This is a genomic window from Candidatus Kuenenia sp., from assembly GCF_027493735.1.
Taxonomy (GTDB): Bacteria; Planctomycetota; Brocadiia; order Brocadiales; family Brocadiaceae; genus Kuenenia; species Kuenenia stuttgartiensis_A.
On record NZ_JAOSKF010000023.1, the window covers coordinates 172,825 to 225,952 of the forward strand.

Annotated in this window: 50 protein-coding genes and 1 tRNA gene; 7 read left to right on the forward strand and 44 right to left on the reverse strand. The window is 40.6% G+C overall.

The window, feature by feature from the left end; translation table 11 throughout:
- Nucleotides 1–332 precede the first annotated feature (332 nt).
- Nucleotides 333–1,070: a SagB/ThcOx family dehydrogenase gene (locus M5U24_RS16995; RefSeq protein ID WP_099326771.1), complete on the reverse strand. Its 738-nt coding sequence runs from the start codon at nt 1,068–1,070 to the stop codon at nt 333–335.
- A gap of 428 nt (nt 1,071–1,498) precedes the next feature.
- Between M5U24_RS16995 and M5U24_RS17000 the strand changes: the two genes are divergently transcribed.
- Nucleotides 1,499–3,529, forward strand: coding sequence for an amylo-alpha-1,6-glucosidase (locus tag M5U24_RS17000; protein WP_099323671.1), 2,031 nt, complete (start codon nt 1,499–1,501; stop codon nt 3,527–3,529).
- Between the two features lie 112 nt (nt 3,530–3,641).
- Here the strand turns inward: M5U24_RS17000 and bfr are convergent, their stop codons facing one another.
- The 11 genes from bfr to egtD all read right to left on the reverse strand — a co-directional run bounded on the left by bfr (nt 3,642) and on the right by egtD (nt 15,850).
- Nucleotides 3,642–4,118, reverse strand: coding sequence for a bacterioferritin (gene bfr / locus M5U24_RS17005; RefSeq protein ID WP_099323672.1), 477 nt, complete (start codon nt 4,116–4,118; stop codon nt 3,642–3,644).
- A gap of 148 nt (nt 4,119–4,266) precedes the next feature.
- Nucleotides 4,267–4,563 carry an ATP-binding protein gene (locus M5U24_RS17010; RefSeq protein ID WP_157775627.1) on the reverse strand — a complete coding sequence of 99 codons (297 nt, stop codon included), beginning with the start codon at nt 4,561–4,563 and terminating at the stop codon, nt 4,267–4,269.
- A gap of 18 nt (nt 4,564–4,581) precedes the next feature.
- Nucleotides 4,582–4,959, reverse strand: coding sequence for a hypothetical protein (locus tag M5U24_RS17015; RefSeq protein WP_157775630.1), 378 nt, complete (start codon nt 4,957–4,959; stop codon nt 4,582–4,584).
- Between the two features lie 595 nt (nt 4,960–5,554).
- The gene (locus M5U24_RS17020) at nt 5,555–6,034 is read right to left on the reverse strand and encodes an ATP-binding protein (protein WP_164995745.1); all 480 of its coding nucleotides are present in this window, start codon (nt 6,032–6,034) and stop codon (nt 5,555–5,557) included.
- A complete protein-coding gene (locus tag M5U24_RS17025; protein ID WP_099323675.1) occupies nt 6,018–6,236 on the reverse strand; it encodes an ATP-binding protein in 219 nt (72 codons plus the stop codon). The genes M5U24_RS17020 and M5U24_RS17025 overlap by 17 nt, the downstream gene beginning before the upstream one ends.
- A gap of 186 nt (nt 6,237–6,422) precedes the next feature.
- A complete protein-coding gene (locus M5U24_RS17030) occupies nt 6,423–7,427 on the reverse strand; it encodes a hypothetical protein (RefSeq protein WP_298203094.1) in 1,005 nt (334 codons plus the stop codon).
- Between the two features lie 680 nt (nt 7,428–8,107).
- A complete protein-coding gene (locus M5U24_RS17035; protein WP_070065843.1) occupies nt 8,108–9,586 on the reverse strand; it encodes an ISNCY-like element ISCku10 family transposase in 1,479 nt (492 codons plus the stop codon).
- A gap of 203 nt (nt 9,587–9,789) precedes the next feature.
- Nucleotides 9,790–10,197, reverse strand: a complete 408-nt coding sequence (locus M5U24_RS17040; protein ID WP_099323678.1) for an IS630 family transposase — start codon at nt 10,195–10,197, stop codon at nt 9,790–9,792.
- 144 nt (nt 10,198–10,341) lie between these two features.
- Nucleotides 10,342–10,896: a winged helix-turn-helix domain-containing protein gene (locus M5U24_RS17045; protein WP_099323679.1), complete on the reverse strand. Its 555-nt coding sequence runs from the start codon at nt 10,894–10,896 to the stop codon at nt 10,342–10,344.
- A 524-nt stretch (nt 10,897–11,420) separates the two neighbouring features.
- On the reverse strand, nt 11,421–14,828 hold the full coding sequence (locus M5U24_RS17050; RefSeq protein WP_099323680.1) for an IscS subfamily cysteine desulfurase: 3,408 nt from the start codon (nt 14,826–14,828) through the stop codon (nt 11,421–11,423).
- Nucleotides 14,829–14,848: 20 nt separating this feature from the next.
- On the reverse strand, nt 14,849–15,850 hold the full coding sequence (egtD, locus tag M5U24_RS17055) for an L-histidine N(alpha)-methyltransferase (protein ID WP_099323681.1): 1,002 nt from the start codon (nt 15,848–15,850) through the stop codon (nt 14,849–14,851).
- 278 nt (nt 15,851–16,128) lie between these two features.
- Between egtD and M5U24_RS17060 the strand changes: the two genes are divergently transcribed.
- The 3 genes from M5U24_RS17060 to M5U24_RS17070 all read left to right on the forward strand — a co-directional run bounded on the left by M5U24_RS17060 (nt 16,129) and on the right by M5U24_RS17070 (nt 17,183).
- Nucleotides 16,129–16,428: a DDE-type integrase/transposase/recombinase gene (locus M5U24_RS17060; RefSeq protein ID WP_157775636.1), complete on the forward strand. Its 300-nt coding sequence runs from the start codon at nt 16,129–16,131 to the stop codon at nt 16,426–16,428.
- Nucleotides 16,380–16,619, forward strand: coding sequence for an integrase core domain-containing protein (locus M5U24_RS17065; RefSeq protein WP_099323683.1), 240 nt, complete (start codon nt 16,380–16,382; stop codon nt 16,617–16,619). Before M5U24_RS17060 ends, M5U24_RS17065 begins: the two co-directional genes overlap by 49 nt.
- A gap of 273 nt (nt 16,620–16,892) precedes the next feature.
- Complete coding sequence (locus M5U24_RS17070; protein WP_099323684.1) at nt 16,893–17,183, forward strand: tyrosine-type recombinase/integrase; 291 nt, start codon at nt 16,893–16,895, stop codon at nt 17,181–17,183.
- 1 nt (nt 17,184) lies between these two features.
- Here the strand turns inward: M5U24_RS17070 and M5U24_RS17075 are convergent.
- From M5U24_RS17075 to M5U24_RS17195, 25 genes are all read right to left on the reverse strand, one after another.
- Nucleotides 17,185–17,257: transfer RNA gene (locus M5U24_RS17075), tRNA-Thr, on the reverse strand.
- Nucleotides 17,258–17,328: 71 nt separating this feature from the next.
- Nucleotides 17,329–18,162, reverse strand: coding sequence for a 3-deoxy-8-phosphooctulonate synthase (kdsA, locus tag M5U24_RS17080; protein WP_099323685.1), 834 nt, complete (start codon nt 18,160–18,162; stop codon nt 17,329–17,331).
- Nucleotides 18,163–18,208: 46 nt separating this feature from the next.
- Nucleotides 18,209–18,679 (reverse strand): HyaD/HybD family hydrogenase maturation endopeptidase, encoded by a 471-nt coding sequence (locus tag M5U24_RS17085; RefSeq protein WP_099323686.1) that lies wholly within the window; start codon nt 18,677–18,679, stop codon nt 18,209–18,211.
- A gap of 50 nt (nt 18,680–18,729) precedes the next feature.
- A complete protein-coding gene (gene nifJ / locus M5U24_RS17090) occupies nt 18,730–22,308 on the reverse strand; it encodes a pyruvate:ferredoxin (flavodoxin) oxidoreductase (protein ID WP_099323687.1) in 3,579 nt (1,192 codons plus the stop codon).
- Nucleotides 22,309–22,602: 294 nt separating this feature from the next.
- The gene (locus M5U24_RS17095; RefSeq protein ID WP_099323688.1) at nt 22,603–23,322 is read right to left on the reverse strand and encodes a transposase; all 720 of its coding nucleotides are present in this window, start codon (nt 23,320–23,322) and stop codon (nt 22,603–22,605) included.
- Between the two features lie 114 nt (nt 23,323–23,436).
- Entirely contained in the window at nt 23,437–24,198 is a 762-nt protein-coding gene (locus M5U24_RS17100; protein WP_099323689.1) for a transposase, read from the reverse strand.
- Between the two features lie 1,451 nt (nt 24,199–25,649).
- Nucleotides 25,650–26,270 carry an IS4 family transposase gene (locus M5U24_RS17105; protein WP_298203104.1) on the reverse strand — a complete coding sequence of 207 codons (621 nt, stop codon included), beginning with the start codon at nt 26,268–26,270 and terminating at the stop codon, nt 25,650–25,652.
- Nucleotides 26,200–27,912, reverse strand: a complete 1,713-nt coding sequence (locus tag M5U24_RS17110) for an IS4 family transposase (protein ID WP_298203106.1) — start codon at nt 27,910–27,912, stop codon at nt 26,200–26,202. The genes M5U24_RS17105 and M5U24_RS17110 overlap by 71 nt, the downstream gene beginning before the upstream one ends.
- Before the next feature lie 49 nt (nt 27,913–27,961).
- Nucleotides 27,962–28,171 carry a hypothetical protein gene (locus tag M5U24_RS17115; protein WP_157775639.1) on the reverse strand — a complete coding sequence of 70 codons (210 nt, stop codon included), beginning with the start codon at nt 28,169–28,171 and terminating at the stop codon, nt 27,962–27,964.
- A gap of 301 nt (nt 28,172–28,472) precedes the next feature.
- On the reverse strand, nt 28,473–29,021 hold the full coding sequence (locus M5U24_RS17120) for a rubrerythrin family protein (RefSeq protein ID WP_099323693.1): 549 nt from the start codon (nt 29,019–29,021) through the stop codon (nt 28,473–28,475).
- 74 nt (nt 29,022–29,095) lie between these two features.
- Nucleotides 29,096–29,386, reverse strand: a complete 291-nt coding sequence (locus M5U24_RS17125) for a coiled coil domain-containing protein (RefSeq protein ID WP_099323694.1) — start codon at nt 29,384–29,386, stop codon at nt 29,096–29,098.
- Nucleotides 29,387–29,634: 248 nt separating this feature from the next.
- Nucleotides 29,635–29,811 carry a DUF1328 family protein gene (locus M5U24_RS17130; protein WP_099323696.1) on the reverse strand — a complete coding sequence of 59 codons (177 nt, stop codon included), beginning with the start codon at nt 29,809–29,811 and terminating at the stop codon, nt 29,635–29,637.
- Nucleotides 29,812–29,960: 149 nt separating this feature from the next.
- Entirely contained in the window at nt 29,961–30,920 is a 960-nt protein-coding gene (locus M5U24_RS17135) for a hypothetical protein (RefSeq protein ID WP_099323697.1), read from the reverse strand.
- A 185-nt stretch (nt 30,921–31,105) separates the two neighbouring features.
- Nucleotides 31,106–32,062, reverse strand: coding sequence for a hypothetical protein (locus M5U24_RS17140; RefSeq protein WP_099323698.1), 957 nt, complete (start codon nt 32,060–32,062; stop codon nt 31,106–31,108).
- A 2-nt stretch (nt 32,063–32,064) separates the two neighbouring features.
- On the reverse strand, nt 32,065–32,418 hold the full coding sequence (locus tag M5U24_RS17145) for a hypothetical protein (RefSeq protein ID WP_164995109.1): 354 nt from the start codon (nt 32,416–32,418) through the stop codon (nt 32,065–32,067).
- A 21-nt stretch (nt 32,419–32,439) separates the two neighbouring features.
- Nucleotides 32,440–34,140: a cytochrome P460 family protein gene (locus M5U24_RS17150; protein WP_172953463.1), complete on the reverse strand. Its 1,701-nt coding sequence runs from the start codon at nt 34,138–34,140 to the stop codon at nt 32,440–32,442.
- A 254-nt stretch (nt 34,141–34,394) separates the two neighbouring features.
- Nucleotides 34,395–35,816 (reverse strand): IS66 family transposase, encoded by a 1,422-nt coding sequence (locus tag M5U24_RS17155; protein WP_099323701.1) that lies wholly within the window; start codon nt 35,814–35,816, stop codon nt 34,395–34,397.
- A gap of 362 nt (nt 35,817–36,178) precedes the next feature.
- Nucleotides 36,179–36,352 carry a hypothetical protein gene (locus M5U24_RS17160; RefSeq protein WP_157775642.1) on the reverse strand — a complete coding sequence of 58 codons (174 nt, stop codon included), beginning with the start codon at nt 36,350–36,352 and terminating at the stop codon, nt 36,179–36,181.
- A gap of 501 nt (nt 36,353–36,853) precedes the next feature.
- A complete protein-coding gene (locus tag M5U24_RS17165; RefSeq protein ID WP_157775645.1) occupies nt 36,854–37,864 on the reverse strand; it encodes a DUF1326 domain-containing protein in 1,011 nt (336 codons plus the stop codon).
- A gap of 120 nt (nt 37,865–37,984) precedes the next feature.
- The gene (locus tag M5U24_RS17170) at nt 37,985–39,370 is read right to left on the reverse strand and encodes an MBL fold metallo-hydrolase (protein ID WP_099323702.1); all 1,386 of its coding nucleotides are present in this window, start codon (nt 39,368–39,370) and stop codon (nt 37,985–37,987) included.
- A 321-nt stretch (nt 39,371–39,691) separates the two neighbouring features.
- Complete coding sequence (locus M5U24_RS17175; RefSeq protein WP_099323703.1) at nt 39,692–40,156, reverse strand: DNA-binding protein; 465 nt, start codon at nt 40,154–40,156, stop codon at nt 39,692–39,694.
- A gap of 129 nt (nt 40,157–40,285) precedes the next feature.
- Nucleotides 40,286–41,695 carry a cytochrome B6 gene (locus M5U24_RS17180; RefSeq protein WP_197705300.1) on the reverse strand — a complete coding sequence of 470 codons (1,410 nt, stop codon included), beginning with the start codon at nt 41,693–41,695 and terminating at the stop codon, nt 40,286–40,288.
- Between the two features lie 3 nt (nt 41,696–41,698).
- A complete protein-coding gene (locus M5U24_RS17185; protein WP_157775648.1) occupies nt 41,699–42,424 on the reverse strand; it encodes a carboxypeptidase regulatory-like domain-containing protein in 726 nt (241 codons plus the stop codon).
- 30 nt (nt 42,425–42,454) lie between these two features.
- Nucleotides 42,455–42,838, reverse strand: coding sequence for a response regulator (locus M5U24_RS17190; RefSeq protein WP_298203117.1), 384 nt, complete (start codon nt 42,836–42,838; stop codon nt 42,455–42,457).
- Nucleotides 42,839–43,286: 448 nt separating this feature from the next.
- Nucleotides 43,287–44,939 carry a phosphoenolpyruvate carboxykinase domain-containing protein gene (locus tag M5U24_RS17195; protein ID WP_157775651.1) on the reverse strand — a complete coding sequence of 551 codons (1,653 nt, stop codon included), beginning with the start codon at nt 44,937–44,939 and terminating at the stop codon, nt 43,287–43,289.
- Between the two features lie 196 nt (nt 44,940–45,135).
- Between M5U24_RS17195 and M5U24_RS17200 the strand changes: the two genes are divergently transcribed.
- The 3 genes from M5U24_RS17200 (at nt 45,136) to ilvE (ending at nt 47,416) form a co-directional block, all read left to right on the forward strand.
- Nucleotides 45,136–45,729, forward strand: a complete 594-nt coding sequence (locus M5U24_RS17200; RefSeq protein ID WP_099323707.1) for a ribonuclease HI family protein — start codon at nt 45,136–45,138, stop codon at nt 45,727–45,729.
- Nucleotides 45,730–45,807: 78 nt separating this feature from the next.
- Nucleotides 45,808–46,527: an ABC transporter ATP-binding protein gene (locus tag M5U24_RS17205; protein WP_099323708.1), complete on the forward strand. Its 720-nt coding sequence runs from the start codon at nt 45,808–45,810 to the stop codon at nt 46,525–46,527.
- Nucleotides 46,528–46,558: 31 nt separating this feature from the next.
- Nucleotides 46,559–47,416 carry a branched-chain-amino-acid transaminase gene (gene ilvE / locus M5U24_RS17210; protein ID WP_099323709.1) on the forward strand — a complete coding sequence of 286 codons (858 nt, stop codon included), beginning with the start codon at nt 46,559–46,561 and terminating at the stop codon, nt 47,414–47,416.
- 1 nt (nt 47,417) lies between these two features.
- Here ilvE and lspA read toward each other — a convergent pair whose 3' ends face one another.
- From lspA to pyrB, 7 genes are all read right to left on the reverse strand, one after another.
- A complete protein-coding gene (gene lspA / locus M5U24_RS17215) occupies nt 47,418–47,897 on the reverse strand; it encodes a signal peptidase II (RefSeq protein WP_099323710.1) in 480 nt (159 codons plus the stop codon).
- Between the two features lie 6 nt (nt 47,898–47,903).
- On the reverse strand, nt 47,904–48,278 hold the full coding sequence (locus M5U24_RS17220; protein ID WP_157775653.1) for a TraR/DksA C4-type zinc finger protein: 375 nt from the start codon (nt 48,276–48,278) through the stop codon (nt 47,904–47,906).
- A gap of 308 nt (nt 48,279–48,586) precedes the next feature.
- Entirely contained in the window at nt 48,587–49,531 is a 945-nt protein-coding gene (locus M5U24_RS17225) for an NAD(P)H-binding protein (protein ID WP_099323712.1), read from the reverse strand.
- Between the two features lie 96 nt (nt 49,532–49,627).
- Nucleotides 49,628–50,317 (reverse strand): RluA family pseudouridine synthase, encoded by a 690-nt coding sequence (locus M5U24_RS17230; protein ID WP_197705301.1) that lies wholly within the window; start codon nt 50,315–50,317, stop codon nt 49,628–49,630.
- Between the two features lie 205 nt (nt 50,318–50,522).
- On the reverse strand, nt 50,523–51,488 hold the full coding sequence (locus M5U24_RS17235; RefSeq protein WP_298203121.1) for a calcium/sodium antiporter: 966 nt from the start codon (nt 51,486–51,488) through the stop codon (nt 50,523–50,525).
- Nucleotides 51,489–51,694: 206 nt separating this feature from the next.
- Entirely contained in the window at nt 51,695–52,144 is a 450-nt protein-coding gene (gene pyrI / locus M5U24_RS17240; RefSeq protein ID WP_099323714.1) for an aspartate carbamoyltransferase regulatory subunit, read from the reverse strand.
- A complete protein-coding gene (pyrB, locus tag M5U24_RS17245) occupies nt 52,141–53,067 on the reverse strand; it encodes an aspartate carbamoyltransferase (protein ID WP_197705303.1) in 927 nt (308 codons plus the stop codon). The genes pyrI and pyrB overlap by 4 nt, the downstream gene beginning before the upstream one ends.
- Nucleotides 53,068–53,128 lie beyond the last annotated feature (61 nt).

Sequence of the window (53,128 nt, forward strand, 5' to 3'; positions counted from 1 at the left end):
GTAAGGCAAATAATTTGCATATGCAAACTATTTGCGGCTGATTTAACGTTTCTTCTTCTTGTTCCTACGCTCCTGCGTGGGCATGCGTGGAAAAGGAACAAACCCACCCTTACCCCTCCCAAGAGGGGAATTTGATGTAGAGACGCACGGCCGTGCATCTCTATGTGGGAGATTGAGGTGTGGATTAAAATGAATGCCATGGTTTTATTCTTTTTTCCATGTGAAGCCGGGGCTTCTCAAACAATTGCGTTTCCAAGCCGGAGCTTGGGAACGAGTGTATAAATGTTTTATCTCGTGCTTGTTTTGTTCCGGCTATGAAGGGATGGCTGGTGTTATTTTTTACCTGCTGCTGCCAAATATATTACAAATTCCTCATCGCCATCGAGAGAGAGTAAATCGTTTATATTATCATCAGAAAACGCCGCAATTGCGCATACCCCGCAATCAATGGATTCTGCGCTTAAATACAAATTCTGGCAGACGTGTCCTGCATCCAGATGCATATACCTGTATCCGCGTTCTCCATATCGCCATTTCATACGGTAAGCTACCGCAGACCAAATGAAAACAACATCGCATAGTTTTATTATATTCTGCCCCAAACACGCTTCTGTAATTTTATCAGCAATATCCGGTTGTAAATTTACTTCCATCAGCTTATGTTTAGATGCAAGAAATCTGTATGCGCCTGGCAACAAGCCCGTTATGTTATTTACCAATAAATATGTTTCCAAAGAATGCCGTGCCCCCGCTGACGGCACGTTTCGATACGTTGCAGTCCCGGGTATCACTTCTTTTACCCCCTGAGTACACCACAGCAGGTAAGATAATTCTTCAAGGGTTAATGGTTTTTTAGAATAATTACGTATACTCGTTCTTGATTCTATCACTCTTCGCACATCAGCATTTTTTACAACAATATCCTCCGGTTTCGGTAAATCAATAATCGGTTTTGACCGGTCATAAGGAAGCTCCAAAGGTGGCTGCTGTATCCCTTTCATCTGATCCGATGCCGCTAAATATTGATATTTCGTCATGTGCATAAACTCTTTTCCAATTCCGTTTGACATAATCACACTCCTTTTTTGGCAACAATTTATTTTTTTAGAAAAAGCATGGGGCGAAGCATTTGCCTGCGTACAGTATACTCGTTCAGTGGAACGGTGCCGGCGCATATACAGACAACGTTTTACGTCTTTGTTCCCTATGCCGGCAAATGCTTCGCCCCTACAATTTATCATTTTGCGAATAAAAAGCTATAGCTTTATGCAGTGAAAAACATGTACAATTTGCTTCCACTGTATTTGATGTATAGGAATTTCAATATTTTTAGTTAAGCAATGCATAAACCCACCCCCTGCCCCTCCCAGGAGGGGAATTTGATAAGTCCCCTCCTGGGAGGGGATTGAGGGGTGGGTAAAAATAAATGCCGTTGGATTTTTTGTCTTTTAAAAACCCGGCATAATTTATATTTTAATCGTAAACAGCACTTATTTATATGACTATCGTTTTTAAAAAGAATATCTGTCAAACGGTTTCTCTTTCTTTAGAAAAAGAATGGCTGGAGGCAAACGGGATTGGTGGCTATGCCTCATCTACAATTATTGGCGCCAATACAAGACGTTATCATGGGTTGCTTATGGCGGCAACAAAGCCGCCCCTGGGAAGAATGTTAATGCTGTCCAAATTAGAAGAAGCGCTCTTTGTTGATGGGCGGGAATATCCTTTGTCCACGAACATTTATCCTAATACGATCTTCCCGGAAGGATACAAACATCTCGTTCAATTCCAATCAGATCCGTTTCCTGTATGGGAGTATTCTGTAGAAGGAATGCTGATTAAAAAAACGGTTTTTATGGTGTATGGTCAAAATACCACCGTGATTATGTATCAGATACATCGGGAGAATGAAATGCTTCCCCCCCCTGTTTTATCAATTCGTTTTATGATTGCTTTTCGTGATTATCACAGTCTGACTCATGAGAATCCCTGTTTGAATACCGGTTATACAAATCTGCGCAATGGGGTTTGTTTAACGCCATACAAGGAACTCTCATCTCTGTATGTTTTTTTTAATGCAACATCAATCGACTCAAATTGTTTTTGGTATAAAAATATGAAATATCCTAAGGAGATTGAACGGGGAATGGAGGCCTATGAGGATCATTTCAGCCCTTTTGCTATCAACTTCAGTCCAATACAAAACGATGCAATCTATTATGTTGTCGCATCAACGGAAAACTATGATTGCATAGATATTAATGAACTCTATGAAAAGGAAACAGGACGCAGAAATGCGTTGAACAACAATATCCAAAGAAATCAAATAATTTTCCCCTTTGTTTTTCCAGGAACAGGAGACGAAAACACCGGGAATTCTGACATTCTGAACTGCTTACTCTCCACATCAGACACTTTTATTGTAAAGAGGGGGAATTGCAGGAAAAGTATTATTGCCGGATACCATTGGTTTGCTGATTGGGGAAGGGATACGATGATTTCGCTTCCAGGCTTAACCCTTGTTCAGGGGAAATATGATACGGCAAAAGAAATATTGCTTACGTATGCCGGCCATGTCAATAAAGGCATGATTCCTAATCGTTTTCCCGACTACGGAGAATTGCCGGAATACAATACAGTGGATGCGTCTTTGTGGTACATACATGCGGTGTATAAGTATTATCTCTATTCTAAAGATATACTAACAATTCAGAATAAGCTGTATCCGGTTTTACACGAAATCGTCTCCTATTACCGTAAAGGCGCCCGCTATAATATTCACATGGAGAGCGACGGTTTAATCTATGCCGGTGAAGAAGGCATTCAACTGACATGGATGGACGCAAAAGTGGGTGATTGGGTGGTGACCCCCCGGATGGGCAAGGCGGTTGAGGTCAATGCCCTTTGGCATAATGCATTGAGGATTATCTCTTTTTTTGCGGAAATCATGGATTTAGAAAATGATTACCGTGAATATTCTGCGTTATCTGTAAAGGCAGGCAATTCATTCAATGAACTGTTTTGGTTCGAAGAAGGCGGCTATCTTTACGATTATGTTGACGGCGGAATGAAAAACTCTTCAATCCGCCCGAATCAGATATTTGCCATAAGTCTGCCATTCGTGTCATTACCCTTCAGAAAACAACAGGCTGTTTTTGAGATCATAAAAAAACATTTATTAACACCTTATGGATTGAGGAGTCTTTCCCCCGCCGATAAAGATTACATTGGTGTTTATCGAGGAAATGTTTATGAGAGGGATAGGGCATACCATCAGGGTACCGTATGGGCATGGCTGATAGGGCCATATCTTGATGCATTTTTTAAAATATACGGCAACAATATTCATACAAAAAGAATGATGGTTGAATTACTACAACCATTGTGTAATCATATTTACGATGCCGGAATTGGTTCTATTTCGGAGATTTTTGACGGAGATTATCCCCACACGCCGCGCGGATGTATATCACAGGCCTGGAGTGTCGGCGAATTGCTGCGGGCAATGTTTGAAAATTTGGCAAAGTAGCATCTATTTTGTGACACTTTAGTCTTTTGGAAAGGCGAAAACGCTCGTTCAGGAATTCCTGCCTGGTAACGAGCGTTTTCTAAACGAGCGCATCTTCCGCTATTTCTTTACACTACTCATCTTTTTTTATTACCTGAACAGACAAATAATTTTCAATCCCCATATCCTTAATTTGCTGCAAGTGTTCCTCCAAATCATTTGCGTGTTTTTCTTCATCGGTCAAAATATGTTCAAGCAACTCCCTGGAACCGGCGTCTCCAACCTCAGCGCACAAGGTGATTGATTTTTGGAGTCTCTGAATTGCAATTTTTTCCAAAGCGTAATCATTCTCCAGTTGCTCCTTAACAACCTTTCCTACAGTAATTTTACCAAGATCCATTTTTGGTATGCCTTCTAAATACAACAAGCGTTCAATGAGTTTTTCCGCATGCTTCATCTCTTCTATGGAATTTTTCTCATTAAATTCATACAGGCGTTTATATCCCCAGTTTTCACACATCTTGGCATGCACAAAATATTGGTTAATCGCTGTAATTTCAGCCATTAACAACTCGTTTAAAACCACAATAACCTTTGGATTTCCTTCCATAAAACACCTCCTTTATGTAATAAAATAATACTTATGTAATAAAGAGGAAATGGCGATAGTATCGCCACTCCGTAAACTTATGAAAGTATTATAACATTGAATTAATGTTTTTTGCATAGGGAATTAAATACTTTTTATCGCAATAGTTTTAGTCAAATAATAAATCTATAAGGGAGGGATTAGACCGCATAAAACGCTGAGTTCCTGATGCTGTTCTTTCTTTTATGCATTCATTCTCAGGGAATGTAAGCCAAAATATGCTCCCATTGTCAACATTGCTTTCTACACCTACCATTCCTCCATGTAATTCAACCAGTCTGCGTGTAAGTGCAATCCCGATTCCGGCGCCGTTGGAATCTTTATCTTTTGTGCTGTTTGACCGGTAAAATGCCGAAAATATTTTGTCTTTTTCATCATCCTCAATCCCAATACCCGTATCTCTCACCTCTATTCGTATGGATGATTACCATTCTTTAGAGATAATAACATCAACGGTACCGTATTCAGGGGTATATTTGAGCGCGTTGGAAGGCAGATTATACATAATTTGTTTGCACTTCCTGATACGGGAAAAACGAATATCAAACAAGGAATTATGAATGTCGAAGGGCAAGAAAACTTCGTAATTCGAAATTCCTTGTTCTGCTGTACGATATTCTCTTTTCATCCTACTAAAACGACGGGTTACAAAAAATCGGGAATGCTCCCGAAAACACTCGATTTCCCAGTTCTTTGCCTGGAAGCGGGAGCAAGGCATGAGCGGACGCTGTAAGGCGTCAGCTGCAGCCAGTTGTTCGGCCAGGTGCATCTGGATAGTAGCAGTGCGGCAAACTCCTGCCATGTCTCCCGTGGGACATGGAGAGCAAGACGACGTCATAACTGCTAAGCCCCACAATAAATGAACCTGGAATTCTCAGATTAAGTGGAATTAATATATTGAGGTAAAACAGATTTTAGCAGATTGACAGCATCTGGGAAAGAGGAGTTGGAATCTACCATGACGATGTCGATGGTATTAAAGTTTTTTTTACAACGGAAACACTGGGTCGTTATGGCAATAGAAAAGTGTACCAGATGGCAAAGTAAAATATACTCAAGAAGTTCACAAAATGTGATTTCAGAAATGCTATAACTATTTATATCAACAAAAGTTAAATCTAATTTAGAAATCTCTATTTGTGAACCCTTACAGTATAGTACCACTCTGGACAAAAAAAATTTATTATCACAATATGATATTGTCGACTACAGGCTTCTGTGATGCAACGGAAGGAACCCGTAGGGTGACTGGAGTTGCATCACAGAAGCCTCAATTTTGCAATCTCCAATTCACCGATAAAACAAAAGATGTTTTTCCCTCTTACACCTCCTTCCCTTTTTTATTCTTCATACTCTGTTTAAATCGATAGCTTTCTCCATTGAACGTAAGAATATGGCTATGATGTGTTATTCCGGTCTAAAAGTGCCGACGTCATTGTGGGATCATTCATAAATTTCGTCCAATCAGCAAATTCCAGGTTGGAACTAATAATGGTCGCTCCATTTTCGTAGCGATCTGCAAAAAACTGAAACAACAACTCTGATCCTTCTTTAGACAAGGGTAAATACCCTAATTCATCCAATATTACCAATTCGGCCTTGATGAGTCTTTTCTGTAGTCGAGACAATTGCTGCTCCGATCTGGCTTCCAACAACATATTCACCAGCTTCGCGGCAGTAAAAAACAATACGGTTTTTTTCTTCTTGCAAGCCTCAACTCCCAACGCTATCGACAAGTGTGTCTTTCCCGTTCCTGTCTGACCTATAAAACAAATATTTTCTGATCTTTCTATATAACCACATTCACTCAGTCGAAATACCTCTTTGGCGTTTAAACCAGGAATCTCTTCAAATGCAAAATCAACAAGCGTTTTGATGAATGGAAAATTGTGCTTGTTTTATTAAATTCTTCACCCGATTCTGGTCCCGGTTTACAATCTCCTCTTCGCTTAACGCTCTCAAATACTCTTCATACGGCTGGTTGTTTCGTGTCGCATACTCAGCAAATGATTTATGATGCTTCGAAAACATGGGAAGCTTTAATTGTTTTAAATTCAGTTCCAATATTGCATGATTCATTCGCACTCCCTCCCCAATTGCATCAAAGAATTATAACGATTTAATGCTACATGAGGCACGTGCACATCGAGACGGGAGCTCTCAGACACATCCAGCCGCTCACTACGTACTACTATCCATCAACTTCTTGTTTTTTTATGCTCGTTTTTCAAAATGCATAACCGTAAGGCATTGATTAGATGAGGATTACGTAAAGTTTGGAGCATTGGGTTTTTTTGTCATTTGAATTTGTTTCGTATTTCGATATTCGTATTTTGAATTTGGTTGCGGCCAAAGGCCGCGCCAAGGACTACTATGTCTTAATTGAATTAATACCTGTTTGACTCCTTCCACATCATACTGCTCATACGACATGGCCATTTCTATTGCAATTCCTAACTCTTCTACCGAATAGCTCCTCAATAATTCCAACACCTTTATACATTCCCTGGCAGTTCCATATCCCTTATGATATGCACACTCAAAAAACTTCCTGAATATTGCCGGCAATTGACGAATCGGCTTGCTATTGATTGCAGTATACGGCTTCTCCGTATATACCGAAAGATAATGCAGTGGGTCGAATATTTGCCTGCCCTTCTGATCTGTCCTTTGATGGCGGGCAATCTCTTCTCCCTTGTAACTGGCTATTACCTCCTTTATCGTTATGACTATATCCACTTGATGGTACGCATATCTGGTTGGCACAGAATAAAATGCTCCTTCCACTGATATCAGAGAATAGTGATTGGCTTTCGCGATCGCATGTATACCGACATCTATCTCCTTCAACGGCAATGCACGAAAACACCTTCTCTCTTCTTCGTAACGCTCACCAACAAGCTCCCCTGTCCCATATACCTTACGCTTTGCCCGAAGACTTTTACACCACTCAGATAATTCCCGATTACATTCTTCTAAATCACGTATCGTTGGCACTGGAGAAAAACAATTCCTCCTGACGTACCCTACCAGACCCTCGACATCTCTCTTTTGCCACCCCTTGCCTCTTTCACAAAATTCTGCTTCAAACCCATATAGCTCACGAAATGTTCGAAAATGATCAGACTCCTCTCGTAACTTCCCCCTCAGGATCCGCTTCACCGCCTGGCTTAAATTGTCATACCGTACCTTTTGTGCTATACCATCAAAATATTCAAAGGCCAATTTGTGAGAATAAAACAACGCTTCCTGTCGTTCACTCTCAGACACATATACAAAAATATCGTTTGAGTAGATTAATTGATAACAATGCAGACACAATTCTACCTCTTTACCCTTGTAACACGCCTTTATATAACCAAAATCAAATTATATATACTCTCCTGGCGTAACTATTCCGCGAAAATAATTTAGAATTTACTTGACAGCAGAAATGTTATAAACAAGCAATTTACCTGGTAGTGTATGTATATGTTTGTAAATGCGTTAAAAACAGGCAGCAAGATGCCGTGCATAGAGACGTGTGTGGGGTCTGTTCAGTGATAGAATTTCGAGCCTTTGTGGTGTGTTATAGAGCGAAAGAAAAGGGTGAAAAAACCTGTGGTATAATATAGTCAAACAAATCAGATTTTCGAAATTTGCTCGCCAATAATTTGAAAATTTTCAGTTAAAAGAGTAGACAATTCATCTGTATACTCGTTAATATTTTTGAAAAAACTTAAACATTTGTTTTTAAACTTCTCATAAGTAGTGTCTGAACGAAAACTATCTTTTTTATGCAAGATTCTTTCTCTGAGCAAATTTAAATTTTTTTAAATTGCCCCTTTTTCAACTTTTTCTTCTACGCTTTAATCTATGATACGGTTGTTTTATTCATTTCCCTCGTTTTTACCATCTTTTCATGTTCTCCGGACATACTATCCCTCATGGATTTTTATTCGAGAGTGTTTTTACGCTGCCTTACGTACTGTTTCTTTTTCTTCCCGGACTTTCTTCTGCAATATACTCCCCATCGTGTGCAAATTTGCCGCCAGCACTCCTAATGCGCAGTATCTTTTAAATCCTTCTATCCCTTTGTCTAAGCATCTGTCCAGCCCATGATGTTCTAACCGGTTAATATCTGACTCCACCGCTGAGTGCTTGTGCCTGAGTTTTTTAAATGTACTCTCCGATTCTTCTTCTGTCTCCGCCTTATTCCTTTTTCCTTTCTTCGGTATGATCACTTTCGGTATATAAAGACTTATCAGTTCCTTGTATTCCTTCTTGTAAAAACCCTTGTCTGCACTTATACTTTCTATCTCTTCTTCACCAAACAAATTTAATAGCTTGTCTGCTAACGGCAGAATTAACGCCACATCTGCTTCTTTTTCCACTACTTGGTGATATCCGATAAACCCCCATTGGTCACTTGCTATCACCAGATTGTGGCCTAATTCCACCCTCTTATTCGCCTTCCCTTTACTCAACCATTCTGTGTGTGGTTCAAACAGTGAATATACCTTTTCCCCTACCGGTATTTGCTCTTCCTTGATAATTCTCCTCTCTACCAAATCTCTGTGCTTCTCCAGCATCTGATAAAAATATTCCATCGACTCCAATGCCTCTTTCTGCATTTCTTCCGCACCCGTTGTTAATATTTTTTCGTACACCGCTATTATGCTCGCACCTATCTTCTCACTTAATCTCTTTGCTAATCCAAGATACTCTTTTACTTGCTTCTTAACCGCCTCCTCTTTCTTGTTTCCACCACCACTTGCCGCTTTCGAACTACTCCTCATCAGACTCTTTAGCTCTTTCCTCCAATTCTTTACCTTTCTCCATCCTTTCCCGTTCAATACCCCTCCCTCTATAAATGCCTCTATCCCATCAAGGCACTTCCTACCCGCATCCCACAGCAAATTCATGTCCGTAGGAAAATGTACGTTTGTCTCCACCACATACGTATCCGTCTTTATGCGGAGCTTCTCCTCCCGTCCGTTCTTTGCCAGCCTCTGGCCTGCCTTTACCACCACATCATTAATCTTCCCCAACGTCTCCTCATCGAGCAATCTTACGTTATCCTTGATGCTTTGCAGCGAATACTTCTTACCCCTCCCAAATACGGTATCTACTCCCATTATCTGACGAATCAGACTATGGTGATTCACCATATCTTCCAACCTGTCATAATCCGCATCTAATCCCAATCTCACCACTCCTATTACCATTATCTGCCATAACTCCATACCATTACGCCCTGTCTCTTTCTTCCCACCCTTTACCTTTGCTTCCAATACCCTGAATACTTCCTCTCGTAATTCCTCTGTAACAAATATGTATTGTAATGCCCTCAAAATCGGCGCTAACTCATCCCTGCTCTTTTCGGGAATTTCTACCTCTGATATTGGTGTGCTTCCAAGTCTCCTTTGCGGCTCGAATCTTTTTCTCATGGCGTGGCAGTTCTCCTTTTGATGACTCTGTTTTTCTGATGTTTTGGGCGAATGTTTGTCTCTTTTCACCCCTTGGTACCCTCGCTTCCCTTATTCTACGCCCTAAGTTTAACATCTACTCACTATACTTTCAACCCTTCATGCAGATACTTTCAACCTCCTTTACCACGTATTTCAAGGCTTACAGCGTTTTCGTTCAGACACTAAGTATCATAATACTTGTTATACAATATTTTTTTGCGAAAGAATTTCCATAATCTTTCAATGAGATTTAAATTGGGTGAATAGGAAGGGAGAAATTTGATCTTTATTCTCGAATTTGCAAGGTATTCTTTGACCAACTTAGACCTGTAATATTTAGCATTATCAGAGATTATGTAAATAGTACCGGCTTGAGCATACCTTGACTCTATTTCATGGAAAAGCTTTATTGTTGATTGAGCATTGATGCTTTCATCTTCCCGGATTGTTACTTCAAAGGTTTCTATGTCAATAGCACCGTTTAAATTTATTCTTTTCCTGCCGGTATTAGAGGGTATTTCCTTCTTTTTGCCTTTCTCTATCCAGCAATATGCAGACGTAGAATTGTGCTGTGGATGAACTCCATCCATAAAAAGTATCTTATAGCCAAACAAATATGATTTTAGAGATTTGGCGATAAAATGGCTTTCTAAAAAACAGATTTATTTGACTAGGCATATTATCAAACACACCCCTAAATCCCCTCTTGATAGAGGGGACTTCTTATCTCCCCCCTAAAAAGAGGGGCCGGGGGTGTGTAAATTTTTCGAAAACCTTATTTGTTTGACTATATCTCCAGGGGCTTTCTCTTCTTTGAGTTGTTTGTAGTTTTCGATAAATTCTTTTTGTTTTTCAGGGTTTGCTTTGCCTGGAACTATTGTGGTTTTCTTGTAAGTAAAGCCTAATCTATCGAGGGTATGTACCATTCCTTCGGGTGTATAGGTCTTATTGAATGTCTGTTTTACATATTCAACAATTTCTTTTGCCGCGCTATAGTTGTTTTTCCTGATATGATCTTTTAATTGTTCTTCTTGTTCGCAAGTGAGTTTTGGCATACAGCCAACATAATTGTCAGATAAAAGCCCGTCGAAACCTTTATCTTTGTATAGTTTTTCGTAATTCCTGATTGTTTGATCGTCTAACAAGAGCGCTTCTGCTACTTCTTCATAACTCCATCCTGAATCAAGAAGAAGTATAGCTTTGATTCGGTCGGCATGACGTCTATGAGGCTCTTTCTTATGTGCTTTTTTAAATTCTATTCGGGTTTTTTCACTGAGAAATGGATTCATGCAGAATTTAATACTCTAGAAACAATTCAAATGCAAGAAAAAAACAGATTTTTATAAAAATAAATGCTTTTTACTATATTTTTCGATTTTCTTTTTCCAACGTTTTTATTTGCTCAGCAAACTCTTTTTTCCCTTTGAGTTCTTTTTTATACTTTTCCATTACTTTGTTAAAAATCAACTTAGCTCACGACAAAGTCTTTGGCTTGTTGCATGGACTTTCACCTATTGGATCAAACAAAATGCTTATCTTACGAAAATCCTAGAAACGAAGCCTACTACCTTCAACGAAATCAAACAGGCGGCCATTCCTTACTCGGATTTGCCTCTACCAACGCCTTATCAAAGAACGAAAAACTCGCCAATGACTATTTTAAATTTAAATCCAAACACTTAAAAAGAAATTGGTCACTTAATTTTTAACAAAGTAATGTACGACATGTCTATACCAACAAACTATTTTACTTTTTTCAACACTTCAACCCTAAACAGAAACTTCTATTTTGTACACACCTCAAAACAGTACTTCAGCGGCAGGGTACAAAGCGTACCATGGTTTTCTTGTCTCTGATAACTTCTCCAAGAAGAGTAATGGTGCGGTCAATTTCTTCCATCATATTACCAAATCCCAGTGAGAAACGCAGTGCACAATGCGCCTCTTCTTCTGTAAGTCCCATTGCCAGCAAAGCGTGTGAAGGTTTAGGTGATCCGGCACGGCATGCAGAACCTGAAGAAAGGCTTATACCTTTCTGGTCCAGAGCAAGAACCACCGACTCTCCACGTATACCAGGCAAAGTCATGTTTAAAGTATTTGGTAATAGTGCCTCTGGATTTCCGTTCATTTTTGCCTCGGCCATTAACTCTCGTATGCCTGCTTCCAACCTGTCTCGCATCCTCTTGATTCTATCCATTTCATGAATGCGCCGTACAGCCAGTTCTGCGGCTTTACCGAGCCCCACAATTCCTAACACATTTTCTGTCCCTGCACGCATTCCACTCTCCTGTTTACCTCCATTCACTAAGGGTTCCAGAACAATTCCTTTACTAATATACAAAGCACCAACACCCTTCGGACCGTATAATTTATGCCCTGACATTGTAAGCAAATCCACGCCAAGAGCTTCCACATCTATTGGGATCTTACCAACCGCCTGCACACAATCAGAATGAAATAGAACGTTGCGTTCCTTCGCTATACGGACCAGAGCTGCTATAGGATTAATAGAACCTGTCTCATTGTTCGCCATCATCACACTTATCAGGCATGTTTTTTCTGTGATTGCTGATTTCAAATCTTCCGGATTAAGCTTCCCGGTTTTATCAATTTTAAGGTATGTTACCATAAATCCATGTCTTTCAAGCCACTCGCATGTATTGATAACTGAAGGATGCTCTATGGTGGTTGTAATAATATGGTTTTTAGAATTCCAGTTTGCAAAGGCCACACCCTTTACAGCAAGGTTATTGGCCTCGGAACCACCACCGGTAAATATTATACGCCTTGCAGTACAATTGAGCAGCTGAGCCACACTCCGACGTGCCGCCTCAACTGCAAACCGAGCATCTTTTCCCTCGGTATAGATGCTCGAAGGATTTCCGTGACCATTCTCTATAAACTGCAGCATTATTTTCTTTACTTCAGGGTCAAGGGGAGTGGTGGCATTGTGGTCAAGATATATACGCTTCTCAATGTGCCGAGGCTTTACACTGGATTCTACCATGCCAGCAGTATCACAGTATTCACCGGAATCTACTTCAACTATTTTCTCTCTTTCTGTTGCCTTGGCCACGTCACACAGAAGGGTTTTATATACAGGGAAGCCTGAGATTGGATCATATCGCTGGAGATCTGTTAATTCATTTACATTGCAGTTCTGCCACTTCTCCGGTCCAACCGGTCCTCCACCACCCATATTGGCATCAATGGCGCCCTGAACAATATCATCAGTAACCAGCGCACACATCGTAACTGTACCGCGCTTTGTCATAATATTTACCAGATCTCCACTCTTAATGTTACGGGCTTCCGCATCCAGGGTATTAATCGTTACAGTCGGTTCGGGTCTTTCTTTCAGTAATCCGGATATACCATGATGCTGAGAACGGAAATCCGTGGTTACTCGCGACCCCGAATTGAAAACAAGTGGAAATTCCTCTGCAAGATCAGGCTGTGAATGAGGGCCTTCTCCCGGTTCTGTGTAGATGGGTAAAGGATCATAACCGTGCTCCTCAAGTATAGTTGAAGCTATTTCAAATTTTCCTGTTGGGGTATCAAATCCGGGCTTACCATCAGTGCGCAATAATCCCTTTTCCCATTTCTTATACTGCATCATTACTGTAGGCGTCTGCACCGTTCCTTTTGCATGCTGAACATCTTCCAGTGCGAATCCTGAACCCTTTAATACATGCCTAAGGAGCTCTTCCTCATTCTTCGGATAAAGGTGTCCATATCCAAGTCTCCTTGCCAGTTCCGACAGGATAAAGAAATCATTGCGAGCTTCTCCAACAGGCTCAATAACCTTCTCTCTGATTCGAAAGATTGGACCATATGTCATGTATGATTCAATTTCATACATGGTAGTTGCCGGAAGGACAATATCTGCATAAGCGGCATCTGCCGTTAATTGGCGATCGACAGATACAAGAAAATCAAGTTTATTCAATGTCTTACGCCAGACAGCAGGTTGAGGCCAGGCGGTAATGATTGACCCTCCAAGAATGATGAGAGATCGGATACGATAGGGTCTTCCCTCAAGTACAGATTCCGGTAACGCAATTGCATGAGATTCACCACGGTATGCACTGTAAACAGGAAAGCGTTCTCTGCCCAATGCTTTTCGTACATCAGGATTGGCAATGCGATCTTCACGATTGATAGGGAAATTGTTCTGGTGCATGGTAAAACAACGCCCACCTGGCACATCAAGCTGTCCTGCAAGCGCCCAGAGAACCATTGTTGCGCGTATTGCCTGAACGCCACTGTCACTATACTCAAGTCCGCTATACATGATGGGTGAAGCGCCGTTTGCCTCTGCAATTCTCCTGGCAAGAGATTTAATTGTCTCTGCCGGCACACCCGTAATGCTTTCTACGGCATCCGGCCCGAAGTGTTGAACATATCTGGCAAGGTCATCAAAACCAACTGACCAATTTTTTACAAAGTCCTCGTCATATAATTCCTCTTCTATGATAACATTGCACATACCAAGAGCAAGGGCTCCATCAGTACCAGGGCGTATTGGAATCCACTCCGCATCGGTAAGCTTTGCTGTCATGGTTCTTCGTGGATCAATTACGACAATCTGCGCACCTTGCTTCTGTGCATTAACAATTCTATTAAGATCAAACGGCGGACAATCGGTAGCAGGATTTGTCCCCCAGACTACTATCATCTGGGCATTTTCAAGATCCGAAAACATATTAATCAGCATCCCCCCCATAGTAGTATGAGGAGCAATCATAGCAAATGAAACGTAACAGAGAGCCCCCACACCAAGAGTATTTGGTGAACCAAATGGAAACAAAACGCTTGATGCCGATGAAACAGCCACGCCCTTCGGCTGAAAGATGTCACACATGGCAAGCTCAAAGCTTCCCCGTCCGGTATAAATAGCAGTAGCCTCCGGTCCTGACTCTTCTTTAATTTTATTAAGGTTTTCAACGATAATATCATAAGCATTATCCCAGGAAATCCTCTCAAACTCATATGTCCCCTTTGGACCCTTTCTCCGCATCGGGTAGCGAAGTCGATCTTTGGAATATACAATTTCCGCAGAGTGTTCTCCGAGCTTGCAAATCATCCCCAGATGAGAGCTTCGATCAGGGCATACTTTATCAATCATTCCCTTCTCATCGTAGGTAACGGTAACCCAGCAGCCTGCCGGGCAGATTCCGCAAATTGCATGTTTATCATTAATACTGCTTCTTGATTCCATAAATATTCCTTTTACTACTATTAATCAATAGACGGCGCAAACAGGTTCAGGCTGAAAAACCGTTCAGGGTCAAACCATTGCTGTTCCACATAAAGGCCTGTCTTTTCTGCCAGCGTATCAATATCGTCGAGTGAATACTTGAATGAGTTTTCCGTGTGGATAGTTTCATTCGCCTTAAAACAAACCTCTAATTCAATGTCACGGATGAAGACCTTCTGATCAATATTACTGATCAGGTACATCTCAATTCGTCCAACTTTTTCATTGTAAATTGCCTTATGATCAAATTTTTCGATATTAAAATTACCTCCAAGTTCTCTATTCACGTGTGTGAGGAGGTTCAGGTTGAACTCAGCAGTGATACCCTGTGAATCATTGTAGGCATTTTCTATAATAGTTTTATCTTTTTGTAAATCTATGCCGACCAGAAACCTGTCATTGGGGAGCATTATTTTCTGTATATGTCGTAGAAGAGTCGTCACCTCTGACCTACCAAGGTTACCAATACTTGACCCTAACCATATAATGAGTTTCCGTTGTGCTGCCTGGATATTTAATTGATGAATTCCTTCATTATATCGAGCGGCAATTGCATTTATTTCCAGATTCGGATATGCCTTGAGCAGAGAATAAGAACTTTCCTCAAGCATTTGGCGAGACACATCTATAGGAGAATAATAAGCCAGACTTTGATGTTTAAGGAAGGTCTCTATTAAAATTCTTGTTTTTGTTGAGCTCCCACTTCCTAATTCTATAAGAGCAGTCTCTTTCGGAAATCGAGAGACAATATCATCCACGTTTGTCTCAAGGATATTCGTTTCTGTGCGCGTCGGGTAGTATTCCGGGAGTTCACAGATTTTCTCAAACAACTGTGATCCGATATGATCATAGAAATAAACAAAAGGAAGGTATTTGGACTCAGAGGCAAGACCGATTTTGACGTCTTCGGAGAAGTTATTTATGAAGATCTCGTCATCGGTTGTTGTAAGCATAAACCGCTCTTCAATTTTTGAAGTTGGCATTAGATGTTTCTCCTCCAAAGATGACAGGAAATTGCCTTTTTCTATCGGGTGTTCAGTTTAATAAAAACAAAGAAAATTACAAGATCTTTTTATTTTATCAGCCCTATTGAACACCAAAGAAGAGAGGCGTAGGGAAGAAGGATGTGGAATTATAGGTGAACTATAAGAAAATGGATAATGTGCAGCACATTACCCGATTTTATACAAGAAATTGACAAAGGCTTGCTCCCATGCAAATGGGGAACGGCAAGACCTTCCCCATATCCTGCAGAGAGAGTATGCGTGCCGTTTTAGACGGTTATAGCAGACAAATAGTCCATTGGGAAATCCGGAAAACAATGAAGGAAACGGAGGTGGAAATTATCCTGAAACGGGCTAAAGAGAAGTATCCAAATGTCAAACCAAGGATCATTTCTGACAATGGTCCACAGTTCATAGCAAAGGATTTCAAGGACTATCTCCGGATAAGCGGGACGGCACATGTTAAAACAACACCTTTCTATCCTCAAAGTAACGGAAAAATAGAAAGATGGCACAAGACAATAAAGCAGGAAGTATTCGCTCCTATTGCCCTGTAAACCTGCAAGATGCCCGGCGAATCGTGGATGAATTTGTTGTGCATTACAACACGAAACGATTACATAGCGCAATAGGTTATATCGCCCCGCAGGACAAATTGCTCGGACGTAAAAAAGAAATCTTTTTGGAACGAGACCGAAAATTAAGTGAAGCGCGGCAACGGCGGGCGGCTAAACGAAAGATCGTTTGACAGAAAGGCGGTGAAGGAATAGAATCGTGCCGTCCGACAAAACAGAGGCGGGCTCTGCTGGGGAGCAATCCGCCGAGGGATAGCCGGACGAGGAACGACGGATCGTCATTCCGAGAGAGGAGGCAAATCGATCCTATTTCGCTCACAACCAAAGAATGACGAACCAGAGTTCCTCTTATACCTAAAATAAACCATGGGGGTCTGGGGTAAAGCTACAGCTTTAGTAGTTTATTTTAAATTCGAAAATTCCCATTTACGGTGAATCAACACAAGATGAACCGTAGAAATCTTGTCCGGGCGTTTGATATTGCCAAGGAAAATGCCAGCATACAAAACTTTCATTTCCACGATGTACGCCATTGCTTTGCGACAAGGTTAGCGCAAAGGGGCATTGATATTTACAGAATATCAAAACTGCCAGGGCATCTTAACATCACCATGACCCAGCGTTATGCACATCATTGTCCTGAAAGTTTAAGGGGTGGGATCGAGGTTTTAGAGAAAGTTGACTACAGTGGGGGTAAACAGAAATGTATCAACGGCCTGAAAACCCTTATAAAATAAGAGCCCGCGATCGGAGTCGAACCGACAACCTCATCATTACGAATGACGTGCTCCGCCAATTGAGCTACGCGGGCTTATTGCATAATAAAATTATGTCGCGATTATAAAACAAATTTACCGATTTTCAATCTTTTATAGCAAAGTATTACAATTTTACAGATTTTCTTACAATGTTGTAAATATCCTTCGTTTGTTCTATAAGGAACTGCAAATCATTCAACGGCAGCATTGTGGCGGCATCGGAAAGCGCCCGTTCCGGATGCTCATGCACTTCCAGGAAGAGTCCGTCACACCCACCTGTTGCGATAGCCGCTCTTGCAAGCGGCGCTACCATAGTTCTATCACCGCCGGACATGCTTCCCTGCCCTCCAGGAAGCTGTGTACTGTGGGTTGCATCAAAGATAACAGGACAATTTAACGTTTTCATAATAATCAGGGAACGCATATCGCTTACCAAATTGTTATATCCAAAACACGCGCCTCGTTCTGTGAGAAGAATCTGCCCGTTTCCGGTGCTTCTTATTTTTTCAACAACCGATTTCATATCCCAAGGCGATAAAAATTGCCCTTTTTTTATATTAACAGGTTTACCGGTATCTGCCGCAGCGACGATTAAATCCGTCTGCCTGCACAAAAAAGCGGGGATTTGAATAATATCAAGCACATCCGCCGCCATTGATATCTCTTCCGTGCAATGTACGTCGGACAGGATTGGAATCTTCAACCGTTCTTTAATCTTACGTAATATTTCCAGCCCTTTTGTAATGCCGGGGCCTCTGTACGAATGGACGGAAGTCCTGTTTGCCTTGTCATATGAAGCTTTAAATATGAAAGGTGCCTTATTTTTAAGAAAAATGTCCTTTAACGTTTCCGCTAACCGAAAACAGCTTTCTTCGCTTTCTATTATGCAAGGCCCTGCGATAAAAAATAATTCAGATTCGCCTATCGAAAAGTTATTTAATGGTATTTTATTTGACATAGTTTCGGGAGTTTGGGAACGAGTTGTGCTTCGGTAGTTTAATAGACTATGCCGAAAAGCTACCAATTTCCTTAAATACCTTCTCTATTATTTCAGGTATTGCATTTTTTAATTCCATGGAAAGTTTCATTCCGTATTTAACAGTTTTTGGCTGGACTCCAATAATCCTTATCTCTGGGAGATTGTCGAGAAGTGTTGCCATTTTAATCACTTCCAACAAGTCAGTTTCGTGTAAGGAATATCTGATTTTTCGATAAGAAGAATAAATGGCGTTGCCTTTGAAGCTGATTATTGCACCGGGTTTCTTACCATTATCAACCGCATCTATAAAGATAACCCTGCCTGCTTCATACATAAGTTCAAGAAGTTTAAACCCGCCGGTACCACCGTCAAATATTTCGATATTTTCCGGTAATTTATGCTTCAACAATTCATTTACTGCATGGATTCCAATACCTTCATCCATTAAGAGAAGATTGCCAATTCCTATGATTTTTATTTTATTGTATTTCCCCATCCATAATATGTTCTGGTATGTGAAAACAGAGGGTTCATCCTAATGTATTTCTACGGCTTCCATTCTGCCATATGTTTTAACAATTTCCATTTCCTTTGGATATCTGCTTCCGCAAGCTTCATCAACTCTTTTGCCATCTCAGGATTGGCTGACCTAAGGGCCTTATATCTATTTTCGCGGTAAGCATATTCTTCAAATGGGATTGATGGATCCTTACTGTTGATTACGAAAGGATTTTCGCCTTGTGCTTCAAGGTCAGGATTGTAACGATATAGGGGCCAATATCCACAAGCAACGGCCTTTTTTTGCGCCTCTATTCCCTTGCTCATATCCATACCGTGCGCAATGCAAGTTGAATATGCTATGATTAAAGCAGGGCCTTTATATGCATCCGCTTCAATAAATGCCTTGAGCGTTTGTGCCTGATTCGCTCCAAAAGCTACCTGGGCAATATAGACATTGCCGTAATTTGACATAATCATGCCAATATTCTTCTTTGGAGTCCGTTTCCCGCCTGCAGCAAATTGTGCAATTGCCCCTAAAGGGGTCGCCTTTGACATCTGCCCGCCCGTATTTGAATACACTTCTGTATCCAATATAAGCAGTTTAATATTTTCCCCGGACGCCAAAACATGGTCTACGCCGCCATAGCCGATATCGTATCCCCAGCCATCGCCACCTACAGACCATACAGATTTTTTCACCAGATAATCTGCAAGAGAAAGCAGGTGTTTTGCTTCTGAAGAACCATCATTTTTTAACAACTGTTTAAGTTTTTCAACACGCTCTCTTTGTTCTTCAATTGATTTCTGATTCGATTGGTCTGCATCAATTAGCGCATCAAATAGTTCTTTAGAACCAGCATAAGTATCTTTTACTGATAGTTTATTAATAAGTTCTACTGCCTGTTTGTGGAAATTATCCACCGCTTGCCGCATACCAAGGCCAAACTCCGCCGTATCCTCAAATAATGAGTTTGACCATGCAGGCCCCCTTCCGTCATCCCGCTTTGTGTAAGGAGTAGTTGGCAGGTTCCCACCATAAATAGAACTGCAACCAGTTGCGTTTGCTATCAATAACCGGTCGCCAAATAATTGTGTAAGTAATTTAATATATGGGGTCTCCCCGCAACCAACACAGGCGCCGCTATATTCAAAGAGCGGCTTTACAAATTGACTGCCTTTTACGTTCGAAATACTGAACCTTGATGTATCGGTTTCCGGCAGCTTTAAAAAGAAATCATAATTTTCTGCTTCAATGCATCGTAAAGGTTCTTGTAATTTCATATTAATCGCCTTAACCCCTGGTATCTTATTACCGTTAGAGTCCTTTTTCTGACCAGGGCAATTGAACACGCAAGATGCACATCCGGTACAATCTTCAGGAGCAACCTGTACCGTAAATTTAAGCCCCTGAAGATCTTTTCCCGTCGCATCTATGGATTTGAAAGCACGAGGAGCATCTTTGAGCAACGAAGGATCATATGCTTTAATTCTGATTGAAGCATGAGGACACACAAAAGAACACTGACCACATTGTATACATGCGTCAGGTTCCCATTCAGGAATATGGACGCCAATGTTTCTTTTTTCATATTGCGTAGTTCCTGTTGGCCAGGTCCCGTCATCCGGGATTGCCGATACCGGCAATGAATCTCCTTTATTTGCAAGCAATTTTGCTGTTACATTCCTGACAAATTCAGGTGCATTATCCGGTACAGGCTTAATCATCCTTACCTTGCTCTTGGCTTTATCAGGAATCGGCACCTCGATAATACTTTGCAGCGCCCGGTCAACTGCTTCATAATTCAACTTCACCACTTCTTCGCCCTTCTTTATATAAGTCTTTTTAATCTCTTTTTTAATAGACTCTATTGCTTTTTCTTTTGGGATAATACCCGATATAACAAAAAAGGCTGTTTGCATTATCATATTTATTCTTGCGCCAAGGCCAATTTCTTCGGCAAGTGAAATGGCATCGATTATATAAAGCTTCATTTTTTTCTTAATGAGTTGTTCCTGGACTTCAACGGGCAGTGAGTCCCATGCGTCATCCCTGGTATGCGAAGTTGTGAGAAGAAAGGTTGCGCCTTCTTCTGCATTGGATAACATATCAATTTTTTCAGGGAAAGCGGGATTGTGGCAGGCAATAAAATTCGCCTTTGAAATAAGATAGGGTTTATTGATTTTTTCTTTCCCAAATCTCAGATGTGATACGGTTGTAGCGCCGGCTTTCTTCGAATCATAAACAAAATATGCCTGTGAATAATTATCCGTTTCATCGCCAATAATTTTTATAGTGTTTTTATTGGCGCCTACCGTGCCGTCAGAACCTAATCCGTAAAATAATGCCCGAAATACCTTGCTTTCATCATTATTAAAGTTTTCATCATATTCCAGGCTCGTATTACATACATCGTCATCAATACCAATGGTGAAGTGATTCTTTGGGGTCTCTTTTGAAATATTATCATATACGGCCTTTACCATTGCAGGGGTAAAATCTTTTGACCCAAGTCCATATCTTCCGCCGACTATCTTTGGATACTCCCTGAATTTTGCAATGCCTTTTTCCATCGCCTCGCTTATCGCAGTTCTCACATCAAGATAGAGTGGTTCACCAATCGCACCAGGCTCCTTTGTCCTGTCAAGCACCGCAATAGCTTTTACGCTTACCGGCAATGTTTTTACAAACGTATCAATATCAAAAGGTCTGAACAACCTGACCTGCAGAAGCCCAAGTTTTTTACCGTTTTTATTAAGGGCGCTAATGGTGTTTGCAACTGTTTCACCGCCTGAACCCATAATGACGATGATATTTTCCGCATCGGGCGCTCCATAATAATCAAATAGTTTATATTGGCGACCAACAATACCTGCAAATCTGTCCATCACTTTTTGCACTATCGCGGGAGTTGCGTTGTAGTATTTATTCACCGTCTCCCTGCCTTGAAAATACACGTCAGGATTCTGTGATGTGCCTCTGATAGCGGGATGATCCGGGGAAAGCCCTCTTTTGCGATGGGCAATAACAAGATCGTCATTTATCATCGCACGCATATCATCAAAGCTTAGTTCCTCAATCTTCTGTACCTCGTGAGAGGTTCTGAAACCGTCAAAGAAATGAATAAATGGAATCCTAGACTCAAGAGTCGCTGCCTGTGATATAAGGGCAAAATCCATTGCTTCCTGAACATTCTGGGAACACAACATTGCGAATCCGGTAGCACGGGCAGCCATTACGTCAGAATGATCACCAAATATCGACAGCCCCTGGCATGCAAGCGAGCGAGCTGTTATATGAAAAACAGTAGGCGTTAATTCGCCTGCTATTTTATACATATTCGGTATAATAAGTAACAGCCCCTGGGAAGCAGAATTAGTCGTGGCTAATGCCCCTGTCGTTAAAGACCCGTGGACAGCGCCTGCGACACCGGCTTCTGACTGCATCTGACTCACTTTGGGAACTGTGCCCCATATGTTTACTTGTCCTTTTGCTGACTTAGCGTCGCAAATCTCCGCAATTGGGGAAGACGGGGTTATTGGATAGATTGTAATTATTTCGTTTGTAGCATGTACTACATGTGCGCATGCGGTACAACCATCGACGATTACTGTCCTACGATTCATTCCTTTCTCCTTGCAGATTATATTTATCCATTACTAAAATACTTAATTGGGGCCAGAAAAGCATAATTTCTTCATTAATAGTAACTATTCAGCGTAATTTATTAAACTACCGGAGCTCAGAACGTAACTCGTTCCCAAACTCCACAGACTGAGTCAAATAAAAGTTGCAGCGATGGTGTATATTCGGCTTAAAAAGTATAGAATAATTTTTTTCGACACTTTATTTTGTAGCAGGTCTAAAAATTCCCGTAGTATATCTTTATTAGTGCATTCCGGTGTCTAATCCCTCTGGTTTTACATGCTATTGAACTTTGCAATCAACATTGGCACACCAATTATGGTTATCATTCTCGCCATGTTAAAACAGGTTGATAGAATTGATAGTTCTGCATCAACCCCTTCCCTGCCCCGCAATAAAAATTGACCGGCTCCTAAATTCCGTTTCATATGACCAAATTGTAATTCTACCTTTTCTTTACGCAATTTATAGAGCTTCTGGCTTTCTTCCTCGTGGTATATTTCTTCGAGTCGCTCTTTAAGTTCTTCTAGTTTTACCATTCGCACTACCCGCCTACCATCTTTGCAGGTAGTGCATTTTCCAAAATGCCGGCATTCACGACACTCTTTACCTACGGCCTTGTAACTTACTTTCTCCTCAGAACCAAATGCGAATCCTTTCTTCTCAAGTATCTTTCCTTCAGGACAAATATATACATCCTTTTCCTTATCGTAGCTAAACTCTTCCTTACCAAACGGCTCTAACTCCGTTTTCTTGTTCTCTTTTTGCGCCTGCCTTCTGCCCGGCATTATTACCTTTACATCTTCCGGTACTTTCTCTATATCTTTAAGACTGAAATATCCCGCATCGCTCACTACCTCTGCCGGCGGCTTCCCCAAGGTTTCTGTACACTGTTTCACCTGCCCTGAGAGTTGATTCAGATCGTTGTTCTGACTAACGGCTTCGCTGTTTACTATTAATCCGTGTTTCTTGTCCGTGCTTACCTGGCAATTCATTATTGCATGACTCCCCTGCCTTCAGACTGGGTCAAATGAACTTTGTTGTCTCAAAAGTGGGGGCAACTCCTCGCATTATGCCTGTTTTAGACCATATTTAGTGCTGTTTTCCCATTAAAGTGGAGAATGCCTGTCGTAAAATAGGATAAAATTGTCCATTTGACCCAGTCTGCTTGTCTTGCCATTGACACTATCACTATCCGTAGTATTGATCTTCTCTTTACCGCTCTCCTTGAGTTTCTTCGATATCTCTTTTACCTTCGCCTGCAATTTCTCATTGCTCTGAAGCTCTTCTTTTAGCTTCACTAATGACCCCTTACTGTCTTCTTCCTTGTCTATCCGTTCGGCTTCTTCCATTATCCTTTCTATATTTTTCTCCGCTATCTCTAAATATTTCCCGCACTTCTTTTCATCCCACGTATTATTTATAGAGGCATTCGCCCTGAATTTACTCCCGTCTATAAACAAGATGTTTCCCGCTATCAATCCAATCTCTATACAGAATTTTACATTCTGATTTAAAACCTGCTTTATCGCTTCTTTATTCTCTCTGCGAAATCTCGATATCGTACGGTAATCAGGTTTTATACCGGATACTAACCACATGAAGGATAGATTATGATAGTACGCCCTTTCCAGTCTGCGGGAACTCCTTTCCCCATAGGCATATCCATATACGATTAATTTTAAGAGCGCCCTTGGATGATATTCATGCGCACCGGCTTTATACGCATTGATCTCAAAACCCATTTCCTGAAGGTCTAAGCTCTCTATAAATGCATCATACGCCCTCACAGGATCTTCTTTTCCTACATAATCTTGTATTACCGGTGGAAAAAGTGTGTTTTGATCTCTGTTCCCTATAATATATGCCATATTCCCCTTGTCTCCTCGTTTAATGCAATCATGTGTGATGAAAACAAACCGTAAAATAGATTTATCTCTTTATTTTACAAGTGGTTATGTTAGCATAAACCATACGGATAGTCAAGGGTTTTTTGACTTTAATTTGTTGATTTATAAATACTTACGTCATTTTACCTATGTCTGGCCAAAACCTGTACACAACGACTGCCTGGCGAACGGTTGTTTGGCTGAAAATAGTTTCTTATTTCCCTATGTGACCTTTTTAGGCCATAAATGTTTTTCATTTGACCCAGTCTGCCAGTTTGGGAACGCAATTGCACTGGAAACTTTGTTTCCAGTGAGGGTCTGACTTGACAAATTACAAACTGTCTGAACCCTGTGATTTTATTTCCTATCTATCAGCAAACAGGCGAGAAACCGGAGTTTCTCGAACAAATGCATTCCCAAACTGGAGTTTGGGAACGAGCCGTGTATCGTTTACGCTGAATAGTTACCATTAATAATAATAAAAAGAAAATAATTTTACACGTAAAAACTGAATTTTATCTTACATTAAATTAGATTAGATTAGATTAACGTCGCTATGTCCGAAAGATGGACATTGCGTTGAAACAAAAAAAGCCACACAACGATTATTACTTTTCATTGTGTGGCCTATCCTTTGACAGGCAACATAAAACATTGCCCCTCTCGTTTCTGCCCCCAACCTTTGCCATTAGGTATGCTATATAAAAAATCTATGAAGTCAAACTAAAAAATAACACAAAAACGCAACTATTCAGCATAAACATTACACAACTCCCGGCGTGTTCAGGTTTGCAAACCTGAACACGCTAAGGAAATATCATTAGTCACATTGGTCATTGGTAAATTTGTAGTGAATTTTTTAATCTGTGCAATCGTTCGACTGAGCTCACGACGAAGTCTGTGTAATCTGTGGTTCCCCTTTTTGTAAGTTTTTCTTTGTGTCATTTATGTTCTGTATCCTTTGTACTACTATCCATCAACTTCTTGTTTCTAATACTCGTTTTTCAGAATGCATAACCGTAAGGCATTAATTAGATGAGGCTTCCGTAAAGTTTGGAGCATTTGTTTTTTGTCGTTCGAATTTGTTTCGGATTTTGATATTAGAATTTCAAATTTGTCAAAAAAACAAACGATAGTATTCGTTATTCAGTACCAAGTAACTTTTTTAGTTGCGGCTATAGTGCACTAGCCCCAGTTTATAAATTAGGTTGGGTTTTTAAAAGACAAAAACCCAACCTAATTTATATTATTCCATTATAGCCAAACAAATCAAGTTTTGGAAATTCAGGATAACGCAGCATGTAATACACACCCCGTCTGCTCCGCTACCACCCCTCTTTTTATAGGAGAAAGCCGGAAGTCCCCTCTAAAAAGCTAATCTTTACCCACAAATTTCAAGAGCACCGTAGTTGTACGGCCAATTGAGCTGAAGGCTAAGTGGTGTAAAGTTCGTAAGCAACTTCAATATCAGCCAAACGTGACATGCCTCGCCAAAGTACTTCACTTCCGGGATGGCCATCACCACGGCGACCCAGATGACCGCCAAGTTTACCTAAAAGCCGCACGGCATCATTGAGGCTTGGAGGTAAATCAGGAGGCTCCTTGACCTTGTTCGCAAAAGTTGTCAATGCTTTCCATTCAGAATCGCTGAAGTAGACAGTACAAGGGACATCAGGTGTTTCTTGTCCTAAAGTAGTCAGGTAATGGATACGCCAAGCTATAATCATATCAATGGCCAAAGCGTTGCACAGACGACGGGCACTCTCCAACTGCCGGGACTCGACACGACAACCGCTCTTGATAATACGATGATAACACTCAATACCCCATCGGCGAGCATACCATTCCAAACGTTCGTAAGCATCTTTTTCTTGCTTAACCGCAACTGTGGTTAACAGCATCCATTCTAACCCATCAATTCCTATAGGCGGATTGACTTCCTGCGCCAGCACCGCCCACACCCCCCCCCCAGAAATATTTTTTTTAAAAAGGGGGCAGCGTAACAGGCACCGTTCGTACCATAAGTATTGCCTGACGTGCGGAGCGTTTCTCACTCGGAGGTATCAATATTTCGCGGGTACCTATAACCGGTTGCTGTTCCAGTTTAGTCCACAAAAACTCGCATGATTCTTTATCATCAACAACCTTTCTATTGCGCGAACGTTCTGCACGGATCAGCAACTGAGCGCCATCAGGCGTATTATACTGCTCAGCGAATACCTCGTGAATATCGGCCTCACGATCTGCCACAACCACCAGCAAAGATTTGTTTCGACAGCGTTTCTGTACTTGCGATACTGCATGGTAACTCTCCACCCATTTCCAGCTTTCCTTCTCTTCGATAGGCTTCTTGTGTCGTTCATGTTTGCTGCCTATTCCGTCCCGCGCCCAGCATTGCACATTCAGAAGTCCCAAGGGTGTACCACTTTCAGTAAACGCCATCGTATCATGCACCATCAGTCCACGAACTTTTTCACTCTTAGTACCTATCGGCCCTAACCCCTGCGTATTCGGATGTGTGCTATAATTCAGAGTCGTAGTATCTTGCGCTACCAAAACCAAACTATTCTCCTTCACACGCTCTTCCGTGGCCTCATAATGAGCTTGCAATATCGCCTTCCAATCTACATTCTCATTGTCAAGGAATCGGTATGCAGCCTTAGTCGCACTGACTGAGCCGCACGCCTGCGGAATGTTTGCCAAAGGTTTGTCATAAAACATACCTGTCATTTCTAAAAGTCTTGAGGTCAATCGTGCATCGCCCAATTTTGTTCCTCCAAGTTCCGCTTCTATCCAATCCCGAGGCTCTTTTTGTGCCACTCTTTGGCGAACATGTACTTTGCCATCGGCACAACAACACAACACCGCCTGCCATTTCTTTTGCAACGGCATAACATAAACGTCTTTGACCGTTGCACCTGTTCCTTTTCGTCCTCGACCTTCCGTGCCTCCTACATACTTCCAGTTAGCTGCCCGATAACAGCTTCCGGAAAACCGTCCTCGTTCCACATAGGTTTCTAAAAGTACAGGACGATATTTATACACTCTTTCCCAATCATCTACCAAACGTGTTTGGCATTTTGCCAATACATGCGATGCCAAACATTTTACTCTTACCGTAGGCGCTATTAAATACCGACTGTTATTGATAACAAACGTATGATTCCGCTTACGTGCTTCCTCCGTCCATCCTATCCACTCGTCGCGACTTTCCACCCGTCTGGCACAGGCACTATAACTTAGCCCTCCTATCCATCCGTAATGTTCACTGCGTACAAGATACCGAAGTTGCGCCCCGCATAGGGGCCCACTTCCAAGATAATGATGCGCTTCTAACATGCTACGCCAAAGTTTCGAATGGAATCTCGTTGTAACCCGTATAATCTCTACGTCACCCAACTCCGCTAGCTCGCATGACACTTCCGCAATCGGAGGCGCCTCCGCAGGTTTATTGACTTTTTGAAATGCATAATGCTTGTTCACCTTTGGAAGATTGATCTCTTTACGACGATCCAATTCCAATAACGCCTTGCGACAACTCATCTCTTGCAAACGGCCCGCTTGATTCCTCCAGTCCATCCATTCGCATACCAGACGCGACAGTTTACGACGCGATAGACAGGGTTCCTTTTGGATAGTTTCTGATAAACGCTTTATTACATCATCTGAAAATATTCGACCTCCTACTCTAAGCATGTACACAGTGTAACATACGGTTAACACGGTGTCCAGCAAAAAATATGGGTCATCCCCAGCTAAAAAGAGGGGATTTAGGGGTGTGTAAATATTCTAAAATCATATTTGTTTGACTATAGAAGATGTTTTCGTCGTATTCCTTCCTGATAAGCTGGCTGTGTACAACTAACTCATTAACAACTGACCAATCATCCTTTGCCAGATCCAGAAATCCTTTTACCGCTTCCTCACGCATGGGATACACGACTGTGATGCTCAAGAGATCATCTTCTACATTTCCAGTGAAAGCAAAGGCATTCCCCTCGTAGCCAATAATGAAGGAAATAAAGGGCGAAGACAGGTTGGTATCAATGGCAAATTATTTTAGGTAAAATGATCAAAAGAAGTGGAAATACAATATTTCCACGTATGATGTGGTTGATCCAAGAGGAGTCTATAAGGGCATATAATTAAAACTCAAGGCATATGAGAATAATCAGGACACTTCCCATATTTCTTGATTGATCTGGGAAAATAAGAGGAAGTGTCCCTATATTTATAATAATGATAAAGGAAAATACTTAAGCAAATTTTTCAAATTTTTCTTTAGTAGCATTGCAAAGAGGGCACGTGTCAGGAGCTTCACCCTCCAAAGTATAACCACAAACGGAACATACCTGGATTGCATCAAGTTTTGGATCATTATTATTATTCACTGCATCTTTCGCCTTATCAAACAGCTTTTTATGCATTTTTTCTGTTCCCAAAGCCCATTCAAAACTTCGTTGTGCATCATTTTCCTTCTGAAATTTTGCAACTTCAATAAAAACAGGGTACATTTCATTGATTTCAAACTCTTCCCCCATCAGAGCAAGACCCAGATTCTTTAGCGTTTCACCGGGACCGAAAGTCGCAGCACTATTCGCCACAAATCCACCGTTCAAATGTTTTAATGTTTCATAATGGCTTCTTGCATGAATCGTTTCTGCATGAGCAATTGCCCTGAATAATCGACCGGCATTAGGATAGCCTTCTTTATCAGCCAGGTTCGCAAAATGGGTGTAGCGCATAAAGGCCTGACTTTCACCCCCAAATGCATTAATCATATTCTGTTCTGTCATCTTTCTCATGTGTATATTCCTCCCCACTGGTTTAATTATAAAATATGCTTAAAAACTTCCTTCATTGTCACTGGTTTTCATGATTAATCTTTAAATTTTGCCATTGCATTGCTAAAAGCGGATTTCAGTGCTTCCCAAGCTGTTTCTGACCCTGCTTTGATATCTTCCCAGGATTCTTCTGCTGCAGATTTGAGTTGTTGGAGCTTGCCTTGCAATGCTTTATAGTCGTTTTCCAATGAATCGATGTTCTTATAGTATTCTATCTTTGCTTCTGCATTTGCCTTGTCCGCTTTGGCCTTTAAATTCTCAATCTTTGATCTCCATTCCCTTAGTTGTGCATCTAGCTTTTCTTCATATGCCTTTCTCTTATCCATAACAAATCTCCTCTTTCTAAATACGCCCGATTAAAAGTAAAATGAGTAAAATTATCAGGATAAATCCCAAAGAACCGCTTGGATAAAACCCCCAACTTATACTATAGGGCCACGTCGGTAATGCCCCAAGAAGAGCCAAAACGAGTAGTACTATCAGTATCGTTCTTAACAATTTATATCTCCTTTTAAAATGGTATAAGATGAAACATATTTTGCTTTTCCACACCTTGAAAGTCTGAAAAAGTATTTCAAACCGGCGGTCTTCGCCTCCCGAATAATCCGGCTATCAAAAAGAAGATAAAGACAACTATAAAAATAAAGAACAATATCTTTGCTATCCCTGCCGACGCAGCAGCCAACCCGCCAAAACCTAAAAAAGCAGCAACAATTGAAATGATAAAAAAAACCAAAGCCCAGTAAAGCATAGTACTATCTCCTTTCATTTTAAAAAAAATTTAAATAACGATTTCTACAGTTTTCATGCAAAAAACCCTTAACAACAAATGGGAAAAATATGTTTATCAAAAATGCACCTGCAGTAAGAATATCTGACAAAAGAATTGACTGACGCAGACTACCATTGTTTTGTTTTGTCGCTATCTTCAACAAATAACTTGCCCGTCACAAGAAGGTTTTGAATTGCTTCCTGATAATACGGCTTTCCCCTGCTTGCAAGGGAACCAGGAAACGTTGCAAGCGTTATATCTGCACATGATTCTGTAAATTCATTCAGTACAATTGCACACCGTTGATCATACGACAAAGTAACATTATGAATCATAGGAAAATCGAAAAGGCTTACCCAAAACTCGGTAGTTTTTTTATCGACTTCCGTAGCATTCTCCTTTATCGTCCTGACTTCCAGCCTGACTAATATTTCTTTTGATTCGATGTTGACTTTTATTACACTCGTTTTATAGTTTCTCTCGATACCTTCTACCATAAGGTTATCTTCCTCTAACTGAAGGGACCCATGGCTTTGTTCAAGCCGTTCAATATCAACCATTCGCGAAAATTTATCGCCGGCTCCTTCCAAAATCAACATCTGCTTTTCAATTATTGTCTGTGCAGTTTGATACAAACGCGTTAAATACTCTTTATGCATATTATTGGATAGAGAAGAAACAGACATTTTTTCTTTCATATATTCAAAAAATGGTTTCAGATTAAAACTTTCATGGAAATTATTTGCAATAAGTTCAAAATTTAACATTTGCTCATTCAGTTTAAACGTATCAGCTTCAGAAAATATTTTTATACTTGAATTGAACAGGTCTTCACGCAATTTATTTTCCGCTTCTTCTTGTTTCCTCATAATACCGGAGTAGACTTGAATTGCTTCCATGGTGAGTACTCCTCTTTCTGTAAGTGCTTTAGCAGCCGCCCGTTCCTTTAAATAATTGGAGCCTAAATATCCGGAAACAAGAATAGCCGTTGCAACAAAAAGACTTCCGCATGGTCCGATATAACAACTGATAAGCCTTTCTACCCTGCTACAATATTGAATATTCGTCTCTTCTTTCTCATATTCCATGCTTATTTTCTCTGTATAAAGGAATCAACATTCTTTTATCTTACAATCCTATATGAATAGGTTCTGTTTCAAAATAAATAACATTGATTTTAAAAAAGGCATTTCTATTACTATTATTTCTCCAGAAAATCGTTACAGTTTTTTTAGACACTTTTCCAACAAAATACTTTGTTCATATTATAAGGCTACCAAAGTTCTTTGTTGATATTTTCATCAAATAATTTTCCTGTCATGAGGAGGTTTTGAATCACTTCCTGATAATAGGGTTTTCCCCTTACGGCCAAAGAACCAGGGAATGTTACCAGTGTGATATCCGCACATGATTCTGTAAATTCATTCAATACAATTGCACACCGTTGATCATGTAACAGGGTAACATTATGAATCATAGGAAAATTAAAATAATCTAGCCTATACTCAGAAATTATTGTATTAACGTCTTCTGAAGATTTTCTCTGTGTTCTTATTTCCAACCTGACCAACATTTCTTTTAATTTATCGTTCGCTTTTCGTACATAAATTTTATAGTTTCTCTTTATCCCTTCTACAATAAGACTTTCTTCTTCTAGTTGAAGACTTCCCTGAATTTGCCCCAGCCTTTCCAAATCTACCATTCGTGAAAATTTCTCACCCTCTCCTTCTAAAACCATCATTTGCTTTTTCATTATCGATTTTGCTGTAGCATATAAACGAGTTAAATATATTTCTTTCGGGGCATATCCCGAAGAAACTTGTATTTGTTCTCTTATAAAACTAAAAAAAGGTTTCAAATTAAAAGTTTCATGGAAGTTTAAAGCAAGAAGTTCCAAATTTAATATTTGTTCTTCAAGTTTACAGGTATCCGGCATAGAAAACACTTTCATACTTGAATTAAACATATCTTCGTGCAATTTATTTTCCGCCTCTTCTTGTTCCCTCATCATATCGGAGTATATCTGTATTGCCTCCATGGTGAGTACACCCTTTTCTGAACGTGCTTTAGCATCTGCCCGCTCCTTTAAATAATTGGAACCTAAATATCCTGAAATAAGTATTGCAGTTGCAATAATCAGGCTGCCACATGGCCCTAGATAATGTGTAGTAAACTTTTCAAATTTAGTACCCAAATATTTTTCTTTTTTAGCTTTTTCTTTCTCCGCCATGCTTATCTTCTCCTTGCCAGGAAAGAACCGTTTTTTTCTTCTAAAACGAAATCATATTGGATCGCATTCTCATAGATATATATTAAAATCGGTTCTGACATTAATTCTTCATTCCGTATTATAAGAAGGCCACGTCCTTTCCCCGGCACATATAATGAATAGGATCCATATTGTGCACATTTTGAAGAGTAAGTCTTTCCGGATGTTAGCATTTCAAGTTTTATCTCTGACCCTTCTGCTATTGGCTTTCCATCTTTTTTTATTGTTCCGTAAATTTCTCCCGAAAAAGCAATAGTAGTATTAAGCAACAGAAACAATATAACTATTAAATATTTTTTCATTCCCGATTCCTTCATTGCCTCCAAATGCTTAATCGATTAGTAGGTATGCATTACTTTTAAAGGAGTTGTCATGATATAATCATTACTGGTCTGTGCCCCATGGCATTTAATACATGATGACAGCTTACCGGCCAGCTTGATGGTCTTCGTCTCTCCGCCTTCTTCTTTCTCTGTGACCATAACGTCACCATTCGGTTCATATTTAATCCAGAACCAATCCTTCGCATCAGGATCAAAACCTTTTATTTTCTGCATTACCGTTATAGAATCAATGTTTTTATCCTTTCTATAATTCTCTTTAATTATTATCGCACCTGGTTGTAATTCACCTTTCTTATGTTTAATTGCCTCATGGGCGAGATCGTTTACATATGTGGTAAGCCAAAACCCATGTGGTTCTGTTCCTTCATAAAAAGCATTTTTCCCGGGCCACATTTTCCAGTTTTCCCGATACTTTTCATTTTGCATTCTTTCCCATAGTTCTTTCGCCATTAATTCATAAACAGGCTCGGTTCCTTTCGGTTTTTCCTCTGTTATTTCTTTTTTTGTAATACTTTTTACAAAACTTGTATAAATATAATCATTAAGAAACTGGTTTTTGTGACAAGAAATGCAGTTATCGACTTTACCAGCCAAAGAAATAGTTTTCCCATATTTTTCTTCAGTCATTATTGCACCATTTGGTTTAAACTTGATCCAAAACCAATCATTGTTTTCAGGATTAAAACCTTTTATCTTCTTCATTACGGTAATGTATTCTAAACTTTTATCAAACATGTAGTTTTCAGTAACGATAACAGCATCAAAAGGCATGGACTCTTTCTTACTGACAATAGAATCATAAGCCACTTCATTTACATACGTGCTCAATAAAGTCCCATGTGGATCAATTCCATTATAGAAAGCCTCTTTATCTGGCCACATTTTCCAACTTTCCTGGTAATTGTCACTCTTCATTTTATTCCAGATTTCAGTAGCTATCCTTTTGGCATTCATAACTTCTTCTTCTTTCTTTTTTGTCTCGCTTATTTCTTTCCCTATGTCCACAATCGGACTTGTATAAATATAATCATTGTCGGTCTGCAAACTATGGCATTCTATACAATCAGCAACTTTTCCTGCCAACTTTAATGCCTTATTATTTTTTTTAACAGTTGTAATTTCACCATCAGTTTCATATTTTACCCAAAACCAATCATTCGCAAGCGGATTGAAGCCTTTTATTTTATGCATTACTGTTATAAAGGTAATGTTTCTATCTGATGTATAATTCTCAGTAATAATTATCGCTCCAGAGGACAGCTTTCCTTTCTTATTTTTAATTGCATCATATGCAATATCATTCACATAGGTAGTCAGCAATTCCCCATGTGGCTGCCTTCCTTTATAAAAGTCTCCCGTATCCGGCCATAACTTCCAATTCAGTTTGTAATTCTCTTTGTGTATCGTATCCCAGAGTTCCTTTGCTTTCCCCTCCGCATCTGTTATTATCATTTCCGTTTTTTCTGTTTCAGGCAATCCTTTCTCCGTCTCCAAAGATGTTCCTTCTCCTGTAATTCCGGTCTTTTCTTCTTCAGAAACGTATGGTGATTTCTCTTTAGCAGACGCAGGTGTACTTTTTTCGACCGTTTCTGTTGATTCTTCAGATTTGTATCCCCTACCTATTTTTTTACATCCTATTATGGGGAAAAAACCAATTGCAATTACAACTAATAATGATAATAAATATTTTTTCACTTTTATCCCTCTCATTAATTTTTTGATTTAATTTTAGTTTGCATTCGTAATTATTCAGCGTAAACGATACACGGCTCGTTCCCAAACCTTGTACTGAACATAGTATCGTTTACGCTGAATAGTTACCTTTTAAGAGCATCGTCTCTGTCACCTGTTCTCCATCATAAACTTTAGCAAATTAAAGCATCCCCGCTCAAAATTGAGGCTAATTGCAAAATTTTGGTATCTATTCAGCGTATTTTCACCCACTGTCGCTACGAGCTAGCAAAATCAGGCAATTCGCCACGGAATAGCATCTGTAATGCCCGGCTCAAATTTACACCTTGTTTTCGACAGGTCGAGAGATAACTCCGAATGCGGCAGAAAATTTTCGCTCCCTCCAAAGAACGAAAACAGCCAGATATCTTCTGCTGAACCTTCGTCATCCTGATATCGTTTTCTGCCAAATTGTTCGTAAAGGGAACATTTTTATTGTCCATAAACCTCAACACATCACCCTCATACGTCCTCAATCGTTCCAGAAGATTCCGTGCCTTTGTCCTTTTTACCCTCCCCCTTTTTCCCTTACGGTTCGTTTCATCAGGAGGAGGGCTTTCGGCTTCTGCGTTTTGGAGTATCTTCCTATACCTTTGCCGGTATTTTTCTGACTCATCAGTTCCCAGCATTCCCCCGGCATCACTCGTCGCACGGTTTATCTCTTTAAGTAATGCTTTCATCTCTTTCGCCCACTCCTGCTTATTATCATCTTCCCACACACCATCCAATTCCCTCAAGTGGTGTGCATTACACAACGCATGCGTACAGTTGCTATAGGTGTAATACGACTTCAAATGGTCGTGGCAAAGAATCCCCTTAAATTCAGGTAATATCCCGATACTATTTATCGCTTCTGTTCCACGTCTTTCATGCGGGAAAAAGTACGTCCACAAACTATTGGATGCACTGTGCAACCAATACCTGTCTCCATTCTTGTTGATACTAGTTTCATCCACATGCATCACCTCTGATTTTGCAAGTTCTTCCCTGGCTCTCACTTCGAAGGGTTCCAATGACTCGTAGGCTTCCCTGTTAAAGTTGTAAACAGAACCTTCACTCAGCGGTATCCCAATCTGTCCTTCAAAATACTCCTGTATCCTCTTGTAGGGTATCAATTGATACTGCGACATATAGACTGCATGCGCTTTCAAATCCGGACCATACTGCACCGCCTTTGTTACCCCTTCCGGAAATGACGCTACAATCCGGTTCCCTTTCGCATCCTCTACTACCTCTGCACGATACTCCGTTACTACACGCGAAATCTTTATATCAAACACCTGGCGTGCTTCGTAACCTACCACCTTGTATTTGCTGCGCGGATACTTCCTCCGGTCTACTTTTATTACTTCCACCTCATCAGGATTGTCTACCTTTTTGAGCGTTACTCCATCACGGCCCTTTTGCCCGCCTGCCTTCCTTTCACCCTTCGCCTTGCTTTCTTTCTTGCGATTCGGATCGCTTGAGGGAGGCTTGCTGCTGTTGCGGCTGTTCCGGTTCAGACGTCCTACCAGCAGTGTTATCAATAATACCAACAACTCTATCATTGACCTCACCGCCGGTGACAGCCCTTTCTCTTCTGAAAGCAGCTTCTCTACTTTTTGGAGTGTTGCGTCTACGTCTATATTCTCTATCGTCAATGGATGATACCTGTATATATAATTAGCCTGAAATTATCTACTGCATCTATTATACTGCAGGTTTTTTCACCCTTTTCTTTCGCTCTATAACACACCACAAGGGCTCGAAATTCTATAACTGAACAGACCCCACACACGTCTCTATGCACGGCATCTTGCTGCCTGTTTTTAACGCATTTACAAACATATACATACACTACCAGGTAAATTGCTTGTTTGTAACATTTCTGCTGTCAAGTAAATTCTAAATTATTTTCGCTGAATAGTTACAAATTTTGTAAGGCCTGTTGATTTTGCGCCGGACATCTGCACGCCAGATGAGGGATACATGGTAATCGCCGCAATCTTTATCCCATACGATTTCAGCGCTTCAATCTCCAGACCAAGATTGACATCCAGGGAGGTTCACCGTCAGGCACAAAAGTAAGGTAATCTATGTATTCTCCAGATTCCCTTAGCTTCTCTATTTTCTCATCCGCTTCTTTCAGAATAACATCAGGTTTATAAAATTCACGTCGCTTAACAAGCCTTCGCATCGTGTACCCCAACTGGCAATAAACACATGAATAGGTGCAAACTTTCGGTGGAATATTGTTAATACCAAGACTGCGCCTTTATCCACCCTACTAAAGACTGTTTTGGCCAACGATTATCTTCTTCTTCTTTTTAACTCAAAATTTTAGATAGCCGCCTTACCCACCTCTACTGCAACTTATGTGATATCTCCTTGAGTTTTTTTCGTGCCAGGCCTTTAATACATATTTTTAAATTAGGTTGGGTTTTTAAATAAAAAACCAACCGGCATTCATTTTTACCCACCCCTTACCCCTCCAAATAGGGGAATTTGATATAGAGACGCAGGGCCATGCGTCTCTATAGGAGGGGTTTGAGGGGTGGGTTTGTTCATTGCTTAACTGAAAATATTGAAATCCATAAACATTTAATGTCGTAGCAAGTCTCGCCTTACCGCTACATAATCGGTTTAAAATCCCTAAGTATTTAATTCTCAAGTACAGTCAGGCTTATTATGAAAAATACTAATGCCCTGATGGTTGTTTGCCTCTTTTTTCAAGGGCTTCTTCAAATGTGTAGATTTTTCCACCAAATCCTTTTTGGAATTTTACTGCATCATCCTTTTTGCCAAAGGCGATCCAGTTATCAGAACAAGCAGGAACGGCATCGCTATGATGGAGCATGTACATCTTTGAAACATCCATCCATTCGCCGCTAATAAAATCCCTTGCCCTAACGGATGCTATTTTGTCTTTATTTCCTGCATGTTCCCATAACCCACAGTGTGGACATATATATGATACTGTTTCACCATTGGTATAGGTAATCTGGTAATCAGTATTTTCATTCCCTTTCAGCGGCATATGACACAAAGGGCATCTCACCTCTTTTTGCACCGCCAAGTAGCCCTCACATTTCATGTTTGTATTAAAGTATGCGTTACTTCCTTTAAGTTCAAATTTTCGTTCTCCATCATGAAAACTGGCAGAAACAACTCTTCCCTGCATAAATACCCGATTAAGTTTGCTTTTGGTGTTTGTATGCATTACAGGGGTTGCGTTGTCACCTCCAAGCACAGGTTCCGTTGTTAATACCATAATCTTACCACCATCGACTGTCACAGCGAAATTACCACCCTTGCCAGAGAATGCTATTTTCGCACTACCAGCGCTTTCTATCTTACCATATGCGGCGCAAATGATTTTTGCAAATGCTATAGCTGCTTGTTTTTGTTCTTCATTTTTTGCATCAACATAAATACGCACCCATTCTCCCGGTTTCGTTGCGTATGCAATTTTTACCCCTGTCAGGTCTGTACCCTTAAATATACTTTCTTCCAAAGACAGAGCGGCCACCGTCTGGCACCCCATGTTGAAAGAAATCAATTCGCAAGGGCAGGGAATATCACAACTGCACCCTTCTACAAAAACACCTTCAATATGATATGTTTCCTCCGCAGTAACATTTGAGACAAAGAACAGAGGAATACCAACAAAAAACAGTATCAATAAAAGAATATAATATTTTGTACGCATGTTAAACCTCCTTCGTTAATGTTTTTAACTTTCCGATTTCATCCGCACTATCTTTGTTATTTTTCACCTGCTTGGAGTTTCACAACCAATAGCATCGGCGCTCATTTTTCGTATATACTTTCATACCTTTAATGGTAGCCCGGCATTGGACCATGCCTGCATCCCACCGGCAAGATTGTGTACGTTTGTATAGCCATGTAGTTGTAAGTAACTTGCCCCTATACTCCCGCGATATCCCACGCGACAGGTAACTATAATTTTTTCTTCTTTGGGCAAATCCACTTCTTTAAGAAGCATGTCCGATAGCGGCAAAAGCTCCGCTTCTTCTATATGCCCTTTGTTCCATTCAGATTCCGACCTGACGTCTATTATATACTGATACGTACTACTCTTAATTTCATCGCGCAATTCCTGCGCCGAGATCTGAGGAAGTCTTTGTATAGGAAACCCCTGCTCCTGCCAGGCCGAAATGCCGCTTTGCAAATATCCAATAATATTGTCGTAACCAATCCTGTAAAGGATGGAGCGCATATCTCTATACTTTGTGTCTTCGGTAAAGACCAGGAGGATGTTAGACTCAGGCTCCACCGCCATACCGATCCAGTTCGCCATTTGACTCCCAAAGCCGATATTAATACTTCCCGGAATATGTACGCCGCCATAGGCAGATGCATCCCTTGTATCAATGATCTTCGCTCCTCTTTTCAGTGCTTCCCTAAATTGCAAGGGTGTCAGAGGTCTGTCATCGTTGAATTTATCCAGCCATGGTGCACCTTTCATGTTCATTGATATAATGTGAGAAAAACTCTTTGGGCGATCAGGGTATTCCCGCATTAAAGATTTTTTAAATTCATCCAAAGAATCAAGACGTAGAAGAGGGTTCGCGTGGCGTTCATATCCCAGCGTTGTGCTGGTTTTAGAACTAATGCCTTTTCCGCAAAGAGAGCCTTGTCCATGTGCCGGATAAACCCCTAAACGATCGGGTAGTTTACCTAATTTTTTATAAATACTTTCATAAAGATTTTTTACCTGTTTTTCTAAAAGTTCTTTACCTGCCAGGTCAGGCCTTCCTACATCCCCGACAAACAGAAGATCACCGGTTAGCATAAACCATGGTTCCTCCTCCGACCTGCTTGTGTCTTTTACTAAAAGCGAGATGGAATGCGGCGTGTGTCCGGGAGTATGTAGCACCTCAAGTATTGCCGTACCTAATTCAATAGTGTCTCCTTCTTTTAAAGTCTTGTGTTTAAAGGCAACGGGCGCTTTCTCGTAAAAATAGATATCAGCGCCTGTACGGGCGGTGATTTCCAAATTGCCGCTTATATGATCGGCATGGATATGTGTTTCGATAACGTGTGTTATCTTCATTCCCTGATTTCTCGTTATATCAAGGTATTCCTGTATCTCTCTTTTAGGGTCAATAACTGCCGCAACTTTTGCAGCGGGGCAACCAATCACATAAGAAAGGCAACCGATCCCAGGAGTTTCAATTTGTTTGAAATACATGTTAATTCTCCTTGCCGGGTATTTGAGCATTTGGCAATAGTTCACCCACCTATAAATAAAAAATACGAAGCACGAAATCCGAAATCCGAAACAAATTCCAAAATCCTCCCCCTTGCCTCCTCTAAAGGGGGATAATGTCCCCCGCTGGCGGGGGTGCAGGGGGTGGATTCGTATTTAGCATTTCGTATTTCACCATTAAATACTTTGTCAAAAAGCACGCACTGACGAATGGAAGTGTGCAAAGAAATTGCCTATAAGGTTCGTCTCCTGAGAGGGGCGGAACTATTACATTATTTATTATTTGTATGAAAAACAGCAACGTTACTTTCTTCGCCATCCGCTCCATACAGGAGTTCCTTTTTCATCGCGAAGCGTTAATACAGCATCGCCCTTCCTGACATTTGCGGCAATGATTGCCGGTTTTCCTTCGAAATTAATCCTCGAACCTTTGACCTCAATCATATCATTCTGTTCGATAGCAATTTCCTGGTTCTCAATATACCAGGCCGGACCCAGATGAACCGGAATTTCTCCCTTATCCGTTTTTAGCGTAAGGTGTACACCGCCGGACATGCCCTTCTGAGGGATAAAGATATCTACATTCGTCACCTCTCCATGTAAGGTCTCTACAGTAGCCGGATCAAATAACCTCCCGTATTGTCCGCTTGTACTCCAGCCACAACTTCCTTTCCACTTCATACCCCCCTTGGGCTGGGAAAAGGATTCTGTTAACATACTGGTAGTAACTATTACCACTACTGCTACAATCACACTTATCTTCTTCATTTCGCATTCTCTCCTTTCTTTATTATCTCTGAACAGCAACCGCTATGTCGCACTTGCGACACGCTGTAATCAGGAAAAACATTTAATTTTTATACGATAGCTGTTGTTTTCAAGCTGGAACAAATACCATCATAATTGTCTCAGGAAGGCAACGAGGTCATTTTTCTCTTCCACATTCAGGTTTGTTTCTAACACAAGGTTAAAAAATTCCACAGTATCTTCCAGCGTCAACAATCTCCCGTCGTGCAGATAAGGGGGCGAATCTTTAATTCCCCTGAGAGGGAATGTCTTGATAGGCCCTTCTGCGCGGATATACTGACCATTGATCACCTGCGGCTTGTAGAATCTCTCAACCTGAAGATCGTGCATAAGGTTATCGGTGTAATATGGTGCAGGGTGACATTTAAAGCATTTTCCTTTGCTGAAAAATATTGCCTGTCCCCTTATTTCAGAATCGGTAGCCTTTTTTGTATCTAGGCGGCCAAAAATATCAAGTTTTGGCGCTGGAGGAAAATCCAGAAGCGACTGAAACTCTGCCATGAAATGTACCTGGCTGCCGCGTTCAAGAATATTTGTACCTTTCTTTATTGCCGTCAGAATATCTCCGTCAAAATATGCGGCTCGCTGCTCAAACTCAGTGAAATCCTCTATGGATTTTAATGCGCGTTGCGACCCGAAAAGCCGCTGAATATTAACCCCACGTAACGTTGGGGTATCGAGGCGATTTCTATGAGATTGCGGACGGATATCTCCCACCAGATGCGTGGCTGCCGATGTGTGGCCATTCAGGTGACAATCAAAACAGGTTACTCCCTGACTGGGCTTTTCACTCTTCCTGTCAGCAGTTGCATTAAACTGCTGCTGAGGAAACTGTGTTACCAAAAGCCGCAGGCCCTCAAGTTGTTTAGGATTTAAAAGACCATTAAACAATTCATAATAGTTTTCCAAAGTCACCACTTTCCCCTGAGACACATCTCCTTTATCCTTATGAGTAGTAAGAAAAATGGCAGGCGGAAATTCTGGCAAAAAATACTCCGGTATGTCAAAATCCAGATCAAAGCGCTTCAGCCGTGGGAATTTTTCCACCTGTATTTGAGAAAACAACATCCCGCCGGTGGCATGGTTTGGATGGGGCAGAGGAAGATACGGAAATACATTTTTTTCTTTTATATCTTCCGGCGTCATAGTTGACAGTTTTTCCCATGACATTCCATCTTTCAACCGCGCAGTGGGCCCTACCGGCAAAGGTTTTCCACGTGACATGGTGACGTCGTTCGTTACTTTCATGGAGAGATCATAGCGTTCATTAAGCAAATCCATATGGCGTTTCATAATGCCGTCCTTCTTTGCTTTATCATGTTCAATAGCCTTATCAATCGGTTCTTCTATGACTGAAGAATAGCTAGATTCCCTACTTTCCTGTTTTATAATTGGCTTGTCAGAAATCGCGCCTTCCTGTGCATGGGAAAACTTCAATCCTGCACAAAATAATATAGTAATAGTCAAAAGTCTTATGCCGTATTTCCTTTCAATAACCATACCCTACCTCCTCCTTTTAAGTTCAAAATTAACGTTTACCGTCTTTCCCTCTTCCACCACAACCTCTTTGGACAAAGACATAAGCCTTTCGTGCCAGGTTTTTAGCACATATTTACCAGGTGGAACACCTTCAATACTATAATTTCCTGCATCGTCGGTAACTGCAAAATACGGATTCTCAAATGAAACGACAAATCCGGACATTTCTGCATGTACATTGCAAAGCAGCGGGGTTTCTCCCACAACATCGAATAAGACTTCTTTCACAACGCCGGCGGGATAGGTGCCAAGGTTAAATTGCATTGCAGCAGTTGGGGGAGAGAAAACATTGTGTCGTACAGCATCACTATTCGGAAAGTCAACAACGGTGCCTTTTTGTATTGCTATTACATGCGGAACATAGGTTAAATTCAATTGGTCTACTACCGCATGTTCTTTTGGCGGATCAAATACGTTATCTCCAACTTTTTCAATAAACACAATAGCATCGGCATTTGTCCTTGATCTCGCACAGGTAACAACCCCTTTAATGGTTCCCGCATTCTCGATTTCCGGAACATTTTTAACCGCTTTTTTTAACTCCAATTGTGCGGCGCTAAGTTTCTTCTGTAGCGCTGCCGCTTCTTCAGCGCTTAAAGTCTCTCCCTCCTCTGCGTATACCAACGGCACTGCATTAAGCGTAAATACAATGAAAAACAAGACAAAAAAGTTCATCACATTTTTTTTCATTTGTACTTTTCTCTCTTTTGCAAAAAACATTTAATAATTAACCTTATTAAATACGCCCCCATTTTCCCCCAGGATTCCTCTTATCGTATTTTTTAATTCTTTAAGATCAGATGATTTTGTTAGGTATGCATCGGCCGGCCATGACAAAAAACTTGCCTTATAACAACTATATGCCGTGTTGATAATGACTGGTATTTTTCTATGCTCGCTTAAAATTTTCCCCATAGACTCAAGTCCATCCATCTTAGGCATAACAATATCCATTACTATTATATCCGGTAAATAATCATCTACCATTTTTATGCAATCTGTTCCATCCCCTGCGGTTACAACATTATACCCTTCCCTTTCCAATTCCTGTTTGTACCATAAGCGTTGATTTTTATCATCTTCTACGACTAGAATAGTTTTCATACGTCCCTCCTTTGTAAATCACTTTCAATCACCATATTTACAGATACAAAAAACAATTTGGCTTTAGGACGGTTATTATTTTTCTTTTTTTATCTACCAGAAAATATCTCTTTCCCGCATGCTACACTATTAATTTATATTTACCAATACCCTAAAATGGGTACACCCGTTCTAGTGTACCCAAAAGTATGTACCACGATAGAAACACCTTTATTTAGCGTATAGAGCCGCCATGATTCCCTCTTCACAACTTCTTTCATAGCCCTTCTTTTGCGGGAAATACCTGCGGGTATGATTTATAAATACATTTTTTCAAACGAATATTTATAACATTTATTTGTGTGTTCATTCCATTTTCTAATTGAAAACCACACCATCTCCATCTTCTCAGTTCAGCGGTTTAGTGGTTTTTTTATCCTGAGAAATAGTATAACACCAATTGCTTTCTCTATATTGTCTCTACCGCTTTAACAATTTCTTTATTTAATTTGTCAAACCCTTTAATGTATTCAATCCGCTCACGCCTCAAATCAGACACCTGTTGCGCAATACTTGTCTCATTGTAAAATTTCTCAACCCTATAATTGGAAATGTCCATACCTTCAACGTATGCAGGCGACGCGAAATTCCAATGCCTGTCATTTTCCCATTTAATTGTTCCGCGAACAATGCCCCGGATTATCGCTGACATTTCTACAATCTCTACACGCTTCACCTTGCGCTTTGTTACCTTCTTTCCATCCGGCAGTTTTTCAATAATCTCCCCTACTCCACCTGTATTTAACTGGTAACATTGCACCTTACCTTCATTTCGCTTTACAAAATCATAAAACCAGTTTCCATCATAGGATTTATCTCCTATGATAAATGGATTTGTTCCAACGGAACGGACAGACTCCCCCGCTCGTTTCGGGTCGCCAGCGGACGTTTCAATCGATTCTCCAAGCATGAATACTGCTCCTGCCTGTTCCGGAGTAAGTTTCGCCGCTAAAGGAACAACCGTATGGCGGCGTGTAATGAATGCAACAATTAATCCATCCATTTCGTCAATAGCCGGTAAATCAATACTCTCTGAAATATACGGATGTAAATCACTCCGGAGCATAATCCCACGACCGTTACTCGTTAGTGTATAGTCATCGAAAAAAACATTTCCTTCATAATCAACCATGACATTTTCAAAGATGGCATTCCGTGATATTGAGGCCTTGTAGATAATTGGTTGAGAGACAGCGTCTAATCCTTCCGTCTTTAAATAAAACCCGCGTTCTGAGCCATAAGCAGAGCCGTCTTTTTTGAGAAATACCACATCATCCTGTAATATTTCAATACCCTCTCCCTCATCGCTCAAATCATGTGTATGGCATGTATGGGTTGTTTTGCCCGTACCGCTCAACCCCAAAATAAGCATCCCGTATTTTTTTATGCCGCCATCAATTCCCCTTGCTTTTATAATCTTAGCGCCGGCATGGAGACCAAGCATCCCCCTTTGTTTAGCATTCCACATAGCCATTCTCAGGAACCCTTTTTTGGATTCGCCGTAATAATCCGTCCCCAGGACAACCGTAGTGCTTATTTCAGGAAAGACTACTATTTGCCTGGCACTCTCCTGCCACTCTGGGATATATATTATATATTGTTTCGGCTCTGTTTCCTGCTTTGGCGGGAAGAGAGCGGCCCATGCCATGTATGCCAGGCGGATCATTTCCGGACGTTGTATGGAGACAAAAATAGTACAATTCGGCGAGAATTCACGATTGTCACCCATATTCCGGTTAATCCTGACAAATGGCGCTTTTCTTATATATAATTCAACAGAATCCAATGTTTTTGCGAGATTATTCACTATTTCTGTTTGTAGGGGATGAAGAGACGTTTGACATACTTCAGGACTTCCTATGCACACGGTTAATTTAGCGCTGCGATTCTTTACGGTAGAATGGACTGCAATATTTCCAAATTGTGTAAACAAAGCGTGCCTTTCTGCATTACGCCGCAATGTCCAATCAGTGGAATTAATTACATTTGGTGCTTCTTTTAAATATTGTACTATCCTGTTTATTGACTGAATCTCGTTTTCGAACGATGTGGTTGAAATCATTTTCTCTCCTTTCTTCATGTATGATTCTTAAAACAGACTTTTACACAATGGACCATCAATAACCAAACCCGCCTCATTATAATAAACACATATAATAGGCAAACAGCAAAATACTTTAAATAATAATTGCCATTCATGCCTCTGGATTTTAGAATGAGGCTTGTAAAATATCCGCATACATTCAGCTTAAGCCAACATGGAAAAAATAAAGTTGCAGGCGTTATCAGCTCTCATATCCCGATACGTAGACAGAAAAAGGCTCATCCGGGAAAATCCACATATCACAAATGAAATGATTGATATTTTTTTTCAAAAGGGCTCAGGGGACAGTGAAGCGGGAACATCCATTGCCTCATCCCCTCATTCTTTATCACCAAATAAGAAATTTCATACATTAGTTATTCATACAGACGGCGCTTCGCGTGGAAATCCGGGAAAGGCGGGAGCTGGCATTGCAATTTTTGATGGCAATTATCATCTTGTTGAAGAAATCGGTAAATTTTTAGGAGAAGCCACCAACAATGTAGCGGAATATGAAGCCATGATTCTTGCCGCCCAAAAAGCCGTCTCTTACTATCCCGGCAAAGTAGTTTTCAAAACTGACAGCGAACTGCTGGTACGGCAGGTAAAGGGCATCTATCGGGTAAAAAATCCTACGCTGATATCTCTCCATAAAAAACTCATGACTCTTTTTAAAACGCTGCCATTGTGGGAAATATCTCATGTTCCCAGAGAAGAAAATTCTCTTGCAGATACCATTGCCAACAGAGCGATTGACTCCGCATCATAAAGTGCGTTAAATTAATAATTGAATAATAGTTACCTGTGTGATATAGTTACCTCGAAAAGTTCACCTTTTAGCACAAACATGTCAAATCCAACTGTTAACGATAACAACCATACGCTATTACAAGCTATAAATATATACAAAGAATACAAAAGCGGTGAACAAATATTACCCGTCTTGCGAGAAATATCCCTGTCGGTTGAAAAGGGTGAAATTGTTGTAATCGTAGGTGCTTCAGGCGCCGGGAAAAGCACATTATTACATATCCTAGGGGCTTTGGATACACCGACTTCCGGCTCTTTACTTTACAAAGGGAATGATGTATCCCGGTTAAGTCCGTCAAAACAAGCTGAATTGCGCAACCGCGTTTTTGGTTTCGTTTTCCAGTTTTATCATCTTCTGCCTGATTTTACTGCATTGGAAAATGTTTTGCTACCCTGTTTTATAGGAAAACAATTTTCAAAAAATGCGCCGTCAAAGGAGAATTTTCATAATCGGGCAGTTTCTCTCTTGGAAAGGGTAGGGCTTGGTGGTCGATTAACACACAAGCCGCATAAATTGTCCGGAGGAGAAAAACAACGGGTAGCAATTGTACGGGCACTTATCAATCAACCTGAATTGTTATTATGCGATGAACCTACGGGAAATCTTGACACACAAACGGGCGATGGAATCAGAGACATGATATGGGGATTGAACAAAACCATGCATCAAACAGTTGTCATTGTTACGCACGATCAAGGCATGGCAGACCAGGCAGACCGGGTTATTAAAATAACAGACGGCCGCATTATCTATTAAACAGCATGTGAAAGGAGTAAACAAAACTACAATGGGATTAAAGGTTTATATAAGCGGTAAATTATTTCCAAAAGAAGACGCCAAAATATCCGTATTTGACCATGGACTTCTTTATGGCGATGGTGTTTTTGAAGGCATACGTGTTTACAATCAAAATATATTTGCGCTGGATGAACATATTGACAGACTTTACAATTCTGCCAGAGCCATTGACCTTACCATACCCATAACAAAACCGGAAATGGTAAAAGCAATAAAAGATACTTTAGAAGCAAATAAACAAACTGATGCTTACATAAGAATTGTTGTTACCCGCGGTACCGGAAAACTTGGCCTTGATCCCAATAAGTGTTCCACTCCGGAAATTATTATCATTACAGATATGATAGAATTATACCCTAAAGCCCTTTATGAAAACGGACTGGAAATAGTTACGGTAACTACCATAAGGAACCATTACTCTTCCCTGGACCCAAAAATCAAGTCTCTTAATTATCTGAATAATATCCTGGCGAAAATTGAATCGATACGGTCAAACGCAGGCGAGGCATTGATGCTCAACAAAGATGGTTATGTGGCAGAATGTTCCGGGGATAATATTTTCATTTTTAAAAATGACACGCTTCTCACTCCTCCGGAAAGTGCCAGCATATTAATTGGCATTACAAGAAACTGCGTCATGAAACTCGCAAAAGATATGGGAATTACCGTAAGAGAGGAATTAATGACGCGATATGATTTGTACTTTGCAGATGAATGTTTTTTAACAGGAACTGCCGCGGAAATTATACCGGTAGTAAAAATCGACGGGCGAACGATAGGCACGGGCAAACCTGGAAAAATCACTCTCGACCTATTGGCACGTTATCGCCTGCTAACGACAAAATAACCTATTGCCCTGATTTTTTATGCTTTGAAGGAGAAAATGAGGCGAAGACCATTAGCGAAATACCTACACAAATCAAGCCATCCGCTACGTTGAAGGTGGGCCAATGATATTTTTCGCCCAAGTGCAAATCAATAAAATCCCTCACGCATTTAAACCATATCCTATCCCACAAATTTCCAATAGCACCCGCCAGAATAAGCCCTAAAGCAACGTTCGAACTAAAGATATTTTTATCTGATTTAATATAAATAAATAAAATTGCCGCAATAGCCAGAAGAGAAAGTAAGATAAATATATTGGCTTTCCCGGGAAACATCCCAAAGACTATCCCTTTGTTTTCGCTTTGTATTATATTTAGAAACCCGGGAATGATCGTTATTTTTTTAAACCGGTCTGGCTGAGAAAAAACATACCATTTTGAAACAATATCAGCAAAAATGCCACTTACAATAGTAATGACAAACGAAATTTTTTTCTTCATAGCTGATTAGATGTTGCCAAGTTCTTCTTCCCTTTGACAATTTACGCAAAGACTTGCATAAGGGACCGCTTTCAATCGTTCCCTGTTAATTTTCTTCTCGCATGCTTCACATATGCCAAAGGTGCCTTCTTCTATCCTTTCCAATGCATCATCTATGCTTCGCACGCTATCTTCTCCGCTCTGCATAAGCTCAATCATCAGCTCCCGCTCATAGTTGTCTGTACCAACATCTGCCATATGGATAGGAACGTTTGATAAATCCCCCGATGCATCTTGTCTTGATTTTTTCAATGTCTCTTCCTGCATGTAATCAACCTTTCCAACCAATTTTTCCCTTAGCGAAAGGAGCAGCTTCCTGTAAGGTGCGTATTCATCCTTCATTTCTTTCTCCATAAAATTAATTTGGCAGAGAACTATTCCACAAACCATAGCACACTATACTTGCAAGTAAATATTTGGGAAGTTTAGCACATATTAGTAATTAGTCAATGAAATTCTAATGCCGTTTTTATGCACTTTTGATATAGTTGTGAGTAATATTGCGTAATGTTGTTTAGTGTTGTTTCACCAGTGTTTTCACCTGTTTGCTATCTAAACTTGTTATAGTGTTTCTTTGTCTGCGTCGGTGTGTTTTTGTGATTGGGTATGAAGCTGATACGACATAAAAACAGTGTACAGGGGTTATTGCATTACCCACCTTTTTTCAAGCCAAACGATGCAATACGTTCTTCCCGCTCTTTCTTCATCTGTTCCGCACATTCCTTCAGTGCATCTTCTACCGGCTTGGGAGCATGTCCGGTAATTTCTTTAAATCGATTGTTTGAATAGACTGAATCATTTATAAGACTTTCTGCTAACGCCCTCGCAATAGAATTTGGGACGCCTGTTACAAACTCTACCCAGAGAGACGATAACGAAATAGCAAAAAATGGCACGGGTAAAATGACATTTGCATAACCATGTATCGATTTTCCGCAAAGGGACAACAAGTCACGATAATGCATTATATCCGATCCTATTTCAAAGATTTCATGTCCTTTTATATCCCTTTTAATCGACTTCTCAAGCACTTCAACGGCATCTTCAAGCGCAATGGGGGCGCACAGTGAATTCAGCCACTTTGGCGTTATCATTATGGGGAGACGCTTCGCAAGGTAATATACCATCCTGTACGAGGCGCTGCAGGTACCCAGCAGGACGCTTGCACGGACTTCACCCACACTTATCCCGTGTGCTGCAAGCGCTTCCCCTGTTTCCCTCCTGCTCTTCAAATGGTGCGAAAGTTTTTCATGCTTTGGAATAATACCGCTTAAATATATAATCTTTTTTATCTCTGTTTTAGACGCCGCTTCCCCCGTTTTTTGAGCATACATTTTATCAAGAGACTCAAATCCGGAAGATTTTAGAGAATGTACCAAATATACCAGAACTTCAGCGCCTTGAAGAAAATCCCTAATACTTTCAGGATATTCCAGATTCACCGTCCTCCACGTCAATCTCTCAGAAACCAAACCGTTGACGGTCTTGTTTTCGGATCTGCATGCGGCAATTATATTATGATCATTGGCGGTAATAAGTTTTTTTATGAGGCTATGCCCAACACAACCTGTCGCTCCAAGAATTGCTACTTGCATAGCATTTATTTAAATAAAGGTGTATAAAGTTGATTATGTGATATTTTACAAAAAAGGCCTGACTACACGTCTCGAAAAATAACTGCCTGTATCCTTTTATTCTTCACTGGTTTGTAAAGGTTTATCCTCACCATCTATACCACCCACCAGTTTATTAAAATATCCTGGCGCCTTTGTTTCAAAAGTAATCGGCTTTCCGCTGAACGGGTGTTTGAAAGATATCGAATACGCATGGAGCGCTAACCGTTTGTAAGCCCCTTTTTCTTTTCCATACTTTTTATCGCCCACAATCGGGTATCCCTGTTCGGTAAGATGTACCCGTATCTGATTCTTTCTGCCGGTCAAAAGTTTAATTTCCAACAAACTGAAGTATTTGGTTTCTTTAAGAACCCTATACACAGTATGGGACAATTTCCCTTTTTTTGTGTCAGACGTGGAATACACAACCTGAGCTTTATTCTCCGCCAGGTATGTGCTGATAGTTCCTGCTTTCTTTGCAAGTCTGCCATGAACTACCGTCAGATATTTCTTCTCCGTATTCTGCCATTGGCTCTGCAAATTAAGCTTTGACCTTATATTCTTTGCAAAAAGAAGCAGTCCTGAAGCATCACGATCAAGGCGGTGAATAATAAAAACGTGTTTTCTGGATTTAACGCATCCCTTACGCACATAATCATTGAGCATGTAATAAGCGGTTTTTGTCTTATTTGTATCCGTACCCATGGTTAAAAGACCTGCCGGTTTATCTATCACCAGTATGTCTTCGTCTTCATAAAGTATTGCCAATCCTCTTGGATGATATCTTTTGGAAAAATGTTTCTTTTTAGGCATATTGCATAGTTTAATAAATATTCTTCATTGAGAAAAAACTATCTGCGATGTTGTCCCATAATAGTTTGTTTCCATGTCATATAAAAATATAAGAATTTTTTAATCTGTGGTTCCTCTTTAGTATATCATGTTTGTTTGGTTCTGGTTTGTCCAGCTTAGGTTATACAGGAGGAATGTTGTGGAGAAGGTAATAAATATAACCACCGTAACCAGCTAATAACAAAGCGCCTTCCCACCTGTCCAGTGAAAACCTCGACCATGCAAAGGGGAGCAACACAAGGGCGTACAATCCCATGACGCCAAAATCAACAATATTGAAATTCTTCCTTGTTATTGGATGTGCCAGAGAGGCAATGCCTAATATTCCAAGAATATTGAATATATTAGAACCCACTACATTACCAATTGCAATATCTCCCTCTTTTTTAATAGCGGCAACCACCGAAGTTGCTAATTCAGGCATGCTGGTTCCTACCGCAACAATTGTCAGCCCAATAATCGCCTCACGTACTCCAAAATATCTTGCTAATTCCACAGCGCCTTTAACAAATAATGTCCCACCACCAATAAGCATACCAAGGCCTATTACAATCAACCCCACAGGAATCCATATCCTTCCTTTAATTATTGGGATTCCCTCTGCGTACTCACGTTGAACAGATGGCTCCTTCTCTTTGCGTGCCTGATAGTAACAATAGTAAATATACACAATAATTCCTATTGTCAGCAATATGCCGTCCCAATATTGCAATTGCCCATCCATAAGAAGTGCCCACATTACTATGGAGACAGCAATCATAATGGGAATCTCTCTTCGAACTACTTGTGCCTGCACCGATATTGGATGAATAATGGCAGCTACGCCAAGGATTAGGCCAATATTCGCAACATTAGAACCAATCACATTCCCCAGAGCAATAGAGTCGTTACCATTGAGGGCAGATTGAATGCTTACTGCAAGTTCCGGACTACTTGTTCCAAATGCTACAATGGTTAACCCAATTACCAGTGGCGTAATACCCAAACGCAATGCCAGCGACGAACCTCCCCTGACAAGGGCTTCGGCGCCAATCATTAAAATCACAAAACCGCCAATAAGAAACAGCAACATACTTATCACAAACATTCCTTTTTCACAGAAAGACTCTTTTAATAAAGCAGGGGCGAAGCATTTGCCTGCATAGAAGACAAAGACATAAAATGATGTATACGCACCAATTCTGCTCTATTGAACGAGTTATACTGTACACAGGCAAATGCTTCGCCCCTACACAGTAATGCTTTTCGAAAAATAGAGTTATTTGACTATAACCGATTGAAAACCCGCCCGGTTTAAATAAGCACAATATCATTTGCACTCATAACACGTTCACAATAGTAGCATCGCAGTTTTATGGGATTTTTACGGAGGAGGTGTTGTCGTGTCTTAATGTTGCCATAGTTACTTATACAATTTGGGTTAAAACACTTTACGATACCCTCAATCATCTCAGGCACTATGACTTCAAACTTCTTCACCACTTCATAATCTTTGATAATATTTACCGTGGCATTCGGGGCAATAAGGGCAATTTTGTTCACCTCTTTCTGGTCAAGTATCTTTCCCCCGATCTTTATAATACCTTTTTTACCCAGGCATTTGCTTGATAAGTTCATGCCAACAAGGACCACGTCCTCTTCGGCCTTTATGTTTAAGATATCAGCGACTTTTAACGTGCTCTTGCTGTCGATATGATCGATTACCGAACCGTCTTTGATAGCGGAAACGTCTAACTGTTTCATTCTGTTGCGCCCAATACTGCTGCCAAAATAGCCTTTCGCACCGGCACGCCATTGCGCACCTGGTCAAAATATACCGCATAATTTGTCCCATCAAGACTTTCGTCCATCTCATCCACACGCGGTAAAGGATGCATTATCTTTAAATCGTCCTTTACCCCCAATCCCTCAATCATGGGTTTGCTCAACCTGTAAATCCCACGTACCTTTTCAAACTCTATTGGGTCGGCAAAACGCTCTTCCTGGATCCGCGTGCAATAAATCACATCAAGTTGTTTCCCGATACCTTGCAGGGATTCTGCCTCATGGCATGTTACGCGCCTTTTCTTCAGTTCTTCCATACAATCATTCGGCATTCTTAAATTAGGTGGAGAGATAAAGTACATTTCTGCTCCGAAATAGGCAAGGGCATAGGCGAGAGAGTGTACCGTTCTGCCATATTTAAGGTCTCCTAAAAAGCCAATTTTTAGCCCCTCAAGAATGCCTTTTGTTTTTAGAATGGTGTAAAGATCGAGAAACGTTTGGGTTGGGTGCTGGTTGGAACCGTCACCGGCATTAATCACCGGCACATTAACAATATCTGCGGCAAGCTGTGCAGCTCCTTCAAGATAGTGGCGAAGAACAACAACGTCACAATATCCCTCAATTGTCTTTAACGAATCGCTGAAGGATTCGCCCTTAGCAATGGACGTGGCGCCAGACTCCGCAAACCCGATTACCATACCGCCGAGTCGTTTCATTGCGGCTTCAAAACTTAACCTGGTCCTTGTGGAAGGCTCAAAAAACAGCACTGACAGTACCTTCCCCTTCAGGATTTGGGAATAATCGGTTTGTTCCATTCTTTTCGTGACGTCAAGAATGTATAAAATCTCTTCTTTATTGAAATGGAGGATAGAAATAATATCTCTTTGTTTGAAACTGATCATGTGTTCCTGCGATTGATAGAGGAGTGGCACTGTTTAATATTTGAAAAGATATTATCAGACC

Coding starts and splice junctions, on each gene's coding strand:
- M5U24_RS17035 (WP_070065843.1), bottom strand. CDS start 9,586: ATGAGAAAAAGATTCGAGCCGCAAAGGAGACTTGGAAGCACACCAATA.
- M5U24_RS17135 (WP_099323697.1), bottom strand. CDS start 30,920: ATGGAATATGAGAAAGAAGAGACGAATATTCAATATTGTAGCAGGGTA.
- M5U24_RS17125 (WP_099323694.1), bottom strand. CDS start 29,386: ATGGATAAGAGAAAGGCATATGAAGAAAAGCTAGATGCACAACTAAGG.
- M5U24_RS17085 (WP_099323686.1), bottom strand. CDS start 18,679: ATGGGGAAATACAATAAAATAAAAATCATAGGAATTGGCAATCTTCTC.
- pyrB (WP_197705303.1), bottom strand. CDS start 53,067: ATGATCAGTTTCAAACAAAGAGATATTATTTCTATCCTCCATTTCAAT.
- M5U24_RS16995 (WP_099326771.1), bottom strand. CDS start 1,070: ATGTCAAACGGAATTGGAAAAGAGTTTATGCACATGACGAAATATCAA.
- M5U24_RS17045 (WP_099323679.1), bottom strand. CDS start 10,896: ATGAATCCATTTCTCAGTGAAAAAACCCGAATAGAATTTAAAAAAGCA.
- nifJ (WP_099323687.1), bottom strand. CDS start 22,308: ATGAATCGTAGGACAGTAATCGTCGATGGTTGTACCGCATGCGCACAT.
- kdsA (WP_099323685.1), bottom strand. CDS start 18,162: ATGTCAAATAAAATACCATTAAATAACTTTTCGATAGGCGAATCTGAA.
- M5U24_RS17130 (WP_099323696.1), bottom strand. CDS start 29,811: ATGCTTTACTGGGCTTTGGTTTTTTTTATCATTTCAATTGTTGCTGCT.
- M5U24_RS17050 (WP_099323680.1), bottom strand. CDS start 14,828: ATGGAATCAAGAAGCAGTATTAATGATAAACATGCAATTTGCGGAATC.
- M5U24_RS17195 (WP_157775651.1), bottom strand. CDS start 44,939: ATGATTTCAACCACATCGTTCGAAAACGAGATTCAGTCAATAAACAGG.
- M5U24_RS17025 (WP_099323675.1), bottom strand. CDS start 6,236: ATGAATCATGCAATATTGGAACTGAATTTAAAACAATTAAAGCTTCCC.
- M5U24_RS17015 (WP_157775630.1), bottom strand. CDS start 4,959: ATGGCAGGAGTTTGCCGCACTGCTACTATCCAGATGCACCTGGCCGAA.
- M5U24_RS17200 (WP_099323707.1), top strand. CDS start 45,136: ATGGAAAAAATAAAGTTGCAGGCGTTATCAGCTCTCATATCCCGATAC.
- bfr (WP_099323672.1), bottom strand. CDS start 4,118: ATGGAAGGAAATCCAAAGGTTATTGTGGTTTTAAACGAGTTGTTAATG.
- M5U24_RS17180 (WP_197705300.1), bottom strand. CDS start 41,695: ATGGTTATTGAAAGGAAATACGGCATAAGACTTTTGACTATTACTATA.
- M5U24_RS17000 (WP_099323671.1), top strand. CDS start 1,499: ATGACTATCGTTTTTAAAAAGAATATCTGTCAAACGGTTTCTCTTTCT.
- M5U24_RS17185 (WP_157775648.1), bottom strand. CDS start 42,424: ATGAAAAAAAATGTGATGAACTTTTTTGTCTTGTTTTTCATTGTATTT.
- M5U24_RS17165 (WP_157775645.1), bottom strand. CDS start 37,864: ATGCGTACAAAATATTATATTCTTTTATTGATACTGTTTTTTGTTGGT.
- M5U24_RS17110 (WP_298203106.1), bottom strand. CDS start 27,912: ATGCTTAGAGTAGGAGGTCGAATATTTTCAGATGATGTAATAAAGCGT.
- M5U24_RS17175 (WP_099323703.1), bottom strand. CDS start 40,156: ATGAAGAAGATAAGTGTGATTGTAGCAGTAGTGGTAATAGTTACTACC.
- M5U24_RS17145 (WP_164995109.1), bottom strand. CDS start 32,418: ATGAAGGAATCGGGAATGAAAAAATATTTAATAGTTATATTGTTTCTG.
- M5U24_RS17220 (WP_157775653.1), bottom strand. CDS start 48,278: ATGAAGGATGAATACGCACCTTACAGGAAGCTGCTCCTTTCGCTAAGG.
- M5U24_RS17070 (WP_099323684.1), top strand. CDS start 16,893: ATGAACCGTAGAAATCTTGTCCGGGCGTTTGATATTGCCAAGGAAAAT.
- M5U24_RS17095 (WP_099323688.1), bottom strand. CDS start 23,322: ATGAATTGCCAGGTAAGCACGGACAAGAAACACGGATTAATAGTAAAC.
- M5U24_RS17190 (WP_298203117.1), bottom strand. CDS start 42,838: ATGAAAACTATTCTAGTCGTAGAAGATGATAAAAATCAACGCTTATGG.
- M5U24_RS17205 (WP_099323708.1), top strand. CDS start 45,808: ATGTCAAATCCAACTGTTAACGATAACAACCATACGCTATTACAAGCT.
- M5U24_RS17065 (WP_099323683.1), top strand. CDS start 16,380: ATGGCACAAGACAATAAAGCAGGAAGTATTCGCTCCTATTGCCCTGTA.
- egtD (WP_099323681.1), bottom strand. CDS start 15,850: ATGCCAACTTCAAAAATTGAAGAGCGGTTTATGCTTACAACAACCGAT.
- M5U24_RS17140 (WP_099323698.1), bottom strand. CDS start 32,062: ATGGCGGAGAAAGAAAAAGCTAAAAAAGAAAAATATTTGGGTACTAAA.
- M5U24_RS17235 (WP_298203121.1), bottom strand. CDS start 51,488: ATGTTTGTGATAAGTATGTTGCTGTTTCTTATTGGCGGTTTTGTGATT.
- M5U24_RS17160 (WP_157775642.1), bottom strand. CDS start 36,352: ATGCGAAGGCTTGTTAAGCGACGTGAATTTTATAAACCTGATGTTATT.
- M5U24_RS17100 (WP_099323689.1), bottom strand. CDS start 24,198: ATGGCATATATTATAGGGAACAGAGATCAAAACACACTTTTTCCACCG.
- M5U24_RS17225 (WP_099323712.1), bottom strand. CDS start 49,531: ATGCAAGTAGCAATTCTTGGAGCGACAGGTTGTGTTGGGCATAGCCTC.
- M5U24_RS17040 (WP_099323678.1), bottom strand. CDS start 10,197: ATGGATGGAGTTCATCCACAGCACAATTCTACGTCTGCATATTGCTGG.
- pyrI (WP_099323714.1), bottom strand. CDS start 52,144: ATGAAACAGTTAGACGTTTCCGCTATCAAAGACGGTTCGGTAATCGAT.
- lspA (WP_099323710.1), bottom strand. CDS start 47,897: ATGAAGAAAAAAATTTCGTTTGTCATTACTATTGTAAGTGGCATTTTT.
- M5U24_RS17060 (WP_157775636.1), top strand. CDS start 16,129: ATGCGTGCCGTTTTAGACGGTTATAGCAGACAAATAGTCCATTGGGAA.
- M5U24_RS17120 (WP_099323693.1), bottom strand. CDS start 29,021: ATGAGAAAGATGACAGAACAGAATATGATTAATGCATTTGGGGGTGAA.
- M5U24_RS17170 (WP_099323702.1), bottom strand. CDS start 39,370: ATGTATTTCAAACAAATTGAAACTCCTGGGATCGGTTGCCTTTCTTAT.
- ilvE (WP_099323709.1), top strand. CDS start 46,559: ATGGGATTAAAGGTTTATATAAGCGGTAAATTATTTCCAAAAGAAGAC.